Origin of the sequence: Streptomyces sp. x-19 (genome assembly GCF_046549115.1) — a bacterium.
Lineage (GTDB): Bacteria > Actinomycetota > Actinomycetes > Streptomycetales > Streptomycetaceae > Streptomyces > Streptomyces albulus_C.
Window position 1 is genome coordinate 1 of the sequence record NZ_JAJPWK010000035.1, and the last position, 55,015, is coordinate 55,015.

Genomic DNA, 55,015 nt, shown 5'->3' on the forward strand with positions numbered 1-55,015 from the left:
TCATAGTGTTTCGGTGGTTATAGCGTTAGGGAAACGCCCGGTTACATTTCGAACCCGGAAGCTAAGCCTTTCAGCGCCGATGGTACTGCAGGGGGGACCCTGTGGGAGAGTAGGACGCCGCCGAACTTTCATTGTGGGAAAGCCCCGCACCTTATGGTGCGGGGCTTTTCTGCGTTCTGGCTCGTTCGCGCGTCGTGAGGTACTCATCTGCAACGGCGTGAACCAATTGGTTCGGTTCGTTGACGCTGTCAGGGGGCATGGCCCCCACCAGGTGTCCGAGGCGCTCGCAGATCGGTTGGCCCGACTGGCGCTGGCCGGTCGGCTCCGGCTGACCGGCGAACCGGTCCGAGCCGCCGAGCAGTTCGTCGCCCTTCGATGCCGAGCGGGGTCAACAGCATTCCGGTCGTGTGGCGAAAGGTGGAAAGTGAACTGAGGGGTTCAGTCGTGGTGTTGTCGTCTGCGCATGATTGACGGGCCGTCGGTGACGGCCCGTCGGGTGGCTGTTTGGGGTTCGGGGTCAGGTCAGGTCGTCGACGTCCACGTTCCCAGCGACATCTCCGCGGTGATGCCGGGACCGAAGCCGGCCATCAGGCCGCGTTGTCCTTCCTGTGCCGACGCCTCGTCGAACAGGCGGGCCAGGGCGTCGAGCACCACCGCGCTGGCGATGTTGCCGTACTCGGTCAGTGTCGCCCGGCTGAACCGGAACGCTTCGTCGGGTACTCCGAGGAAGCGGCTCAGGTCGTCGAGGATGCGCGGACCTCCCGCGTGGACGATGTAGAAGTCCAAGTTCCCCGCGTCCCAGTGGTTTTCCTCCGCGAGGCTGCGGAGTGCTGGTGCGAGCGGTTCCATCGTGCCCGGAACCCGCTTGTCCAACTGGAAGTGGAACCCGGTGGATCGCACCGCGTACGAGATCCAGTCCTCGGTGTGGGGGATCAAGTACGAGGCGTTCCGCTCCAGATGGACGCCGGTACCGCCCGAGCCGCGCATCACGGCCGCCGCGACCGCGTCCCCGAACAGGCCGTTGGACAGCAGCGATCCGACTCCGATGTCCTCGGGCTGGTAGCACAGCGAGCAGAACTCGCAGGCGACGAGCAGGACGTTGGCTTCCGGGTACGCCCGGCAGAAGTCGTGCGCGCGGTTGATCGCGGCACCTCCCGCGGCGCAGCCGAGTTGGGCGATGGGGACCTGCCGGGTGTCCGACCGGAATCCCATGTGGTTGATGAGCCACGCGGTCAGTGCCGGCATCATGAACCCGGTGCACGACACGTAGACGATCAGGTCGATCTCGCGTGGTTCCACCTCTGCCTGGACGAGCGCCCTGCGCACCACGTCAGGGACGCGCGCCTTGGACTCCTCTTCGTAGATGGCACTTCGGGCTTCGAACCCCGGGTGCTCCAGCACCTTGTCGATCGGCTGGATCAGATGCCGTCGCACGACGCCCGTGTGCTCGATCAGCCTCAGCACGAGATTCAGCTGTGCGTGGTCGGCGTGCAGCTCTCGTGCCAGTTCGAGGGTGTCGTCCCTGGTGATGATGTATTCAGGGACCGCGATTGCCGGTTTGCACAAAACGGCCATCGATGCACTCCTTGCAGACTGTGGTCCGCCCAGAGCTGTTCTCGCTTTGCACTTCGCGTTGTTGTCACTTCCGTTGTCGGCCGGCGGAATCCTCAGCGATTACGCCGGCCTGATGACACAGACCCCTGGAAGGACGCGAGCGGGCCATCCGTCGAAGAATGAACTGTCCCCGTACAGCTGGGTCATTCCTAGACCGTACGCCAGCGGAGTGAGTTCCGCATGCCGCCGCCGGGGCCGCGGATTCACCGCGGCCCCGGCCCCTCACCACACCACTGGCAAGGCCAGCGGGTAGCGCCAGATCGCCGTCGTGTTCCAGCGGAGTTCCTCGGCCGGCTTGGCGAGCTTCAGGTCCGGGAACCGCTGCAACAGGGTGCTGAGCGCGACCTGGAGCTCCGTGAGGGCCAGCGGGGCGCCCAGGCAGTGGTGGGCACCCCAGCCGAAGGTCATGTGGCCGGTGGCCTCGCGGGACAGGTCCAGTTCGTCGGGGCGCTCGAACTTCTCGCTGTCCCGGTTTGCCGTCAGGTACGACACGTGCACGATGTCCCCGGCCCGGATCGTCACGCCGCTGAGCTCCACGTCCTCCAGCGCGACCCGCGGGATGCCGACCCCCTTGCGGAAGGGGATGAAGCGCAGCATCTCCTCCATCGCCTGCGGCAGGGCCTCGGGCCGTTCCCGCAGCATCGCCAGGTCCTTGGGCCGGGTCAGCAGCGTGTACGAGAGGTTGCCGATCTGGTAGGTCGTGGTGTCCTGGCCGGTGATGAGGAGCACCATGGCCATGACCGTGAGTTCCTTCGCGTCGAGGACCTCGTCCCCGACGCGGGCCGTGGCCAGCGCGCTGATCAGGTCGTCCCCGGGGTCCCGCCGGCGCCGCGCGGTGAGCTCCGTGAAGTACTCGCGCATGTCGGCCTTGGCGCGGATGGCGTTGTCCTTGTTGGCGAGACTGGTGTTCATCATCGTCCGGGCGTAGCCGCGCAACTGCGCGCGTTCGCCCTCGGGGATGTCCAGCACCTCGCAGATCGTCGTCAGCGGGAGCGGCGACGCGAGGTTCTCCATCAGGTCCCCCGGCGGCCCGTTCTCGACCATCCGGTCCAGCAACTCGTCCACGACGTGCTGCGTGCGGGAGCGCATGCGCTCCACCTGCTTGGGGGCGAACGCCTTGGCGACCAGGCTCCGCAGCCGGCTGCTCGCGGGCGGGTCCATGACGTTGATCGCCTCGTCCTGCACGATCGGCTCCGGCGTCATCCGCGGAAAGTCCCGTCCGACGATGGCGTGCCGGCTGAATCGCCGGTCCGTCGTCACGGTCCGCACGTCGTCGTACTTGGTGACCAGCCACGCCTCGCCCTCGCCGTAGGGCAGTCGAATGCGTGCGACCGGCTCTTCGGTCATGATCCGCCTGAGCGTCGGATCAAACTCCAACGCCTCGGCGTAATCGAAGGGACAGTTCCAGACGGTGGGGTCAGCTTCCTTTGCCATTCCGAACTCCCGGGGTGAGAAGGACGGGCGATTTCGTGCGAGGGGGAATTGCCGAGAACGATGAGCGCATTACCGCCCGCGTGCCGGGGCGGTGGGGGGAGGCACGCCTTTCTTCGCTTGCCTTCACTCATCGGTCACAAAGGTGCCATTTCATCCCGGATATCGTACGTAGCCGATTCGGGCGCCGCCTCGGCTGTGCGTCGGGGCTGCGCGCCTGTGCGCCGGCGTCGGCCCGGCTTTCGGACGCGGCCCCTTTCGGCGTTACCTGCCGTCACCCGTCGTTACCTGCTATTACTCAGTGCTTGCGCGGGGTGGCGGGGGGATATCGGACCGGGTTGGCGGTCGGGGAGGGTGTTGGGCCGAATGGGTGGGGAGGGGGAAGAGCACCAGATGGGTGGTGGGGTGTCTGCGGGTGCGGGTGCGGGTGCGGGTGCGGGTGCGGGTGCGGGTGCGGGTGCGGGTGCCGGGTTTCGGGGTTCGGGCCTCGGGCGTGGGGCGGCGCATTGTGGGGCTGGTTGCGGGCCGGCTATGAGGTCCCCGCGCCGGGGTGGGAGGGACCGGGTGCGGGATCCGGTGGGTGCCTGAGGTGTGGTCCGTGGGCTGTGCTCAGTCCGTCTGGTGTGCCGTTCGGGCCGCCTGCACGAAGGTCTCCAGCGCCTTCCAGAAGGGGCTGTACGCGGCGTCGAACTCCTCGCGGCAGTCCGTGCCCTCGGTCATACCGGTCCGTAGCGCTTCGTAGAAGGGGCCGGTGGCCTTCTGGAGGGCGAGCGCCGCAGCCGCGGCCGAGGGCGGGCCCTCCAGTTCCACGACCCGCGCGCAGCGACGGATCTTCGCGTACTCCGCGATCTCGCGGTCGTGCAGTGTGTCGAGCCTGGTGGTGCGGGTGCCCGAGGCCGGCCCTCGTAGCTCTGCGGAGATCTCCCAGTACAGTTCGCCGATCTGGTGGGCCTGCTCGATCAGGTCCAGGTAGGCGGTGCGCCGGCTCTCCCGCAGCTTCTCCGCGCGCTGCGACCGTGCGGCGGTCTCCGCCTGGATCTTGGCTGCCTGCGTACTGCCGCGACTGGTCACCCAGCTGGCCAGCACCGCCGTACCGCCCGTCAACGCCGCGATTGCCAGAGTCCACACCGTGCTGTCGCCCACGCGGCGCCACAATACCCATGGCGCGCGGTGCGGTTGGCCGGTTCCGCGGGTGCGGTGGCAACCCGTGCGTGGGCGGCTGCCGCATCGGGGCCTTTCCTCATTCCCCGTCGACTCGCGGTGCGTTTTCTTGACCGGCGGAGCATCGGCTGACGTGCCTCTCACTGAGAGCTAAAGTCGACATATGGCCACAGGGGACCTCCCCGATGAGCTGGCCGACGTACTGGCCGGAATCCAACGGCTGATCCGTCGGCGGCTCCGCCACGGCCTGCCCGCCCCGCGACTGCGGGGCGCCCAGGTCGAACTCCTGCGGCTGGTCGCCTCCCGGCCCGGCATCCGGGTCTCCGCCGCCGCGCAGGAGCTCTACCTCGCGGGCAACTCAGTCTCCACCCTCGTCAACCAGCTCAGCCGGGCCGGCTACCTGTGCCGGCAGACGGACCCTCTGGACCGGCGCTCGGCCCAGCTCTTCCCGACCCTGGCGGCCCGGTCACGGCTGCACGACTGGGAGGTCCGCCGCAGCGCCCTCGTCCGCGAGCAGGTCACGCGCCTCACCGAGGCCGACCGGACCGCACTGGAGGCCGCCCTTCCGGCGTTGCGCCGGCTCGCCCACAACCTGCACCAGCAGACGGAGGGACCATGACCAGCGAAGACCCAGGCCGGTCGGCTCCACGGACCGCCCCCGGAGCGGCCGCGGACACCGAGCAGCCTCCCGCGCCGGACCGGGACCCGGGCGCCGACGCCCTCACCTGCCACGCCCTCCGCTACGCCTTCGGCGAGACCCATGCCGTCGCCGGGGTGGACCTGGCCGTCCGCCCCGGCGAAGTCTTCGGTCTGCTCGGTCCCAACGGCGCGGGCAAGACCACCGCCATCCGCTGCATCACCACCCTCCTGCCCGTTCCCGTGGGCATGGTCCGGGTCTTCGGACACGATGCGGCGCGGGAGCGGATGGCCGTGCGCCGCCTCCTCGGCTACGTGCCGCAGCAACTGTCCGCCGACTCCGGACTGACCGGTCGGGAGAACGTCGCGCTGTTCGCCCGGGTCTTCGACGTGCCGCGCCGCGAGCGCGCGGCCCGCGTCACCCAGGCGCTGGCCGCCGTGAACCTCACCGACGCCGCCGACCGGCTCGCCAAGACCTACTCCGGCGGCATGATCCGACGCCTGGAACTCGCCCAGGCACTGGTCAGCGCACCCCGCCTGCTGATGCTCGACGAACCGACGATCGGCCTCGACCCGATCGCCCGCACCAGTGTCTGGGAGCGCATCAACGAGGTCCGCGCCGCCACCGGCATGACCGTGCTGGTCACCACCCACTACATGGACGAGGCCGAGCAGTACTGCGACCGCGTCGCCCTGATGCACCAAGGCCGGATCCGTGCCCTGGGAACGCCCGCCGAACTCCGTGCGGACCTGCGTGCCCGGCGTGCCCGCGCGGGGGGCAGGCCGGTCGCACCGGCCGCTCCGTTCACGTCTCTTTCCCCCACCCCCGCCCCCACCCCCGCCCCCGCCCCCTCTCCTTTCCCTTCTCGCTCGTTCTCGTCCTCGTCCGCCGCGGAGCCGACGCTGGAGGACGTCTTCCGGGACGTCGCCGGCACCGGCCTCGACGAGCAGTCAGGAGGCTTCCGCGATGTCCGGAGCACCCGTCGCACCGCAGCACGAGTCGGTTGAGACCGGCGCCGCCGCCCGCCACTTGGATCTCCTGCTGGTCCCGCCGCGCGCCCGCGCCGGATGGCGGGTGCTGCCCGCCAGGGTTGCCGCGATGTGCGTGGTGGAGTTGCAGAAGCTCCGCCACGACCGCACCGAGCTTTACACCCGCGCCGTCCAACCCGCCCTCTGGCTCGTGGTCTTCGGCGAGACCTTCACCCGTATCAAGGCCATCCCCACCGGTGGCACCCCCTACATCGACTATCTGGCGCCCGGCATCATCGCCCAGTCCGCCATGTTCATCGCGATCTTCTACGGCATCATGATCATCTGGGAACGGGATGCCGGGATCCTCACCAAACTGCTGGTCACCCCCACACCACGGTCCGCCCTGATCGCGGGCAAGGCGTTCGCCGCCGGAGTCAAGGCACTGCTCCAGGCCGTCGTGGTGATCGTGATCGCAGCGCTTCTCGGCGTGGCCATGACCTGGAACCCGCTGCGTCTGCTGGGTGTGGCCGTCGCGGTGGTGCTCGGCTCCGCCTTCTTCTCCTGTCTGTCGATTTCGATCGCCGGCATCGTGCTGACCCGCGATCGCCTCATGGGCATCGGCCAGGCCATCACCATGCCGCTCTTCTTCGCCTCCAACGCCCTCTACCCCGTGGCCGTCATGCCCGGTTGGCTCCAGGCCGTCAGCAGGATCAACCCCCTCAGCTATCAGGTCGACGCCCTCCGTGGACTGCTGCTGGGCACCACTTCCCATCTGGCTCTCGACTTCGCCGTCCTTGCCGGCGCGGCGGTCGCCGGTATCGCCGTGGCCTCTTCGCTGCTCGGGCGGTTGGCTCGCTGACCCTGCGGTGGCCACATCCCATGGGGCGACCTGCACGCCTCCCGCTCGACAGGGGTGGCCGCGCCGGGCCCCACTCTCGACTGCAACGTTTCGTGTTCATGGAGCTACCGTACGAGGCTTCGCCGGTGCTGCGTTCGGCCTGTGGAAAACCCTGCTCGGGTCGACGAGGGCGATGTCGTTCGGGCGCCTGGTGTCGGGTGGGGGTGCTCGGTGCGCCGGCGTATGAGGGGGAGGGGGACGAAGTGGCGCTGTCTGGGGGCGGGTCGGTGGGTGGCACTCGCATGCGTGTCCCTCGCGCCGTCATCGCCCCTGCCTCTGCCTCTCCTCCTCTCCGCCGCCGCTGCCGCCGTCAGTGGTGTGTGGTCGCAACGCACTTGGGTCCCGGGCCGGGGTGCCGGCGGCTCGCCGTTCGTACGCCGGGCGGGATTGCGTCGCTTGGGGCGGCATTTCCTGCGCGGCGTCGTTCCCGTGACGAACCCCACGTCCGGGGTTGCGGTGGGGTGGGCGCGCGGGTGGCCTTCGCCAGTGGCTCTCGGGTCGTCAGCACTGACTGCCGTGCCCAAAGGTGAGTGCACGTCAGGCACTTGTGGACCGTCCGGTGGGAGAGGTGCCCGGCTGTCGTCACAAGAGAGGATGAGCAGGCATACAGAAACTCGACCCGGCAGATCTGTTCAGGTGTCAGCACTGGTCAGGGCTATGAGGCAGGATGGGACGGGCTGCGCCGCCGCGTGTGTCGCGGTCGGCGACCTTTGTAGGTTTATCTCTAGAATCGTGCGATGCACATACCGCAGAAAGTCAGCGCTCCTCTGGGTGAGGTGATTCGGTGAACGGCCCCGATGCCACCGACGAGCAGTGGGAAGGGCTCGCCGAAGTCGTACCGCTACGCGGCGGCAACGAATGGCCCTCCTGGCCCGACCACCGGGCCCTCCCGGACGACGAACCGACGGAGGAGACACGGCGGTTCATCGTCATCCGCGTCCAGACCTTCGCGGACGCGAGGGAAGTGGCCGAGTACCTCATGGCGCAGTTGCCGGTCCTTTTGGACCTCAGTAGCGCGGACACCGACGTCGCCAAGCGCATCCTGGACTTCGCCAGCGGAGTCGTCTTCGGGCTGGGAAGCGGCATGCACCGGGTGGACACCAACGTGTTCCTCCTGGCGCCGGTCGGTACCGAGGTCGCCGAGCCGGCGGCGGGCGGCGTCCCCCATTCGTAGGAAGAGCAGTTGGGCGTAACGGTTCTCCGGGCGGTCGACTGCATAGCGTCCCCGCATGGATACCGACAGTGCGCGTCCGGCGGTCATCGAATTACGACTGTCCGCCTTCAAGACGCATCGTGGCGTCACCCTGCCGCTCGGCCCGTTGACGTTGCTCAGCGGCGACAGCGGCAGCGGCAAGTCCAGTGTGCTGCAGGCCTACGAGATCCTCGCCCGGCTCGGCAGCGGCGACCCGTTGGAACGTGCCGTGGGGGTGGTGGCGGGCGGGGCCTCCGCCTGTGTGCCGGCCGATGCCCGCCCCGATGACCAGGGGCGGCGCGGCTTCCGCATCGGCTGCACGGTAGACGGCTCGGTGGGCCCGGTCCACCTCGACCTCGCCGTTCAGGCCGAACCCGAACTCCGCATCGTGGGGGAGCGGTTGACCGGCTGCGGCACGACGCTGCTGACCACCGCCCTCACCGATCCGACCCGCTCCGCCGTCCAGGCGGCCTGGCACACGGCCGGCGCGACGCCGGTGACCCGTGCCCCGCTCCCCGACGACCGGCTGGCCACCTCTCTCCTCCCGCTGCGGGTCGCGGGCAAGACGGAGGGCCAGCGCCTCGTCCTGGCCGCCGCGGAACAGGTCGTGGTGGCGCTGCGTTCGGCTTTCGTGTGCGATCCGCGGCCGGAGGCGATGCGGGGGCAGACGGCTGGGGACGCCGTGCAAGGCGGTCCTGCCGTGGCGGGCGCGTCCGGCGGGGGAGGCGCGGGCCGCGGTACGGGGGCGCGAGGCGGGGGCCGGGGCGGCCGCCCCGGCCGGGCCGGGAAAGGTGGTGGCACCGGAGGTCCCGGCGGGTCGGCGGCGCTGCCGCGCGGCCGCAAGGGCGTCCGCAGCGGCAGTGAGGCCAGCGGTTGGGGCCACGACGAAGAGCGGGACGAGGGGCGGCTGCGATCGTCCTGCGACAACCTCGCGGCCGTGTTGGAGCGCACCAGCCGCGAATGCTCCCGACGGCACGCCATTCTCGTCGCAGCCGTACGGGACGCCTGCGCCGGGCCCGTCGACGGGCTGCGGGCGGTGTCTCGGCAGCCGGCTGCCGAGACGGCCCCGGACGCCACGGCCTCCCGCGGAGGCAACGACGCTGCGGTGACGGGTGGACAGGCGCTGCCGGACCTACGGGGCGTCCGGACGGTCCTCGACCGCGGTGACCTGGGAGAGATGCCCGTCGAGCAGCTCGGCGACGGAGAGCTGCGGTTCCTCGGGTTGGCGCTGGTGCTCCTCACCGGTCCTGGGGTGTTGGCGATGGATCCGGCCGGGGAGATTCCGTCGGCGCTGCAGCAGATGACGGTGATGGCGGACGGCATGGACCGCTGCATGGACCGGCGTCAGGCCCGGGAGCTGGTGTCGCTGGCCGTGCGGATGGCCGAGCGCGGACACGTCCGGCTGCTGGGCACGGTGCGGGACCCGGCGGTCGCCGAGGGGCTGCCCGGCGTGCAGGTGCTACACCTAGGGGCATGAGTGAGGACCTTCATGCCCTGCAGCGACGCCTGGCCGACTTCGCGGCCGCCCGGGATTGGCAGCAGTACCACACCCCCAAGAACCTGGCCGCGGCGCTCAGCGTGGAGGCCGCGGAACTGGTCGAGATCTTCCAGTGGTTGACGCCGGAGGAGTCGGCCAAGATCATGGCCGCCCCGAAGGCGGCCGGCCGGGTGGAGGACGAGGTCGCGGACGTCCTGGCGTACCTGCTCCAGTTCTGCCAGGCGCTGGGCATCGACCCGCTGACCGCGCTTGCAGCGAAGATCGAACGGAACGAGTCGCGCTTCCCGGCGGTTCGGCAGGCGCCGCCGGACCGGCCGCGGGGCGGCGAGTGACCGTCGGGCGGACGGACCGCGGGCTTCGCGGGACGGCCTGAGGCCGGAGGGGTAGTGGCGGGGCCGCTACCCCTCCGGCTTTTCCACGCCGGTTGCGGGCCGGCTCGCGCCGTGGACGATGCTCCGGCCCGTACGCCGGTGCCGTGGCGCCGTCCGGGCAGCCGTTCCCGCCGCCGGACGATGATGCGCGCCGCGAGGGACGTGTCTCGCACGAAACCTTGGGGCGGTGGGGGCAGGTGTGCTGAAAGAGCGTTGAGCGGTGCGTGTGGTCCCCGTCATGCTGGGGGGTTGGAGGCATCAGAGTGGCGTGCGGGGGAGTCTCGACGGTCGGAAGCGCCGCTGAGACCGCCTCAAATCCGCCTCTCGTCACTCTATGGAGTCACGGATCTTTCCACAGCGCCTTGGTTGTCCACAGATTTGCGAATTCCTCTGGCCTTTTTGGCTGTTGGGCCTCACTCTGGGTAGTGGAAGGAGGGCGGGGCGATGCGCATGACGAAGGAAGGAGGGACACGGATGGACGCGGTGCGGATCATCGCGGCCAGTCGGCGCGGGCTGGCTCAGGCGAACACGGTGCATGACGTGGTCGTCGAGGCGTGGCAGGCGCAAGCCTTGGCGGAGGCGATAGGCAGCCATCTCGCGATATTCGGTCCGTACGAAGTGCGGTCCAGAGCCCGAGGGTTGGGCGACGCGGGCGGGCGGTTCAGCGGGGGACTGCTGTGCTCGGCAACGACCAACGGCGGACTGCGGGCGACCCAGTTGACCGAGATACGCGACGTCAAGGCGGCTTTAATCGGCCTGTGCCAACTGCTGCGAGAGGTGTGCGAGGCGCTGGTCGGGGTGGTGATCTCGGCGGAGGAGGAGGGGATGTACTGGACCTGCGTCGAAGCCATGGACACCGCCGACGAATCGAGGGACCACGTCGCCGGAATACTGGAGAAGCTGGAGGTACGCGACCGGCACCTTGCCTGACAGCGGGCGGGCCGTCCCTCGACCTGCCCTCTGCCGCCACGGTCGGCCAGGCTGGCAACCCAGCCGACTGAGCACCTCTACCGGCACGCCTGGGGCAAGGCACGTCTTCCACGCCCTGGCTGCCCACGGCGCCGGCCTTTCGCACTCACGCCGGCCTTTCGCGCTCGCGGGCTGTGGCGTCTGCGAGCGAGACCCGTTTCCTTCGCTTCCGGTTCCTGCCGGCGTTTCGCCCCTTCCTCTTCCGTGGTCTCCTTCCGGCCTCCGGCCTCTGTTCCGGCCTCCGGCCTCCTGTCGCGCTCTCGCCTTCCCTTCCCTCCTCCCTCTCTCCCTTCCCCTGCCCTGCTTTCCTCCTCCGTTTTCCCGTCCTGCCTGTTTCCGTCTGGGGGTGGTCTTCCTCTCGTCGTTCTGGCTTCCGGCTTCTGCTGCCTGAGCTCTTGGCCTCTTTGGGGCTGCAGGGGCTTCAGGGGGGCTCGGTGGTCGTCCGGCTCGCGTGGCTGGTGCGGTGACCACGTGCGTTCGTCGGGTTCAGGGGCAAGGGCTGCTGCGTGGCAAACACGACATGCGTGGCGCTGGTCCCTCCCGATCTGACGTATCGCAAGGTGTGGCACGCAAGGTGACGCGCGCAAGGTGATGCATCGTCAGCTATTGCATGCCGATCCGGTGGAGACCGAGGCGATGTCCGGGGAGGAGTGAGCGACGTGTTTCGCAGGCCCTGAGTGCTCCACCGGGAAGGGGAAAGGAGCTTGCCCGGCCGGATGGCTTTCTCAAGCACCATGCACACCCCTCGTCACACGCACCCCTCGTCACACGCACCCCTCGTCACACGCACCCCTCGTTACACACGCCCCTCGCGACGCATGCCGCTCGTCCACGTAAACCGCCCCGGCCCGTCGTCCGCCCACTCGCCCGCCGCGCAGCAGGATGGACTTGCTTGGCATGGTGAGGGGCTCGGGTGATTGTCCGGTGGGCGCCGTGCAGGATGGAGGTATGGACCTACGCATCTTCACCGAGCCCCAGCAGGGGGCTTCCTACGACACTCTTCTGACGGTCGCCAAGGCCACCGAGGACCTCGGGTTCGACGCCTTCTTCCGTTCCGACCACTACCTCCGGATGGGGAACTCCGACGGGCTGCCCGGGCCGACGGACGCGTGGATCACGCTGGCCGGCCTGGCCCGCGAGACCAAGCGGATCCGGCTCGGCACGTTGATGACGGCCGGCACCTTCCGGCTGCCGGGCGTGCTGGCCATCCAGGTCGCGCAGGTCGACCAGATGTCCGGTGGGCGGGTCGAACTCGGTCTGGGCGCCGGGTGGTTCGAAGAGGAGCACAAGGCGTACGGCATCCCGTTCCCGAAGGAGAAGTTCGCGCGGCTGGAGGAGCAGCTCGCGATCGTCACCGGTCTGTGGGGCACGGAAGCGGGTGCGGAGTTCTCCTACGAAGGGCGCCATTACCAGCTGGAGAAGTCGCCCGCGCTGCCCAAGCCCGCGCAGGCCAAGGTGCCGGTGCTGATCGGGGGCCACGGTGCGACCCGCACGCCGCGGCTGGCGGCGCAGTACGCGGACGAGTTCAACATGCCCTTCGCCTCGCTGGAGGACAGCGAGCGACAGTTCGGGCGGGTGCGGGCGGCCGCCGAGGCCGCCGGGCGCAGGGGCGACGACCTGGTGTACTCCAACGCCCTGGTCGTCTGCGTCGGCAAGGACGACGCAGAGGTGGCGCGGCGGGCCGCGGCCATCGGGCGCGAGGTGCACGAACTCAAGGCCAACGGACTGGCCGGCTCGCCCGCGGAGGTCGTGGACAAGCTCGGCCGGTACGCCGCCATCGGCTCGTCCCGGGCCTACCTGCAGATCCTGGACCTGGCGGACCTGGACCACCTGGAACTGATCTCCGCGCAGGTCCAGTCGCAGCTGGGCTGAGACCGGGGGCGGCGTGCGCGGGGGCGGGGCGGGCGGCCAACGGTCGCGTCCTCGGGCACGCGCCCGGTCCGTCCCCGCCCGGGGCGAGCACGTCACGGGCGGGGACGTCGCGGGTGGGACGGCGCGGGTGGGACGGCGCGATCCGGGGTGCGGCGGGTCGCGGAGGCCCGGAGCGTGAGACTGCCCGCTGCCCGCTGCCCGCTGCCCGCTCCCGCCGCCTGCTGCCCGCTGCCTGGCCGCGGCGCGCGGAAAATGGGTGGGGGTGAGGCACCGTCCACACCGATACTCATCGTGTGTTTCTGACCATCACCACCACGGGTACCACCGACCGTCCCGCGACCGACCTCGGGTTCTTGTTGCACAAGCATCCCGACAAGGCGCAACAGTTCTCGACCTCGTACGGCACCGCGCACGTCCTCTACCCGGAGGCGCACGCGGAACGGTGCACGGCCGCACTGCTGTTGGAGGTCGATCCCGTGGCCCTGGTCCGCCGGGGGAGCGGGAAGGGCCGTGGCGGGGCCCCGGACGCGGCGCTGGCGCGGTACGTGAACGACCGGCCCTACGCGGCGTCGTCGCTGTTGGCGGTCGCGTTGCGGAGCGTCTTCGCCAGCGCGATGAAGGGACAGTGCGCGGCCCGCCCGGAGCTGGTCGGGCGACCGCTGCCGTTGCGCATCGAGGTGCCGGTGCTGCCCGCCCGCGGCGGTGGCGCGCTGGTGGAGAAGCTGTTCCGGCCGTTGGGCTGGTCGGTGCGGGCCGAGCCGCTGCCGTTGGACGACACCTTCCCCGAGTGGGGCGACTCGCGCTATGTGCGGCTGGTCCTGGAGGGCGCGTGCGACCTGGCCGCCGCGCTGCGGCACCTGTATGTGCTGCTGCCGGTCCTGGACGACGCCAAGCACTACTGGGTGGCACCCGACGAGGTCGACAAGTTGCTGCGGGCCGGCGAGGGATGGCTGGAGGGCCATCCGGAGCAGCGGCTGATCGTCGGCCGGTATCTGGCCCGCCGCGGGGCGTTGGCCCGTGAGGCGATGGCGCGGCTGGAGCTGGAGCGGCTGGCCCAGACCGACGACACGGCGGTCGAGGAGATCGACAACGCGGTGGACGAGGCGGCCGACACCGAGGAGCGGCCCGTGCCGCTCGCCGTGCGGCGGCGGGACGCGATCCTCGGCGTGCTGCGCTCGACCGGCGCGGCCCGGGTCCTCGATCTGGGGTGTGGACAGGGGCAGTTGACCGGTGCGCTCCTCAAGGAGGCGCAGTTCACCGAGGTCGTCGGGATGGACGTCTCGATGCGGGCGCTCCAGGAGGCCCGGCGCCGGCTCCACCTGGAGCGGATGCCCGAGCGGCAGGCGCAGCGCGTGCGGCTGCTCCAGGGCTCGCTGGCGTATGTCGACCGGCGGCTCAAGGGCTTCGACGCGGCGGTGCTCAGCGAGGTCGTGGAGCACGTGGACCCGGAGCGGTTGTCGGCGCTGGAGTACGCGGTGTTCGGCGCCGCCCGGCCCCGGACGGTTGTCGTGACCACGCCCAACGTCGAGTACAACGTGCGCTGGGAGTCATTGCCCGCAGGGCGGGTGCGGCACCCGGACCACCGGTTCGAGTGGACGCGGGAGGAGTTCCGGCGCTGGGCGGAGGACGTCGGCGCGCGGCACGGCTACGCGGTGACGTTCGGCCCGGTGGGGCCGGAGGACCCGGAGGTCGGGGCACCCACCCAACTGGCGTGCTTCAGCCGCGAGGACGGATCCGCCCGTGGGGGCGGCAAGCACGGAACGAAGGACGCAAGAGGTAGCAGGGGAATGAGCGGGGCAGAGCGCGTCGAGGGCGCGGCGGAGGCGAGCCGCGCCGGTGGCGGGCCGGTCGGTGGGAAGGAGGCGGCGGCATGACGGACGGGAACCGCACGTCAGGGCCGCAGCCGGGCGCCGAGATGCCGGCCGCGGGGGCGGAGTCCGGTGCGCCGGGCCCGGTGCCGGGCCCGGTGCTGGGGCCGGCACCGCGGGCGCTCGGCGTGCCCGACATGTCGCTGGTGGTGCTGATCGGCGCGACCGGCTCCGGCAAGTCGACCTTCGCCGCCCGGCACTTCAAGCCCACCGAGGTGATCTCGTCGGACTTCTGCCGGGGGCTGGTCAGCGACGACGACAACGATCAGTCCGCCAGCGGTGACGCGTTCGAGGTGCTGCACTTCATCGTCGGCAAGCGGCTCGCGGCCGGCCGGTTGACGGTGGTGGACGCCACCAACGTGCAGGCCGAGTCGCGCGCCCAGTTGGTGCGGCTGGCCCGCGAGCACGACGTGCTGCCGGTCGCGATCGTGTTGGACGTGCCCGAACACGTCTGCGCGGAGCGGAACGCGGCGCGCGCCGACCGGGCCGGGCTGCCGCGCCGCGTCATCCAGCGCCACCAGCGCGAACTGCGCCGTTCGGTGGGCAAGTTGGAGCGCGAGGGGTTCCGGACGGTGCACGTCCTGCGCGGCGCGCGGGAGGTCGAGGACGTCGAGGTCGTCCGGGAGCGGCGGTTCAACGACCTGCGACACCTGACGGGGCCGTTCGACGTCGTCGGTGACGTCCACGGGTGCCGCGCGGAGCTGGAGACCCTGCTCGACCGGCTCGGCTACGCGCTCGCCAGGGACGCCGAGGGGCGGGCCGTGGACGCGGTGCACCCCGAGGGCCGCACGGCGGTCTTCGTCGGCGACCTCGTCGACCGGGGGCCGGACAGCCCGGGCGTGCTGCGCCTGGTGATGGGCATGGTGGCGTCCGGCCACGCCCTGTGCGTGTCCGGGAACCACGAGAACAAGCTCGGCCGGCACCTCGACGGCCGCACGGTGCAGCACACCCACGGCCTGGCCGAAACCGTCGAGCAGTTGGCGAAGGAGGACGAGGCGTTCCGCGCCGGGGTCGCGACGTTCATCAAGGGGCTGGTCAGTCACTACGTCCTCGACGGCGGCGCACTGGTGGTGTGCCACGCCGGACTGCCGGAGAAGTACCACGGCCGCACGTCGGGCCGGGTGCGTTCCTTCGCGCTGTACGGCGACACCACGGGCGAGACCGACGAGTTCGGGCTGCCCGTGCGCTACCCGTGGGCGGAGGAGTACCGCGGTCGCGCCGCCGTCGTCTACGGGCACACGCCCACCCCGCGCGCCGGCTGGCTCAACAACACCCTCTGCCTGGACACCGGCTGCACCTTCGGCGGGAAACTGACCGCGTTGCGCTGGCCGGAGCGCGAACTGGTCGACGTGCCGGCCGAGCGGGTCTGGTACGAGCCCACCAAGCCGCTGGCGGCCGAGGCGCCGGGCGGGGCGGACGGCCGCCCGCTGGACCTCGGGGACGTCGCCGGTCGGCGGACGGTCGAGACCCGCCACATGGGCCGTCTCGCCGTCAGGGAGGAGAACGCCGCGGCGGCACTGGAGGTGATGAGCCGCTTCGCGCTGGATCCGCGGCTGCTGCCGTACCTCCCGCCGACCATGGCGCCCTGCGCGACCGCCCAGCCGTCCGACGAGGCGGACGCCCGGGGCGAGGGCTTCTTGGAGCACCCGCGGGAGGCGTTCGCCGAGTACCGCGCGGCGGGCGTGCGCGAGGTGGTGTGCGAGGAGAAGCACATGGGGTCGCGGGCGGTGGTGCTGGTCTGCCGCTCCGCGGCGGTGGCCCGCGAGCGGTTCGGTGTGTCGGGCGCCTCGGAAGGGGTGTCGGGCGCCGTCTACACCCGCACCGGCCGACCGTTCTTCGACGACCGCGCGCGGACGGAGCGGCTGCTCGGCCGGGTCCGGGACTGCGTGGAACGGGCCGGACTGTGGGCGGAGCTGGACACTTCGTGGCTGCTCCTGGACGCCGAGTTGATGCCCTGGTCCCTCAAGGCGACGGGGCTGCTGCGGACGCAGTACGCGGCGGTCGGCGCGGCCGCCGGGGCGGTGTTCCCGGAGGCGCTCGGCGCGTTGGAGGCGGCGGCCGCCCGCGGGGTCGACGTGGCGTCGCTGCTCGACCGCCAGCGCGGGCGGGCCGCCGACGCCGCGGCGTTCACCGACGCCTACCGGCGGTACTGCTGGCGGGTCGGGGAGGCGGCGCCGGGCGCGGGCGCTGCCGGGTCCGGCGGGCTGGCCGGCATCCGGCTCGCCCCGTTCCACCTGCTCGCCGTGGAGGGCCGCAGCCTGGCGGCCGTACCGCACACCGAGCAACTGGCCCTGATCGACCGGCTGTTGGCGGCCGAACGGGCCCTGTTGGACGAGGCCGGCGACGCCGCACCGGAGGCCGGGGGGCCCGCCGCCGACCGCACGGGACTGCTCGCGCCGACCCGGCGGTTGGTCGTCGACACGGAGGACGAGGAGTCGGTCGCGGCCGGCGTCGCGTGGTGGCTGGACCTGACCGCCGGCGGCGGTGAGGGCATGGTGGTCAAGCCGGTCGGCGCGCTGGTCCGGCAGCCGGACGGGCGGCTCGTGCAGCCGGGCGTCAAGTGCCGCGGGCGGGAGTACCTGCGGATCGTCTACGGCCCGGAGTACACCCGCCCGGAGAACCTGCGGCGCCTGCGCGCCCGGCACTTGGGGCACAAGCGCTCGCTGGCCCTGCGCGAGTACGCACTGGGCCTGGAGGCGCTCGACCGGCTGGCGGACGGGGAACCGCTCTGGCGGGTCCACGAAGCGGTCTTCGCGGTGCTCGCGCTGGAGTCGGAGCCGGTCGACCCGCGGCTGTGACAGGCCACGCCCCGGGCGGCGCTCGGGTGGTTCGGACCACCCGAGCGCCGCCCGCCGCGTCCGCCGGCAGTCGACCGCGGGCCCGCCCGTCGCCCGGGTGAAGTGGCGGCGGAGGCCGGTGGCCGTCCGGCCGGGACGCGGGCCCGCCCCGGCCGTCCCCCCGCCGCCGTCACCCGACGCCCCCCGACATGGCGCGACTCCCGACGTCGTGCGCCCGGAGCGGACAAGATGGGGAGATGGGATTCCATGTCGACTCAGAGGCCGGCCGGCTGCGCCGGGTGATCCTGCACCGCCCCGATCTGGAACTGAAGCGGCTCACCCCGTCCAACAAGGACACCCTGCTCTTCGACGACGTGCTGTGGGTGCGCCGGGCCCGGGCCGAGCACGACGGGTTCGCCGACGTGCTCCGCGACCGGGGCGTCGAGGTCCACCTCTTCGGGGACCTGCTGGCCGAGAGCCTGCAGATCCCCGAAGCGCGGACGCTGGTCCTGGACCGGGTCTTCGACGAGAAGGAGTACGGGCCGCTGGCGACCGACCACCTGCGGGCGGCGTTCGAACAACTGCCGGTGCCCGAACTCGTCGAGGCGCTGGTCGGCGGGATGACCAAGCGCGAGTTCCTGGAACGCCACCCCGAACCCACCTCGGTCCGCTTTCACGTGATGGACCTCGACGACTTCCTGTTGGGGCCGCTGCCCAACCACCTCTTCACCCGCGACACCTCCGCCTGGATCTACGACGGGGTGTCGATCAACTCGATGCGCTGGCCCGCCCGGCAGCGCGAGACCGTGCACTACGAGGCCATCTACCACCACCACCCGCTCTTCCGCGACGCGCCGTTCCACGTCTGGTCCGAGGGCCAGGCGGACTACCCCTCGACGATCGAGGGCGGCGACGTCCTGGTGTTGGGCAACGGCGCGGTGCTGATCGGCATGAGCGAGCGGACCACTCCGCAGGCGGTGGAACTCCTGGCGCGCGGGCTGTTCGCCGCGGGTTCCGCCCAGACGATCGTGGCGCTGGACATGCCCAAGCGGCGGGCGTTCATGCACCTGGACACGGTCATGACGATGGTCGACGGGGACACCTTCACCCAGTACGCCGGGTTGGGCATGCTCCGCTCGTACACCATCGAACCGGGGGCGGGCGCCCAGGACCTCAAGGTCACCGACCATCCGCCGGAGCACATGCACCGCGCCATAGCGGCCTCCCTGGGGCTGGCCGACATCCGGGTGCTCACCGCGACCCAGGACGTCCACGCGGCCGAGCGCGAGCAGTGGGACGACGGCTGCAACGTCCTGGCGGTGGAGCCGGGCGTGGTGGTCGCCTACGAGCGCAACGTCACCACCAACACCTTCCTGCGCAAGCGCGGCATCGAGGTGATCACGATCCCCGGCAGCGAACTGGGCCGGGGCCGCGGCGGCCCGCGCTGCATGAGCTGTCCGGTGACGCGGGACCCCGTGCCGGGCCTGGGCTGACCGGGACGCAGGACTCAGGACCCAGGACGCGGGACGCGGGACGCGGGTGTGGGGGGCGCGGGTGTGGGGGCGCGGGGTGTGCGGGCCGGTCGGCCCGCATCGGCGGGGGATGACGCGGGCCCCGTGCCACGGTGGGGGCGGGCCCCGGTGCGCCTCCCGTGCGCCGGGGCGTACGGGATTGGCGCGCGCTCCCGGGGGCAGCATCGTATAGAGATACGGATGCTCGTATAGACTTCCAGGGTCCGCACGGGAACGAGCCCGCCGCGGGGCCGATCCGCCCACCGGGCCCGCACCCGGTTGCGGTCCGGAACCGGTCCGACCCTCCCACCCCGACCGCCGCGAACCAGGAGCCCCCCATGGCGATAGACCTCACGGGCCGCCACTTCCTCAAGGAGCTGGACTACAGCGCCGAGGAATTCCACCGACTGATCGACCTGGCCGCCGAGCTGAAGGCGGCCAAGCGCGCCGGTGCCGAGGTCCGCCGCCTGAACGGCCGCAACATCGCCCTGATCTTCGAGAAGACCTCCACCCGGACCCGCTGCTCCTTCGAGGTCGCCGCCGCCGACCAGGGCGCGACCACCACCTACCTCGACCCGTCCGGCTCGCAGATGGGGCACAAGGAGTCGGTCAAGGACACCGCCCGGGTCCTCGGCCGGATGTTCGACGCCATCGAGTTCCGCGGCAGCCGCCACGCCGACGTCGAGGAGCTCGCCGCGCACGCCGGGGTGCCCGTCTACAACGGGCTCACCGACGACTGGCACCCGACCCAGATGCTCGCCGACGTCCTGACCATGATCGAGCACGGCGGCGGCCGGCCCCTGACGGAGACCGCCTTCGCCTACCTCGGCGACGCCCGCAACAACATGGGCAACTCCTACCTCGTCACCGGCGCCCTCCTCGGCATGGACGTGCGGATCGTGGCCCCCCGGAAGCTGTGGCCCGAGGAGACCGTCATCGCCCGGGCGCGCGCGCTCGCGGAGACCAGCGGGGCCCGGATCACCCTCACCGAAGAGGTCGCCGAGGGCGTGCGGGGCGCCGATTTCGTCGCCACCGACGTCTGGGTCTCCATGGGCGAGCCCAAGGAGGTCTGGGACGAGCGGATCGCCCTGCTCACCCCGTACGCGGTCACGATGGACGTGCTGCGCGCCACCGGCAAGCCCGGCGTGAAGTTCCTGCACTGCCTGCCCGCCTACCACGACCTCGGCACCGAGATCGGCCGGGAGATCCACGCCCGCCACGGCCTGGACTCGCTGGAGGTCACCGACGAGGTCTTCGAGTCCGCGCACTCGGTGGTCTTCGACGAGGCGGAGAACCGCATGCACACCATCAAGGCCGTGCTGGTGGCGACGCTGGCCCTCTGAGGCCGGCGGCGACCGCCGCCGGCGGTGCACCGGGCGGCGCAGCGCCGTGCGCCCACCTGCACGATCTTGCGGCGGAGATGGGTACCATCGAGCCGCTCACGGGGTCCGGACCCACCGGTCCGGGCCCCGCTGCGTGCCCGGCCCACCCGCGCCGCGCGCCTCGCACCACCAGAGGGAGAACCACCCCATGCCCCGCCCAGGCGCGTCGGGACTGCGCATCAAGTCCCCCGACCTGCTCATCGCCGAATCCGGCGCGGACCTCGACGGCCACGGGCTGCGGCGCAGCATGGGCCTGTTCCAGCTCGTCTGCTTCGGCATCGGCGCCGTCGTCGGCACGGGCATCTTCGTCGGGCTCTCCGACACCGTCGCCCAGGCCGGCCCCGCGGTCGTCGTCTCCTTCGTCCTGGCGGCCGTCACCTGCGTCTTCACCGCCTTCTCCTTCGCCGAACTGGGCGGCGCGATCCCGGTCTCCGGCAGCTCCTACTCCTACGCCTACGCCACCCTCGGCGAGCGCACCGCCTTCCTCGTCGGCTGGTGCCTGCTGCTCGAATACGGCATCTCGGTCTCGGCGGTCGCCGTCGGCTGGGGCCAGTACCTCAACCAACTGCTGGGGAGCCTCACCGGCTGGCAGCTGCCCGCCGCGCTCGCCAACCCGCCCGGCGACGGCGGCGTCGTCAACCTCCCCGCCGTGGTCGTGGTGCTGCTGGCCGCGCTGCTGCTGGTCCGCGGGGTCCGGGAGAGCGCCCGCGCCACCGCCGCGATGGCGGTCCTCAAGCTGGCGGTCCTGGTGCTGTTCTGCGTGATCGGCTTCGGCGCGTTCCGCAGCGGCAACCTCTCCCCGTTCGCCCCGGAGGGCCTCGCCGGGATCACCTCCGGTGCCTCCGTCGCGTTCTTCTCGTACATCGGCTTCGACTCGATCACCACCGCCGGCGAGGAGGTGCGCAACCCGCGCCGCAACGTCCCCCTCGCGATCATGATCTGCATCGGGGTGGTCACCGTGCTGTACTGCCTGGTTGCCCTGGCCGCCATCGGGGCGCTCTCCTCCGGGGAGGTCGCCGGCCGGCCCGCGGCGCTGTCGCTGATCGTCGACCGGGTCACGCACTCCGACATCGGCGGCGCGGTGATCGCCTTCGGCGCGGTCGTCGCCATCGCCTCCGTGGTCCTCGCCGTGATGTACGGCCAGACCCGCATCCTGATGTCGATGGCCCGCGACGGCCTGGTCCCGCGGGTCTTCGCCCGGGTCTCGCCGCGCACCGCCACGCCCGTCGCCAACACCTGGATCGTCGCCCTGGTCTTCGCGGTCCCGGCCGCCGTCGTCCCGTTGGACATGGTGATGAACCTGAGCAGCGTCGGCACGCTGGCCGTGATGGCGGTGGTCAACGTCAGCGTCCTGGTCCTGCGCCGCACCCGGCCCGACCTGCCGCGCCGCTTCCGGGTCCCGCTCTCGCCGCTCAGCCCCCTGCTCGGCGTCGCCTTCTGCGGCTACCTCGTCTACGGCACCGGCCCGGCCACCTGGCTCCAGTTCGCCGGGTTCCTCGCCGTCGGCGCGGTGCTCTACTCGCTCTACGGGCGGCGCCGTTCCCGCCTCGCGGCCGGCGTCGACGGCGCGGCAGGCGGCCCGGCCTCGCGTCCCGACGCCGATCCGGACGAGGCCGCGCACGACGGGGCCGTCCCTGCCGCCACGACGGCCGCGGCCCCCGCGACGCAGGAAGCCTGAACCACACCGCACCGCACCGCACCGCGCTACACCGCACTGCACTGCACCGCCGCGTGGCGCAGTGCCGCCGGCCCTGTCGCCCCCTTCAGGCCGTGCCGGACGCGCCCCCGCCGCCCCGTTCCGGGTATCGCGCCCTCCTGACGACGGTCACGAACCAGTGATAGCTTCGAGGGGCATTTCGCGCGTCCCGCACCGCCACCGCATCCGCGGCCACCGCACGCACCAGCCATCCGGCTGAAGGGGGCAGGCAGACCGATGAGCCCGTTCGCAGGATCCGCCCGCAGCACCGGCGCATGGCGCCACATCAGGGTCACCACCCAGGACGGCGTCGCCACCGTCACCCTCGCCCGTCCCGAGAAGCTCAACGCCCTCACCTTCGCGGCCTACGCCGACCTCCGCGACCTGCTCGCCGAACTCTCCCGGGAGCGCTCGGTGCGCGCGCTGGTGCTGGCCGGCGAGGGCCGCGGCTTCTGCTCCGGCGGCGACGTCGAGGAGATCATCGGCGTCACCCTCGGCATGGACACCGCCCAACTCCTGGACTTCAACCGGATGACCGGGCAGGTCGTCCGCGCCATCCGGGAATGCCCCTTCCCGGTCATCGCGGCGGTGCACGGCGTGGCCGCCGGCGCAGGCGCGGTGCTCGCCCTGGCCGCCGACTTCCGCGTCGCCGACCCCTCCGCCCGCTTCGCGTTCCTCTTCACCCGCGTCGGCCTCTCCGGCGGCGACATGGGCGCCGCCTACCTGCTGCCGCGGGTCATCGGCCTCGGCCACGCCACCCGGGTCCTGATGCTCGGCGACCCGGTCCGCGCCCCCGAGGCCGAACGCCTCGGCCTGATCAGCGAACTCGCCGAGGAGGGCCGCGCCGACGAACGGGCCGCCGCCCTGGCCCGCCGGCTCGCCGAGGGCCCCGCGCTGGCCCACGCCCAGACCAAGGCCCTGCTCACCGCCGAACTCGACATGCCGCTGGCCGCCGCCGTCGAACTGGACGCCGCCACCCAGGCCCTGCTGATGAACAGCGCCGACTACGCCGAGTTCCACGCCGCGTTCACCGAGAAGCGGCCGCCCAAGTGGCAGGGGAAGTGACCGCCCCCGCGGGCCCGGACCACCGCCCGCTGAAGGTCGCCGTCCTCGGCGGCGGCCCCGGCGGGCTCTACGCCGCTGCCCTGCTCAAACGCCTCGACCCGGGCCGGGAGGTCACCGTCTGGGAGCGCAACGCCCCCGACGACACCTTTGGCTTCGGCGTCGTCCTCTCCGACGAGACCCTCGGCGGCATCGAGCACGCCGACCCGGACGTCTACCGCGCGCTCCAAGCGGAGTTCGTGCGCTGGGACGACATCGACATCGTGCACCGCGGCCGCACCCTCACCTCCGGCGGGCACGGCTTCGCCGCCCTCGGCCGCCGCCGACTGCTGGCCGTCCTGCACGACCGCTGCCGAGCCCTGGGCGTACGGCTGGTCTTCCGCACCGAGGCCCCGCCGGCCGCCCGCCTCGCCCGCGACCACGACCTGGTGATCGCCGCCGACGGCGTGCAGAGCGCCACCCGCACCGCACACGCCGACGTCTTCCGACCCCAGCTGACCACCCACCGCTGCCGCTACATCTGGCTCTCCGCCGACTTCGCCCTGGACGCCTTCCGCTTCGAGATCGCCGACACCGGCCGGGGCGTCGCCCAGCTCCATGCCTACCCGTACGCCCGCCCGTCGCCGACGCCTCCCCGGGCTTCGTCCGGGGCCCCGCGGCCCCCTCACCCGACCGCCGACCGCGCCGGTGTACCGGACGGCGGCGCCAGCACGGTCATCGTCGAGATGCGCGAAGAGGTCTGGCGCGCCAACGGCCTCGACGCCCAGGACGAGTCCGCGGCGGCCGCCTGGTGCGCCGCGCTCTTCGCCGACACCCTCGGCGGCCGTCCGCTGCGCACCAACAACTCCCACTGGATCGCGTTCCGCACGGTCGTCAACGAACGCTGGTCGCACGGCCGCATCGTGCTGCTCGGCGACGCCGCGCACACCGCCCACTTCTCCATCGGCTCCGGTACCAAGCTCGCCGTCGAGGACGCCCTCGCCCTCGCCGCCTGCCTACGGGAACAGCCCGCCCTGCCGGACGCCCTCGCCGCCTACGAGGCCGAACGCCGCCCGGTCGTCGCCTCCACCCAACGCGCCGCCCGCGCCAGCCTCGCCTGGTTCGAGGACCTCGCCACCTACACCGACCAGCCGCCGCACCAGTTCGCCTTCAACCTGCTCACCCGCAGCCGCCGGGTCACCCACGACAACCTGCGGCTGCGCGACGCGGGGTTCACCGACGCGGTGGCCGCGGCGGCGGGCGTCCCCACCGGGACCCCACCGATGTTCACCCCCTTCCGGCTGCGCGGCCTGACCCTGCGCAACCGGGTCGTGGTCTCCCCGATGGACATGTACACGGCCGACGGCGACGGCACCCCCGGCGACTTCCACCTCGTCCACCTCGGCGCCCGCGCACTGGGCGGCGCCGGCCTGGTGATGACGGAGATGGTGTGCGTCAGCCCCGAAGGCCGCATCACCCCGGCCTGCACCGGCCTGTACGCGCCGCAGCACGAGCGGGCCTGGCGGCGCGTCACCGACTTCGTCCACGCCCAGGCCCCCGGCACCGCCGTCGGCGTGCAGCTCGGCCACTCCGGCCGCAAGGGATCGACCCGCCGGATGTGGGAGGGCATCGACCAACCGCTCCCGGACGGCAACTGGCCGCTCGTGGCCCCCTCCGCACTGCCCTACCGGCCCGGCGTCAACCAGATCCCACACGCCCTGACCACCACCGAACTCGGCGTCGTGCGGCAGCAGTTCGCCCGCTCCGCCGCAGCCGCCGCCCGCGCCGGCTTCGACCTCCTCGAACTCCACTGCGCGCACGGCTACCTCCTGTCCGGCTTCCTCTCGCCCCTGACCAACCGGCGCACCGACGCCTACGGCGGCTCCCTCGCCGGCCGTCTCCGCTTCCCCCTCGAAGTCTTCGACGCGGTACGGGAAGAATGGCCGGCGGACCGCCCCATGACCGTCCGGATCTCCGCCACCGACTGGGCGGACGGCGGCACCACCCCCGACGACGCGGTGGCCATCGCGGCCGCCTTCGCCGAGCACGGCGCCGACGCCCTCGACGTCTCCACCGGCCAGGTCGTGCCCGACGAGCGTCCCGACTTCGGCCGCTCCTACCAGACCCCGTACGCCGACCGCATCCGCAACACCCTCGGCGTGCCCGTGATCGCGGTCGGCGCCATCTCCTCCTGGGACGACGTCAACTCCCTGATCCTGGCCGGCCGCACCGACCTGTGCGCCCTGGCCCGCCCCCACCTCTACGACCCGCACTGGACCCTGCACGCCGCCGCCGAACAGGGCTACAGCGGTCCGGGTGCCCCCTGGCCGCTGCCCTACCAGGCCGGGAGCCGCACCCCGCCCACCGGCCGCACCGACGCGCCGAAGCCCCGCCTCACGCTGCACTGACGGGGAGGCCGGTCGCAGCGCGGGGCGGGGCCGATCCGGGGCGCGGACCGGGCGCGCCGTCAACAGGGGTCGGGCAACGCCTGCGCCAGCGGCAGGCCGGTGACCCGGGCGTCGACCACCGGCTGGCCGTGCTGCTCGACCCGCACCGCCACCTCCCGGCGGCCGTCGGCGCCCGCCCCGGCGGCCCGGGCCCCCACCCAACACGGCGCGTCCAACTCGGCGTACCGCGCGAAGGAGCAGTCCAGCGCGACCGGCAGCGACCAGTGGGGCGCCACGGCGCGGGCGGCCTGCCGCGCCGCCTCGACCATCAGCATGCCCGGGACGTGGTCCACGGGATGGTCGAACAGCACCGGGTGCGCGGTGTCCACCCGCAACTGCCAGCGTTCGGCGGGCTCGGCGGACTCGGCCCGGGCGCCGGGGCCGGTGCGGCCGGCGGGGGAGAGCACCACGTCGGCGGCCCGGTCCCGGCCCACCACCGGCGGCGCGACCGGTTCCGACGGCGGCAGCCGGCGGGCGTTGGCGAGCAGCAGGTCGCCGTACTCGCCGCGCAGCCGGCGGTAGACGGCCGGGCTGTGGCAGGTGTAGGTCAGGGACGCCCGGGCCAGCTCGGCGCCGTCGCGCACGATGTGGAACTCCTGGCGGACGCCGGCCAACTGCTTGCGGCGGCGGACCACGTCGTGGTCGGTGACGTGCAGCGCGACGTCGGCCGGCGTGTGGGTGGCGCGCAGCGCCTGCGGGCGCAGGACGTAGCTGACCTTCTGCCAGATGATCGGGTGGTCCAGCGGCACGCCGTGCGCGACGTGGCTCAGTAATATCCCCGCCTGTCGCACCGTCTCGATCAGCAGCAGCGGATCGTGCAGCCCGCCCGCCGACCCGTAGAAGCTGTGCGCGCGGGGCCACTGGGCCGTCACCAGCCAGCCGCCGGGCCCGTCCTGCCGCCAGTTGGTCAGGAACACCTCGGAGACCGCAGCCCGGTGCACGTACTCCCGCGGTACCGTCGTGGTCAGCGTCCGCGGTCGGTTTCCGTCCGCCCACCACCCCGGGACGTCGTCGGATCGCTCACGCGCGGACGGGCTGAGGATGGCGCTGGCCATGAAGGTCCTTTCAGAGGGGACGGCTCTCGGCGCCCTGGCGAACGGCATCCGATCTCCCCGGACAAGATACGAACCATGCGGTTTGTTTTCCAGTGCTGAGCGGGCCGTTCCCCCGACAGGGCGACACTCCTGGTGAACGGTCAGACGGCGATCCGCGCGGACCGGCCCTGCGGGTCCAGATGGCTCAGCGCACCCGGCGACGCCAGGCCCGGCAGGGTGTGCCGCCACAGGGCCGTGACCCGCTCGGGCAGGTCGGCGCGGTTGGTCGCCGCCCGCGAGAACAACTGCACGCCCATGTAGGCGGCGACGAAGAACTCCGCGGCCCGTTCCGGCACGACGGCGGGCAGCAGTTCGCCCTTGTCGCGGGCGTCGCCGAACATCGCGGTGATGATGTCGGTCCACGCCTGGTAGGGGACCAGCGGCTCCTCGCTGAACGTCGTCTCGACCGCGATCCGGGTGCCGGCCTGCAGCAACGGATCGCTGCGCAGCGCCAGTGCGACCTGGTGGGTGAAGTCGATGGCGTCCTGGAGGCGGGAGTCGCTGACCGGCGGCACGAACGGCTCGGTCTGCTCCCGGATGACCGCGCGCGCCAGGGCGTCCTTGGAACGGAAGTGGAAGTAGACGGCTCCCTTGGTGACGCCGGCCCGCTGGATGATCTCCGCCATCGTCGCGGCCTGGTAGCCGCGGGTTCCGATGACGTGAGCCGCGGCCTCGAGGACGGCGCGCCGGGTGCGCACTGCGCGTTCCTGCTTGACCACCGATCATCCTCCGTATGCTCTCTTGGAGTTGTTGTGCCCGGGCGCGCACCGCTGCCGTGGCCGCGCAGTCTATTTCCGCATCATAAAGAAGCCAACCGTGCGGTATTGATGGCGGACGGCGCGTCCCTGGCCGGAATGCGTGGTCCGGCGAAGCGGTGCCGCGCGGTGCCGTCGAACGTCCGAGGAGCAGATCGATGACCGTCCCAGCCGTACCCGGCCTCCCCGCAGTCCACCGGGAAGTGCGGCTCGTTCGCCAGGCCGGGGGTGGGCAAGTGACGGAGCGTCACTTCGAGCTGGCCGAGGTGCCGCTGCCGTCCCTCCGGTCCGGTCAGGTGCTGGTGCGCACCCGCTTCATGGCGGTCACCGCGGCGATGCGCACGCGGATGACCACCGCCCGGCTGCCGATGCCGTCCTACGAGCCCGGCCGGCCGCTGTGGGGCGCCGCGGTCGGCGAGGTCGTGGCCGCCGAGGGCACCGCCCTCGCCCCCGGCGACCTCGTCCACCACCCCTACGGTTGGCGGGAGTTCGCCGCCGTCGACGAGGCGCGCGCCCGGCGGCTGGATCCCGACGCCCTGCCCTTCCCGGCCGCCCACCTCTCCCAGGGGGCCACCGCCTGGGGGGCGCTGCGCCGCGCGGCCGGGGTCCGTCCCGGCGACACCGTCTTCGTCAGCGGCGCGGCCGGCGGCGTGGGCAGCATGGCCGGGCAGCTCGCCCGCCGCCTGGGCGCCGCCCGGGTGATCGGCAGCACCGGTTCGGAGGCCAAGGCGTCCCGACTGCGCGCGGAGTTGGGGTATGACGCCACGGTGGTGCGGGATGCCGGGCCGATCGAGGAGCAGTTGCGCCGGGCGGCGCCGGACGGCATCGACGTGCTGCTGGACCTCGTCGGCGGCGAGCAGCTGCGGGCGGCGCTCGCGCTGGCGCGCCCGGAGGCCAGGTTCGCGCTGGTCGGCGCGCTCGCCAGCCAGATGGGTGAGGGGGGTGGGGTGGTCAGTCCGGTCGAGCTCGACGCGGGGCTGATCATCACGCGCCGGGTGGCGCTGCGCGGTTTCGGGGTGTACGCGCATCCCGACCTTCCGACGGAGTGGACGGCGGAGTTCGGTCGGGGGTTGCGGGACGGCTCCCTCGCCTTCCCGCACGTCCTGCTGCAAGGGATCGAGCAGGCGCCGCGGGCGCTCTGCGAGCTGGCCCAGGGGCGCCATGTCGGGTCGGTGCTCGTGGAGTTGTGAACCCGGCACGGGGCCGGTGCGCGGCGGGGGCGGGCGCCGCGGGGCGGTCGGTCAGCCGGCCGGGACCTGTGCCGGCGCCGGGATTCCGGCCGGGACCCGGCCCGCCGCGGCGGGCAGCAGCCCCCACAGTCCGGTGACCGCCTCCGCGTCCCACCACGTCCGGTCGCCGCCGCCCAGGTGCAACAGGCCCACCACGATCGACGTCAGCAGCTGGGCGGTGCGGCGGGGTTCGGCGTCCGAGGGGTGCGGGCCGGTGAGCCCGTCCCCGATGCCGACCGGCGTGCCGGTGGGGCAGGTGACCGCCTTGTCGAGGAAGAGCGCGTACCAGCGCTGCTCCAAGGCGTGGATGTCCAGACCCGGTGCGGTCTCCGGGCGCAGTCGCAGGCCGGCGCGCAGCACCGCGTCCGTCTGCACCCGGCCGAACAGTTCCACGGCGAAGTTCCGGACCGCGACGGTCAGCGGCTCGGGGGAGCGCGCGAAGCCCTCCTCGATCTCGTTGAGGGTGGCCAGGGCGGCGTCCCGCACCGCGAGGGTGAGGTCGTCCTTGGACGTGAAGTGGAAGTACAGGGCGCCCTTGCTCAGTCGGGCCCGCCGGCTGATCTCGACCATGCCTGCGGCGGGCACCCCCTTCTCCAGGAAGGTCTCGGCGGCCGAGCGGATGAGCGCCTGACGGCTTTGGATGGCGCGATGCTGCGTGGGCACGGTGTCCGTCCCGTCTCTCGTACGACTGCAACGTGTTTGCAGTCTACAGAGAAAACCAACCATGCGGTTCGCTATGGCTGAGCGAAATGGCCGGAACCCCGCTGACCTGTCGGGAAGTGATCGCTCGGGCCGGTGGGACGGGGTCGTGCGCCGCCCGGCGCCTGGGGGCTATGTCCAGTGTGGTGGGCCTGGGGAGGCTTGTCGACCGTCAGGGAGGGGCTAAGGCACATTGACAAACAGCGCAGGCGGTTTTTAAATCTCCGAAGGCGGTAAACGGGACGATCCGTTCCGATGCCGCCGCCTCGACGGTCGCGTGCCGCCCTTGGACAGCGGTGCGCCTCGGCGAGACCGCCTCTGCCGCCACAGTCGTCGACCGCAGGCCCGCCCGACCAGCTGAGCCCGCACAGTCACCCGAGCCCCCGCACCCACGGAACCCGGAAAGGTCCCCCTCCATGCGCGTATCAATGGAAGTCGGCGAACGTCCTGTGAGAGGCGCGCGGAGCGCCGGCGGTGAGACCCTCAAGGCCGCCGTCTTCGATCTGGACGGCACCCTCGCCAACACCCTGCCCGCGATCAGCAAGCTGCTGGTCAAGGTGGCCGCGGAGCAGGGCTGTTCGGTGACGGCACGGCAGGCGGCCACGGCCATCGGCAAGCCCCCGGCCGCCGCGTTCGGGCGGCTGCTGGGCCGACCCGAGGACGACGGCCGGGTCCAGGCCGCCATCTCCCGCTACCGGGAACTGTTCGCCTACGAGGTCCTGTGCCAGGGGCCGCAGCTGCTGTACCCCGGAGTGACGGCCGGGCTGTCCGCGCTGCGCGCCCACGGCGTCGAACTCGCCGTGGCCACCTCCAAGACCACCCGCAGCGCCGAGGCCCTGCTCGACGTGATGGGCATCCGTGACCTGGTCGGTCCGGTTGTGGGCCAGGACATGGTGCGCCGCGGCAAGCCGCACCCGGAGATGGTGCTGCGCGCGGCCGGCCGGCTGGGGGTCCCGGCCTGGCAGAGCGCGTATGTGGGGGACACCGTGGGGGACATGCGGATGGCGGTCACCGCGCGCATGGAACCGGTCGCGGTCACCTACGGCAGCGGAACGTTCGGTGAACTCGCCGCGGTCGCCGGCACGCGGATGTGCAGCTCCTTCAAGGACGTGGTGTCGGTGATCGCCGCCGCCCGCCCGCGTCCGGCGGCGGCCGCCGCGGGGCCGGTCGTCCGGCCGCGCCGGGCCGCCGTCCCGGTGGGGGCGCAGCAGCGGCGACGCTGACGACGGGGGCACGGGGTGTGCCCGCGGCCCAGGGGGAACACCGGGGCCGCGGGCAGGAGGCGATGGCGCGGGACGTGCGAGGACGCGGGGCAACCTCCCGCCCGACCGGGGGGCGGGCGGGTCGGGTCAGCCGGCGTCCTGGGTGCGGGACGTCCCCGCCGTCGCCTCGTGCGCGTAACGGGCGCCCGCCGCGCGCAGTGTGTCGTGCAGTCGGCGGAACACCTCCGCCGCGCGGCCGCCCGGCCAGTCCTGGGGCAGGAGGGCGGGCGGAAGTCCGGGATCCGCGTAGGGCAGGCGGCGCCAGGCGTCCAGGGCGAGCAGATAGTCGCGGTAGGCGGCCTCGGGGGGAACGGCGCGGCGCCGGGTCCAGTGCTCCAGCACCGGTTCGTGCGCCGCCAGGAACGCGCGGTGCCGCGCGGCGAGGGCGTCCAGGTCCCACCAGCGGGCCACGGCCCGTGCGGTGGGCGTGAAACCGGCGTGGGCACCGGTGAACAGGTCGACGTAGGGGTCCAGTTGGAGCCGCTCCAGGGTGTGCCGGGTCTCCTCGTAGAGGTGTGCGGGGGCGATCCACACGCCGGGGGCGGCGGTGCCGAAGCCCAGGCCGGCCAGCCGGGAGCGCAGCAGGTGGCGCTTGTGGCGCTCCTCCTCGGGGACGGAGAAGACGGCCAGGACCCAGCCCGGCGGCGGCCCGGTCGGCCGCCCGAATATCCGGCGGTCGCCGTCCGCGAGCAGCTGGCGGCCCGCCTCCGACAGGCCGTACGCGGCGGCGCCCGCGGCGGTGCGCTCCGGGACCAGCAGCCCGCGGCGCTTGAGCCGGGAGACCGCGGACCGCACCGACGGCGGGTCCACGCCGAGCACGCCGAGCAGCCGGATCAGCGCGGCCACCGGCACCGGACCGGGCGCATCCGGGTGGTGGTGCGTGCCGCCGCGTCCGTAGGCCCCGTAGAAGGTGACGATCAGGGACCGCGGGGTGTGCTGGGCTTGCTCGTCGCTCACCGGGTCACTCTAGTTCGCGCGAGCGCAGCCGGAACCGCTGGAGTTTGCCGGTCGGGGTGCGCGGCAGCGCGGGGTGGAAGACCACCTCGCGCGGGCACTTGTAGGGCGCGATCTGCGTTTTGACGAAGGCCCGGAGCGCGGTGACCGTCTCCGGCCCGGGCGGTACGCCGTCCCGCAGCACCACGTGGGCGACGACCAGCTGACCGCGGTCCTCGTCGGGCCGGCCGACCACCGCCGCTTCGGTGACGTCCGGGTGCCGCAGCAGGGCGTCCTCCACCTCGGGGCCGGCGACGTTGTACCCGGCCGAGATGATCATGTCGTCCGCGCGGGCCACGTAGTGGAAGTAGCCGTCCCGGTCCCGTAGGTAGGTGTCGCCGGTGACGTTCCAGCCGTCGCGGACGTAGCCGGTCTGGCGGGGGTCGGCCAGGTAGCGGCAGCCGGTCGGGCCGCGGACCGCGAGCAGCCCCGGTTCGCCGTCCGGCACCGGGCGGCCGTCCGCGCCCACCACGCGCGCCTCGAAGCCGGGCACCGGCAGTCCCGTCGTCCCCGGCCGAATCGCGTCGTCGGCGGCGGACAGGAAGATGTGCAACAGCTCGGTGGCGCCGATCCCGTTGATGATCCGCAGGCCGGTCGCCTCGTGCCAGGCCCGCCACGTCGCGGCCGGCAGGTTCTCGCCGGCCGACACGCAGCGGCGCAGCGAGCCCAGGTCGTGCCCGGCGAGCTTGGGCAGCATCGCCCGGTAGGCGGTCGGCGCGGTGAACAGCACCGAGATCCGGTGCGCCGCGACGTCGGCGAGCATCCGCTCCGGCCCGTTCCAGTCGGCCAGGTACGTCGAGGCGCCGACCCGCAGCGGGAAGACCACCAGCCCGCCGAGCCCGAAGGTGAAGCCGAGCGGCGGACTGCCGGCGAACACGTCGTCCGGCCGCGGCCGCACCACCTGCGCGGAGAAGGTGTCCGCGATGGCCAGCACGTCGCGGTGGAAGTGCAGGCACCCTTTGGGGCGGCCGGTGGTGCCCGAGGTGAAGGCGATCAGCGCGACGTCGTCGGAGGCGGTCGGCACCGCTGCGTACGGCGCGCCGCCGGGCCGGGCGCACCGCGTCAGGTCGTCCGGGCCGTCCCCGCCGAACGGCGTGATGCGCAGCCCCGGGACGCCCGCCCGGACCAGGTCGCCGACCGCGCCCGCGTCGCACAGTGCGTGCCGGACCCGGGCGAGCCCGCAGATCGTGGCGAGTTCCTCCGGCCGGTGCGCCGCCAGGACGGTCACCGCCACCGCGCCGGCCTTCATGACCGCGAGCCAGCAGGCGGCCAGCCAGGGCGTGGTGGGGCCGCGCAGCAGCACCCGGTTGCCGGGCACGACGCCCAACGGGCCGGTGAGAGCGTGCGCGATCGCGTCGACGCGTTCTTGCAACTCCCCGTAGGACCACGCCCGGCCGTGCGCGTCGCGGACCGCGGGGCGGTCCGGGCCCAGCCGGGCGATGGTGCCGTCGAGGAGTTCCGCCCCGCAGTTCAACCGGTCCGGATAGCCCAGGTCGGTGAGGTGCGGCCACTGCTCGGGCGGGGGCAGCCGGTCGCGCGCGAAGGTGTCGGTGTGGGCCGAGGACCGTAGCTCCATGCGGGGTGCGCCCCCTTGGGCCGGGTGGCCGCCGCGCGGCCGGGGAGGGGTGGTGGTCGGGTGCGGGGACCGGGGAGGACTGCCGTACGGATCCTCGTCAGCGTAACGTCATCGTGACGGCAGTCAACAGACCGCGATATCCGGCCGCCGGGCCGTCGCCGTGCCCGGTCCGCTACCAGGGAGCCGCCTCGTGACCGCATTCGCACTGGGACCGGAGGAACAGCAATGGTGCGCCGAGCTGCGCGCCCGGACCGCCGAACGGCTGCGCCCCCTCGCGGAGCAGGGGCGAGGGGGCCGGATCAACCGGCCCCTGGTCGCCGCCCTCGGCGAACTGGGCCTGCTCGCCCGGCTCTTCCCCGACGGCGGCAGCCCCAGGGCGCTGGACCTGTGCCTGCTGCGCGAATCGCTGGCGCAGGAGTGCACGGAGGCGGAGACCGCGCTGGCGCTCCAAGGACTGGGCACCTGCCCGATCCTCCAGTCCGGGACGGACGCCCAACGGGCCCGCTGGCTACCGGAGGTGACGGCCGGCCGGGCCGTCGCGGCCTTCGCGCTGAGCGAGCCGGGCGCGGGCTCGGACGCCGCGGCGCTCGCCCTGACGGCCGCGCCCGACGGGCCCGGCCGTTGGCGGCTCACCGGTGAGAAGTGCTGGATCTCCAACGCCCCCGAGGCCGACTTCGCCACCGTCTTCGCCCGCACCGGCGGTGCCGACGGCGCCCGCGGCATCACCGCCTTCCTCGTCCCGGCCGACCGCCCGGGGCTGGGCGGCGAACCGTTGGACATGCTCAGCCCGCACCCCATCGGCACCCTGGTCTTCGACGGCACACCGGTGACCGACGCGGACGTGCTCGGTGACGTGGGCGGCGGGTTCGGGGTGGCGATGCGCACCCTGAACCTCTTCCGGCCGAGCGTGGGCGCCTTCGCGGTCGGCATGGCGCAGGCCGCGTTGGACGCCGCGCTGGCGCACGCCGGGACGCGCACCGCGTTCGGCGGGCCGCTCAGGGAACTCCAGTCCGTCGGCCACCGACTGGCCGAGATGGCCACCCGCGTGGAGGCCGCCCGCCTCCTGGTCTACGCCGCCGCGGCCGCCTACGACCGCGGCGCCCCGGACGTCGCCCGCCGCTCGGCCATGGCCAAGCTCCTGGCCACCGAGACCGCACAGGAGGTCGTCGACGCCGCCGTCCAGATCCACGGCGCCCGCGCGCTGCGCCGCGGCCACCTGTTGGAACACCTCTACCGCGAGGTCCGCGCACCCCGCATCTACGAGGGCGCCACGGAGGTCCAACGCTCGCTGATCGCCAAGGAGCTGTACCGCGAAGCCGGTCGCCAGCCGGTCTGAGAGACCGCTGCGCCCGAGGCCGCGCCGACCCCGACCGCCCCGCCGTCGCAGGCGCTCGCGCGGGGGCGGGGCGGTCGCGGCGGCTTTGCGGGTGTTGTTTCCCGGTGCGTCCGGTGTCGCCGCCGGCCGCCGAGGGTGGACTTACTAGGACGTCCAACTATATCGTCGTGACCAAGGCCCGCGGTGCAGGGAAGCCGGTGCGATTCCGGCGCGGTCCCGCCACTGTGACCGGGGAATGCGCTCCCCGAACGAGACCGGCCACTGACGGAGCAGTCCGTCGGGAAGGCCGGGGAGCGCGTGCTGATCCGGGAGTCAGGATACCGGCCGCGGGATGTTCCGTGTTGTCCACGAGGATGGAGCAGACACGCATGGCACCGGCACGCACCCGCGCCCCCGACCGGCGCATCCGACGGGTGCCGCGCACCGACCTCTGACGGTCACCCGGCCCTGCGCATCCCGCGCCGCCCGCACGCGCCGCCTTGCGACGACCGTGCCGGATCGGCGCGCCATCCCCGGATCTCACCTGACGGAGAGCAGGCATCCATGGTCCGTGAACTGGCACATCTCATCGGCGGCAAGCACACCCCGGGCACCTCGGGGACCTACGGCGACGTGCACGACCCCAACACCGGCGCCGTCCAGGCCCGCGTGCCGCTCGCCGGCCGCGCCGAGACCGAGGCGGCGATCACCGACGCCGCCGAGGCCCAGCGCGCGTGGGGCGAGTGGAACCCGCAGCGCCGCGCCCGGGTGCTGCTGAAGTTCCTCCAACTCGTCGAGGGGGAGCGGGAGTCGCTGGCCCGGCTGCTGTCGTCCGAGCACGGCAAGACCGTCGCCGACGCCCACGGCGACCTCCAGCGCGGCCTGGACGTGGTGGAGTTCGCCGCCGGCATCCCCCATCTGCTCAAGGGCGAGTTCACCGACAACGCCGGCACCGGCATCGACGTGCACTCCCTGCGCAGCCCCATCGGCGTCACCGCCGGCATCACCCCGTTCAACTTCCCCGCGATGATCCCGCTGTGGCAGGCCGCCCCCGCCCTGGCCTGCGGCAACTCCTTCATCCTCAAGCCCTCCGAACGCGCTCCCTCGGTGCCGCTGCGGCTCGCCGAACTGTTCCTGGAGGCGGGGCTGCCACCGGGCGTCCTCAACGTCGTCAACGGCGGCAAGGAAGCGGTCGACACCCTGCTCACCGACCCCAGGGTCGGGGCGCTGGGCTTCGTCGGCTCGACCCCGATCGCGGCGCACCTCTACGCCACCGCCGCCGCGCACGGCAAGCGGGCCCAGTGCTTCGGCGGCGCCAAGAACCACCTGGTCGTGATGCCGGACGCCGACCTCGACCAGGCCGTCGACGCCCTGATCGGCGCGGGCTACGGCTCGGCGGGGGAGCGCTGCATGGCGATCTCCGTGGCCGTCCCCGTCGGCGAGGCCACCGCCGACGCCCTGGTGGAGCGGCTCAAGGAACGCGTCGGGCGGCTGCGCATCGGCCGCAGCGACGACCCCGAGGCCGACTTCGGCCCGCTCGTCAGCCGCGAGGCCCTGGACCGGGTGCGCCGCTACGTCGACATCGGCGTCAACGAGGGCGCCGAACTGGTCGTGGACGGGCGCGGGTTCACCCTCCCCGGCCACGAGGACGGGTTCTTCGCGGGCGCCTCGCTCTTCGACCGCGTCGCCCCGCAGATGCGCGTCTACCGGGAGGAGATCTTCGGGCCCGTCCTGTGCGTCGTGCGGGCCGCGGACTACGAGGAGGCGCTACGGCTGCCCAGCGAGCACCCGTACGGCAACGGCGTGGCCATCTTCACGCGGGACGGGGACACCGCCCGCGACTTCACCCGCCGGGTGAACACCGGCATGATCGGCGTCAACGTCCCCATTCCGGTACCGGTGGCCTACCACACCTTCGGCGGCTGGAAGCGTTCGGGCTACGGCGACCTGGGCCAGCACGGGCCGGACGCGATCCGCTTCCACACCCGCACCAAGACCGTCACCTCGCGCTGGCCCTCCGGGACCAAGGAGGGCGCGAGCTTCACCCTCCCGACGATGGGATGAGCACCGTGCCCACCACCCTGCTCACCGAGGACCAACTCGCCCTCGTCGAAGCCACGTTGGACTTCACCCAGGACCACCTCGCCCCGCACGCCGTCGCCTGGGACCAGGCCAAGCACTTCCCCCTCGACGTGCTGCGCAAGGCCGCGGGCCTGGGCCTGGGCGGCATCTACGTGCGCGAGGAACACGGCGGCAGCGGCCTCGGCCGCACCGACGGGGTGCTGATCGTCGAGACCCTGGCGTCCGGCTGCCCGTCCATCGCCGGCTTCGTCTCGATCCACAACATGGTCGCCTGGCTGATCGACCACCACGGCGACGCCGCCCAACGCGAACGCTGGCTGCCGCGCCTGTGCGCCATGGAGGACCTGGGCAGCTACTGCCTGACCGAACCGGGCGCCGGCTCGGACGCCGCCGCCCTGCGCACCCGTGCGGTGCGCGACGGCGACCACTACGTCCTCACCGGCGTCAAGCAGTTCATCTCGGGCGCCGGCGCCTCCCAGACGTACCTCGTCATGGCGCGCACCGGCGACGACGGCGCGCGCGGCGTCTCCGCCTTCCTCGTCGACAAGGACGATGCCGGCCTGTCGTTCGGCCCCAACGAGAAGAAGATGGGCTGGAACGCCCAGCCGACCCGCCAGGTCATCCTCGACCGGGTGCGGCTGCCCGCCGACCGGCTGCTCGGCCACGAGGGCGAGGGCTTCCGCATCGCCATGAGCGGCTTGAACGGCGGCCGGCTCGGCATCGCCGCCTGCTCCCTCGGCGGCGCCCGCGCCGCACTGGACCGCAGCCTGGTCCACCTCGCCGACCGCGAGGCGTTCGGCGGGCGCCTGCTGGACGCGCAGGCACTGCAGTTCCGGCTCGCCGACATGGCGACCGAACTCACCGCCGCCCGCGCCCTGGTCCACCAGGCCGCCCAGGCCCTGGACCGCGGCGACCCACAGGCACCGCAACTCTGCGCGATGGCCAAGCGGTTCGCCACCGACACCGGCTACGCGGTCGCCGACCGGGCCCTGCAACTGCACGGCGGCTACGGCTACCTCAGCGACTACGGCATCGAAAAGATCGTCCGGGACCTGCGGGTCCACCAGATCCTGGAAGGAACCAACGAGATCATGCGCGTCATCGTCGCCCGCGGCCTGACGGAGGCACTGCGGTGACCGACTCCGACGACCCCGTCCTCCTGACCCGGGAGGGCCGCACCGCCCGCGTCACCCTCAACCGGCCCCGCGCCCTCAACGCCCTGACCCACCCCATGGTCGACCGCATCGACGCCGCCCTGACCGCCTGCGAGGCGGACCCCGCGGTGGCGGCCGTGGTCCTCACGGGCGCCGGGGAGCGCGGCCTGTGCGCCGGCGGTGACATCCGCGCCATCTACGAGGACGCCCGCGCGCGGGGCACCGCCTCGGCGGCCTTCTGGCGCGCCGAGTACCGGCTGAACGCCCGCATCGCGCGCTACCCGAAGCCCTACGTCGCCGTCATGGACGGGATCGTGATGGGCGGCGGGGTCGGCCTCTCCGCCCACGGCAACGTCCGCCTCGTCACCGAGCGCTCCCGGATCGCCATGCCCGAGACCGGCATCGGCTTCGTCCCGGACGTCGGCGGCACCTACCTGCTGGGACTGGCCCCCGGCGAACTCGGCACCCACCTCGCGCTCACCGGCACCACGATCGGCGCCGCCGACGCCCTGCTGTGCGGCCTCGCCGACCACTTCGTCCCGTCGGACCGGCTCGCCGACCTGCTCGCCGACCTCACCACCACCGACGTCTGGGACGCGCTGGAACGCCACGTGCGCCAGCCGCCGCCGGGCGAACTCGCCCGGGAGCGCGCCTGGATCGACTCCTGCTACCGCGCGGACACGGTGGAGGAGATCGTCGACCGGCTGCGCGCCCACCCCGCACCGGCGGCCGCGCGGGCCGCCGAGACCCTGTCCCGGAAGTCACCCACCGCCCTCAAGGTCACCCTCGCCGCCGTGCGCCGCGCCCGGCACCTCGGCCCCCTGGAACGCGTGCTGGAGCAGGAGTACCGGATCTCCTGCGCCGCCCTGTCCTCGCCCGACCTCATCGAGGGCATCCGGGCCCAGGTCATCGACAAGGACCGGACCCCGAAGTGGTCACCGGGCACGCTGGCCGAGGTCGGCGCGGCGGACGTGGAACGGTTCTTCGCCTCCCCCGAACCGCCCGGCCCCGACGCGCCCTTCGTCTCCGCCCCCCGCGCGACGGCACAGGAGGTGCCCTGGTGAACGACCCGACCCGCACCGTCGGCTTCATCGGCCTCGGCCACATGGGCGGACCCATGGCCGCCAACCTCGTCAAGGCCGGCCACCGCGTCATCGGATTCGACCTGGTGCCCGAACTCCTCGCCACCGCCACGGCGGCAGGGGTCGAGGCGGCCGGATCGGCCGCGGCGGCCGTGACCGCGGCGGACGTGGTGATCACCATGCTGCCCGCCGGCCGGCACGTCCTGGGCCTGTACCGGGACGACGGGCTGCTGGCCGCCGCCCGCCCCGGCACGCTGTTCGTCGACTGCTCCACCATCGACGTCGCCGACGCCCGCACCGCCCACGACGCCGCGGTCGCCGCCGGCATGCGCGCCCTGGACGCCCCCGTCTCCGGCGGCGTGCCCGGCGCCGAGGCCGCCACCCTCACGTTCATGGCGGGCGGCGCGCACACCGAGTTCGCCGAGGCGGAGCCGCTGCTCGCCGCGATGGGCCGGAAGGCGGTGCACTGCGGCGGGGCCGGCGCGGGCCAGGCCGCCAAGATCTGCAACAACATGATCCTGGGTGTCTCGATGATCGCCGTCAGCGAGGCGTTCGTGCTCGGCGAGCGCCTGGGCCTGTCGCACCAGGCGCTCTTCGACGTGGCGTCCACCGCGTCCGGCCAGTGCTGGGCGTTGACCGTCAACTGCCCGGTCCCGGGACCCGTCCCCACCAGCCCCGCCAACCGCGACTACGCCCCGGGCTTCGCCGCCCCCCTGATGGCCAAGGACCTCGGCCTGGCCGCCAACGCGGCCCGCACCGCCCACGTCCCCGCCCACCTCGGCCTCGCCGCGGCCCGGTTGTACGCCGACTACGCCGCGGGAGCCGGCGCCGAGCAGGACTTCTCCGGCATCGTGCGGACCCTGCGGGACGGCACCGCCACCGCGCCCGGATGCGCACCCGCCAGCGACACGAAGGACGGCACCGCCACATGACCCCCGCCCACGACCCGACCTACGAAACCGTCCTCGTCGAACGCACGGGCCGCACGGCGCTGGTGACCCTCAACCGGCCCCGGGCGCTCAACGCCCTCAACCTCCAGGTCATGAACGAGGTCGTCGCGGCGACGGAGTCCCTCGACCGCGATCCGGACGTCGGCTGCATCGTCCTGACCGGTTCGGCGAAGGCGTTCGCGGCCGGAGCCGACATCAAGGAGATGGCGCCGCGGGGCCCCGTCGACATGTACCTCACCGACTGGTTCGCCGCCTGGGACCGGCTGGGGCAACTGCGCACCCCGACCGTCGCGGCCGTCGCCGGCTTCGCCCTCGGCGGCGGCTGCGAACTCGCCATGCTCTGCGACGTCCTGCTCGCGGCCGACACCGCCGTGTTCGGACAGCCGGAGATCAAGCTGGGCGTCATCCCCGGCATCGGCGGCTCCCAACGCCTGACCCGCGCCGTCGGCAAGGCCAAGGCGATGGAACTGTGCCTGACCGGCCGCACCATGGACGCCACGGAGGCGGAGCGCGCCGGCCTGGTCTCCCGGATCGTCCCCGCGGCCGACCTGTTGGATGAGGCCCGCGCCGTCGCCGCGACCATCGCGGGCATGTCGCTGCCCGTCGCGATGATGGCGAAGGAGGCGGTCTCCCGCGCCTTCGAGACGACCCTCGCCGAGGGCGTCCGCTTCGAACGCCGCCTGTTCCACGCGGTGTTCGCCACCACCGACCAGAAGGAGGGCATGGCCGCCTTCATCGACAAGCGCCCACCGGAGTTCCACCACCACTGACCGGCCCGTCCCGCAGCGCCCCGGGGCGGGCCCCACGAGGGGGCCCGCCCCGGGGCATCTCAGGTGTCCCCGGGAGAGACCAGGAACCCTGTGGGACCTGCCCGAGAGGGCCGTGCGTGGGTCAGGAAGCCGGGTCCGTGCCCAGCTTCACCACATGGTTGCGCTCGTCGACGAAGACGACCTTCGGCTCCAGCGTGCGGGCCTCCGCGTCGTCGACCGTGGCGTAGCCGATGACGATGACGATGTCGCCGGGGGCCACCAGCCGGGCGGCGGCGCCGTTGAGGCAGATGACGCCCGACCCGGGCGCGCCCTCGATGACGTACGTCTCCAGGCGGGCTCCGTTGTTCACGTTCACGATGTGCACCTGCTCGCCCACCAGCAGGTCCGCCGCGTCCATGAGGTCGCGGTCGACCGTCACGGAACCCACGTAGTGCAGATTGGCCTCGGTGACGGTGGCCCGGTGGATCTTCGACTTGAGCATGGTCCGTTGCATGGCGGATCAGCTCGCGGAGACCGCGTCGGCGAGACTGGCCGGACGCATGTCCGTCCAGTTCTTCTCGATGTAGTCGAGGCAGCTCTGCCGGTCGGTTTCCGTCACGACCACCTCCCAGCCCGCCGGTACGACGGCGAACGCGGGCCACAGACTGTGCTGGCGCTCGTCGTTGACCAGCACCAGGAACGTGCCGTCCGCGTTGTCGAAGGGGTTGGTCATGGTGTCAGTCCTCCAGGTCTCGGTGATCTCGGGTGTGCGGAAGGTGGGGAGGTCCAGGGCCAAGGGCCAAGGCGGTTCAGGTGAGGGCCTTGGCCAGGGCGCGCGCGGTCCGGCAGCGGAAGAGGGTCTCGACGTCGACGGGGCGGCCCAGCACTGCCTCAAGCCGGCCTGCCAGGCGCAGCGCCGACAGCGAGTCGCAGCCCAGGGCGAACAGGTCGTCGTCCGCGCCGACGAAGTCCCGGCCGAGCACCTCGGCGATCAGGTCGCACAGTGCCGACCGCCCCGGGCCACGGGCGGACGCCGGTTCGGCTGCCATGAAGCGTTCCGTCGGTGCGTCCATGGCCTGGGGCAACTCGGTGAGCAGCGCGCGCAGCCGGTCCGCCGTCTGCTGGGCGAACTCCCGGTCGATCAGGTCGGGGCGGTGGCTGATCTCCAGTCGGAGCCGGGTGCCGGGGGCGACCATCAGCTTCAACGGGTAGTGGTAGCCGTCGTAACCGGTGACCTGCACCAGCCCCAGACCGTCGTCCGGTCCGCTCGGCAGCTCCTCGGCCGTCGGGAAGTTCTCGAAGACGACGCAGCTGTCGAAGAGCGTGCCCAGCCCCGCGGTCCGCTGGATGTCCGGCAGGGGCAGATGGTGGTAGGGCAGGAGTTCCGCGTGCTCCGCCTGCAGCCGGGCGAGCAGATCCGCCACCGGCTCGGCGGGATCCAGCCGTACCCGCACCGGAACGGTGTTGATGAACACCCCCACCATGTCCTCGACACCCGGCAGTTCCGCCGGGCGGCCCGAGACGGTGGCGCCGAACACGATGTCACGCTGGAGCGTCCGCCCGTGCAGGCACAGCGACCATGCGGCACGTACCAGCGTGTTGGGCGTGATGCCCTGGTGACGCGACACCTCGTGCAGTGCGTGGGTCTCGGCCTCGGACAACTCGACGACCAGGCTCTTCGGCAGTGCCCGCACCCGAGCGGTGTCGTCGTCCGCGGTGAGCAGTGTGGGTTCCTTCAGCCCTGCCAGCGCCTCGTGCCAGGCGGACCGGGCCCGGCCCTGGTCCTGGGCGGCCAGCCACGACAGGTAGGCACGGTAGTCGGGAGGCTCCGGCAGGGCCTCGTTGCTGCCGTTGCTGCCGTTGCTGCCGGCGCTGCCGTCGCCGTACAACCAGAGCAGGTCGCGCAGCAGAAGCGAAGTGGTCCAGCCGTCCACCAGCAGGTGGTGCATGCTCAGGACCACCTGCCAGCGGTCCGGGGCGAGGCCGATGCAGGTGCAGCGCATCAGTGGCGGCGTGGCCGGGTCCATGCGCCGGTGCCGGTCGGCCTTGAGGAGGTCCGTGAGCCGCTCGGCCCGATCCCGCGGTTCCAGGTCCGTGAGGTCGTGCGTGTACCAGGGCATGCGGACGTCGTCCGGTACCACCTGCACCGGCTCGCCCGATCGCAGCTGCAGGAAGCCTGCCCGCAGCATGGGATGGCGCCGCAACAGTGCGTCACAGGCGGCCCGCAGGCGTCGTACGTCGAGCGCCCCCGCCACTTCCAGCGCGATCTGCACGTTGTACACGTCCAGGCTGCGGCTGTCGTACCGGGCGTGGAAGAGCAGTCCTTCCTGCAACGGTGTCATCGGCAGCACGTGGGAGACGGGCAGGCCCGTCCGCGCGCCGAGCCGGGTCAGTTCCGCGGCGTCGGCCTGGGCGGCCGACGCGGCGGACACCGCCCGGGTCGCCGCGTGCGCGACGAGCGCGCCCAGCGCGGTGAACCACAGCCGGGCCAGTTCCGAGGCTTCGGCCTCCGTCAGATGCAGCCGGGCCCACAGCCAGTGGGCGACCAGGCGCGGCCCCGCCGGGCCGCCGTCGACCACCGCGTTGACCTCGACGATGTGCCGCATCGGCATCCGCGGATCCGCGCCGACCGGCAGCGCGTCCGACTCGGGCGCCACGTCCCAGTCGCCGTCTCCCGAACCACGCCCTCTGCCCAGGTAGTTGAACCCGACCTGAGGGCTGGGAAAGTCCTTGAGGTCGGCGGCCGTGTCCCGGTTCAGATGGCGTAGCAGGCCGAAGCCGATGCCGTTGCGGGGCACCTCGGCGAGTTGGTCGGCGACCCGGCGCACCGCCGCACCGAGCCGCGGGTCGGCGGGGTCGCCGTCGGCGCTCCAGCCGTCGATCCCCGCGTCGATGCGAACCGGGTACAGGGAGGTGAGCCAGCCGACGGTGGCGGACGGGTCCACGTCCTCGTCGAGCTGCTCGCGGCCGTGGCCCTCGACGTCGACGAGAACGGCCGTGCCGTCCGGCAGGCGCGGCCGCCAGGCGGCGAGTGCGAGTGCCAGACCGGCGAGCAGCACCTCGTTGGTGCGGGCGCCGAACGCGGCGGGCACGGTCGTGAGCAGCGGGGCGGTCAGTTCCGTCGGGAGGGTGAGGACGCGCTCCCCGGCCGTGGCGTAGATGTCGTGGGCGGCGGACAGCGGGACGTCGCTGATCTGGACGCTGCGCCCACCCAACGTCCGCTTCCAGTACGGCATTTCCCGCACCACTTCGGAGCTGTGCGCGGCCGCACGCAACCTGTCGCTCCAGTCCCGCAGGGTGAGTGGCACCGGCTCCTGGCGCGGGACGGTTCCGGTCGTGGCGCCGTGCCACGCGGTGTACAGGTCGGTGAGCAGGACCCGCCAGGAGACCGCGTCCACCGCCAGGTGATGGACGGTGACGAGCAGTCTGCCCTGGCCGTCCGGGCCCGCATCGAACCATGTGACCCGCATCATCGCGCCTTCGTACGGCGCGAGTGCGGCAGCGTCCTGCCGGGCGCAGCGGGTGATGCGATCCCGCAGGGCGTCCTCGGCCAGTCCTGACACCTCGACCCGGCGCACGGCGTCCACCAGCGCGTCCCGGTCGACGGGTGCCAGTACCAGACCGCCACTTCCGTCGAGACGTCCGCGCAGTGACTGGTGGCGTTCCGCCACGGCCTGCGCGGCGGTGATCAGGTGGTTCAGGCCGAGTCCCGGCGGGACGCGCAGGAGAGTCGACTGGTGGAAGGCGTCGATGGTGCCGCGGTGTTCGTGCAGCCAGTGCATGATCGGGGTGGCGAGGGCCGTCGCGGAGCCGTGGTGGTCCGCCCTCGTCTCCGCCGTCGTCTCCGCCCTCGTCGCGCCGGAGCCCCGCTGGGGGGTCTCGGCGTGGGCGGGCTGGCGGTCCCGTTCCGGGGTGCCCTGGGTGCTGGTTCGGGTGGTGCCGGCGTTCTGCTGGAGGAAGCGGGCGAGGGCGGCGGCCGTGCGGTGGGTGAAGAGGTGCTTCGGGGTGAGGTGCAGACCTGCTTTGCGGGCGCGGGCGACGAGTTGGATGGCGGTGATGGAGTCTCCGCCGAGGGTGAAGAAGTCGTCCCCGGCCCCGGGGCTGTCCAGGTGCAACACCTGCGCGAACAACTGGGTCAGGGTGTCTGCCACGTTCCCTTCGGACGCCTCGGGTCCGTCGGCAGCTCCGGTCGCCCCGGCATTTTCGGCTTCCCGGGCCTTTGCCGGCGCCTCGGCTTTCCGGCGCGCGGCGGTTCCCGGAGCCGGCTCCGGCGACGGCCGGTGGTCCTCGGCGGGGATCGGCTCGTGCGCGGGGAGCGCCGCCCGGTCCACCTTGCCGTTGGGGGTCACGGGCAGCGTGGGGAGCGTGACGAACGCCGACGGGACCATGTACGCGGGCAGCCGCGCCGCGATCCGTTCGGCGAGTCCTGCCGTCCCGCTCTCCGGGACGTCGGATGCCACCACGTAGGCCACCAGCCGGGGTGCCCCGCGTCGGTCCTCCCGTACGGCCACCGCGGCCTGGGCGACAGCGGGGTCGGCCACGAGCGCGCTCTCGACCTCGCCCAGCTCGATGCGGTATCCGCGGACCTTGACCTGGTCGTCCAGCCGGCCGCCGTACATCAGCATCCCGTCGTGCCGCCACCAGGCCGCGTCGCCGGTGCGGTACATCCGGCCGCCGGGGGTGCGGAACGGGTCGGCCACGAAGCGTGCCGCGGACAGCCCCGGGCGGTTGACGTATCCGCGGGCCAGCACGTCACCGCCGATGTACAGCTCGCCGGGTACGCCCACCGGTACGGGGCGCAGGAAGCCGTCGAGGACGTAGAGCCGGGCGCCGGGCACGGGCACGCCGATCGGCACCGCGCCCTGCGGCAGCGGGGCGCCGGGCTCCAGCCGGTACTCCGTGCAGCCCACGGTCGCCTCGGTGGGGCCGTACTCGTTCACGACCGTCGTCCCCGGGTGGCGTGCGCGCCATTCCGCCAGCGCCTCCCCGGTCAACTGCTCGCCACCGAGCACCAGTTCACCGGAGGGCGAGTACCAGTCGTCCGACGCCACCAGGATCGGCAGGTGGCTGGGGGTGGCCTTCACGAACGAGGGGGGTCGCCGGTCGCCGACCGGGGCGTCGAAGTCCTCCAGGTCGACGACGCGTACCAGCCCGCCCGTGACGAGCGGGCCGAAGAGGCCGGTGACGGTCAGGTCGAAGGAGGGCGGCGAGTGCACCAGCGCCTGTTCGGCGAGGCCGGGGTACGCCGTGCTCGCGAAGGCGAGGTAGCCGTCGACCGTGCGGTGCTCCACCGCAACGCCCTTGGGGCGGCCGGTGGACCCGGAGGTGTAGATGATGTACGCGAGATCCTCCGGCCGCAGGGGCCGGCCGCGCTCGGTGTCGTCCACCGGGTGCGCGGACAGCAGTGCCAGCTCGGCCTGGACGACGGGGTCGCCGAGGGGGAGCAGTGACGGGTGTCCGGCGAGCCCCGGATGGCCCTGGTCGGCGCAGACGACGAGTTCGGGAGCCGCGTCGGCGAGCATGAACGCGACACGTTCCGCCGGGTAGCCCGGATCGACCGGTACGTAACAGGCGCCCGCCTTCAGCGTGGCGAGCAGCGCGACGACCAGGTCCGTGCCGCGCGGCAGTGCCACGGCGACCGCGTTCCCGGGCCGCACTCCGCGGCGCAGCATCAGCCGGGCGAGACGGTTCGCCGCCTCGTCGAGTTCCCGGTAGTCGAGAGCGCGCTGTCCGTCGGTCACGGCCGGAGCGTCGGGCGCTCGCCGCACCTGCGCCGCGAACCGCTCGACGAGTGTGGCGGCCCGGCGGCCGGCCGCCCGCTCGGCGCCGGGGCGACGGCTCCAGGCGCCGAGCACCAGCTGCCGCTCCTCCCCGGTCAGGAGCGGGACGGCTGCCACGGGAGTCTCGGCCGCGTGGGTGAAGGTGTCGAGCAGGAGGCGCAGCCGGGAGGAGAGCAGCTCCATGCGTTGCTCGTCGAACAGGTCGGTGCGGTAGTTGAGTTCGAGCCGCAGACGTGGTCCGGGCACGGCGACGACGCTCAGCGGGTAGTGGGTGGAGCCGCTGATCTGCTGCTCGGCCGCGTCGGCTTCCTCCGGCAGCGGCCCCAGGCGCAGACCGGGCGCGATCTCCTGGACGGATGCCCAGTCGAAGGGCGCGTTGCCGAAGCCTGTCGAGGTGTCGTAGAGCGTGCCGAGCCCGGCGAGGCGCTGCACCTCGTCCAGACCGATGTGCTGGTGGGGCCCCAGCGCGAGTTGTTCGTCCTGCACGCGGGTGAACAGTCGGGCCAGCGACTCCTCGGGGGCCAGGCGGATGCGGACCGGAACCGCGTTCATCAGCAGGCCCACCATGGAGTCGACGCCCCTGAGGTCCACGGGACGCCCGTGTACGGTCTGCCCGAACACCACGTCGTCGCGCCCGGTCAGCAGCGACAGCAGCAACGCCCACACGCCCTGCACCACCGCATTGAGCGTGAGGTGGTGCGTCCGGGCGGTGGCGGTGAGCGCCGCGGTCGCCTCTTCCGACAGGATCAGCGGGAGCATCGCGGGCATCGCGCCGGCGCCCGCCGGGGCCGCACCGGGGGCCACGAGAGTGGGTTCCTCCAGCCCGTGCAGTGCCTGCTGCCACGCCTGATGCGCCGCGGCACGATCCTGCCGGCCGAGCCAGCGCAGGAAGTCGCCGAACGGGGCCACCGGTCCGAGACCGGCGGATGGGGCTGCGGTGTCCTCCGGCTCGTCGAGGCCGGGACGTCCGTACAGCGTGCACAGGTCTTTCAGCACCAGGGGCAACGACCAGCCGTCCAGCAGGATGTGATGGTACGTCAGAACGAGTACGTGCCGCTCCTCGGTCAGCCGGATCAGGGCGAACCGCATCAGTGGGGGCGCGGCCATGTCGAAGCGCCGCAGCCGGTCCTCCTCCATGAAGGCCAGGAGCCGCGTGCGCCGGCCCTCCTCCGGCTCCCCCGTCAGATCGTGCTCCGTCCAGGGCGTCGTCACGGTGCGCCGGACGAGCTGCACCGGCTGCCCGTTCGCGCGTACGCGAAAGCCCGTCCGCAGTACCGGGTGGCGGGCGAGCGTCGCGGCGCAGGCGGCGCGCAGTCGTGCGGGGCGGACGTCGCCGTGCAGCTCGAAGGCGGCCTGGATGGTGTAGACGTCCACCGCGTCACTGTCGTACAGCGCGTGGAAGAGCATGCCCTGCTGCATCGGCGTGAGAGGCAGTGCGGACTCGATCGGCGACTCTGTCACTTCGTTCACAGATAGCTCCCCAGGGGGCGGACAAGGGTGGCTGCGCGAGAGCGCGGAGGGAGGGGGACGCGGGTCGGCCCGGTGGGGGGAGGGGAAGACGGCGCGGACGACGCCGCGACGCCGTCGTACGGCCGGCGGCGGCAGGGAGGGTGCGGGACCGTCCGGTTCAGCCCCGGGTGATGAGGTCCGTCATCGAGACCAGGACACGGCGTGCGCCGGTGAACGCCTCTCGGCCGTGCGACCAGCGCATGTTGTCGATCACCATGAGGTCGTGGAGCTCCCAGTCGAAGCGCTGCTGGCGACGCTCGAACGCCGACCGCACGGCGGCCACCGTCTCGTCGGGGATCGGCTCCCCGTCGCCGAACAAGACGTCGTTGGGCAGCCCGTCTCCTCCCAGCACGGCCACCAGGGCCGCACGCACTTCCGGGGCGAGCGAGGACTGGTGGAACAGCACGAGGTGGTTGAACCACAGGCGTCGCCCGGTGCGTGGGTGCGTCGCGAGGGCCGGCGCTCGGCGCAGGGTGCGCAGACAGTCGTCCGCCAGCCACTCCCACTCCAGACCACCCTCGGCGCAGAAGCGGTCCACCTCCGCCCGGTCGTCGGTCTGGAAGGCTTCGCGCCAGTCCATGCCGACACCGCTGCCGTAGTTGCGCACATAGCGCAGACCGCGCCGTTCCACGGTCTCGACCACCTCCGCCGGGATGTCGTCGAGCACGCGCGTGACGTCCGTGAGGGGGGTCGCGCCGCCGGTCAGGGCCGGAGTGGCGGAGAAGAACGCAAGCCGTGCGGGCCAGGCGCCGGCGTACGAGGACTCGCAGTGCTGCGGGATCACCTCGCGCGCCGGGTACTCGGTCGAGGTGAACACCCCGTCGCCCACCTGGCTCCGGGGCGTGGACCGCTCCGTGTACGCCAGCGGCTCGAAGCCGAGCCATTTCAGGGCCCGCTCGAAGTCCTCGGTGCCCTCGGCCCGGGCGCCCCGGACCAGCGCCGCACCGTTCTCGGCGACGGCCTCGTCGATCATCCGGGCGTGCCCGTGCGTGAAGGACGCCAGCCCTTCGCCGTGTGCCTCGAACACGCTGATACCGGTCAGATCGTTCAACTCTCACAACTCCCTGGAAACTGGGTGGCGAACCGGTACCGCCCGACGAAGCCCGTACGGCCGGGACCGGTCAGCGAAGCGTCGCGGCCGGCCGGTCGAGCACCGCGGACGCCTCGGCCGACCGGCAGTCGCGCCCACCGGGCCGGAGCTGCCGGGTGCACGCGCCACCGTCGCAGCCACGCCGCACGTCAGCTGCTGTCCGCCCACCGGCGGATCCTCGGTACCGGGCCGGGACCCGGTTCGCGCTGCGGGGCGCGCGCCGAAGCGGGCCCGGCCGCGGTAGGCGTACGCATCTGGCTTCCCGCCCCTCCTCGTGTGCCGCGGCCGGCGCGGGACCGGGGTCCTGCGTGGCCAGCTGTCCCGCCCATCGTGGCGGGACCGCGGGAGCGGGACCAGGCATATGGACCGGCAACCGGTCTGCCGCCCAATTGCCCTGCCGATTCCTGGAGGCGGGACAGGCCCGGCGCGCACACTCGGTGCGACGACCACTGTTTTCGAAGAGGTGTCCGACATCATCCTGGCCGCGACCGTGCGGCGGTCACCAGGCAAGCGGGCGGTAACTCCACCGGCGTCGGGCGGCAGCTTCGCCGGGCCTCGCGATTGCCGGTCGGTTGCCTGGTGAGCGGTTGTGCGGGAAGTGCAGCATCGTCTCGAATTGCCGGCTCCCGGCTCACCCCAGAGAGCGGTTCACGAGAGAGCGGTTGACACGCCGAATGACTTCACGCGACGCAGTGACCTCACACCATCCCGCGGGCAGCGGCCTCCTCCCGCTCACGGTCGCCCAGCGGGGAGTCTTCTACGCCCAGCAGCTCGACCCCGGCAATCCCGCCTACAACACCGTCGTCGTCATGGAGATCCACGGGCCGGTGGACGGCCGCCTGTTGGCGCGTGCGGTCCGCCGGGCCGAGGCCGAGAGCGGAACCTTCGACGTGGAATTCGTCGAGCTGCCCGACGGCCCCCACCAGCGCCCCGTCGCCCCGGGCTGCTCGACCTGGCGGGAACTGGACCTCAGCGGTGAGACCGATCCCTTCGGCGCGGCGCACGAGCTGATGGAGCGCGACAGCCGGACCGCGAACGACCTGTTCACCGACGTGCTGTCGGTGCATGTGCTGATGCGCGTCGGCGACGACCACTACCTCTGGTACCAGCGCAGCCACCACATCCTGTCCGACGGCTACGGCTCGGTGCGCCACTCCCGGCGCATCGCCGAGGTGTACGAGCAACTGGCCGCCGGCGAGGAGGTCTCCGGTCGGCCGCTCGGCCGGCTCACCGACCTGCTCGCGGACGAGGCCGAGTACCGGGCGTCCGCGGACTACACGGCGGACAAGGAGTACTGGACCGGCGCATTCGCCGACCGGCCCGAGACGGTCAGCCTGGCCCCCGGCGTACCGACCGGCGCCTCGGCCCGCGCCCTGGCCGCGACCAGTGAACTGCCCCACGCCGAACTGCGGGCGCTGCGCACCGCCGGGCGGGAAGCCCGTACCTCGTGGAGCGTGGTGATGCTGGCGGCGGTCGCCGCCTATCTGCACGGCATGACCGGAGCCACCGACCTCGCCATCGGAGTGCCCGTCGCCGCACGGGTCGGAGCACGCTCCGAGAACGTGCCGGGCATGGTCTCCAACACGCTCCCGCTGCGGCTTTGCGTCGATCCCGGGGCGAGCCGCAGCGAGCTGGTGCGGCACGTGGGACAGCGGCTCGGGCAACTCCTCGCGCACCAGCGCCACCCCTACGACGACCTGCGGCGCGACCTGCGGATGCTCGGTGCGAACGAGCAGCTGTTCGGCGTGCTGGTCAACATCATGCCGGCCGGCTCCGAGAGCAACTTCGCCGGCCGTGCGGCCACGTTGACCGCACTGTCGGGCGGACCCGTCCACGACCTCAACCTCACCTGCCACCCGGGGCCGGACGGTCAGGGCATGCGGATCGAGTTCGAGGCCAACCCCGATCGCCACACCGCCGACGAACTCGCCGCGCACCAGCGCCGTTTCATCGACTTCCTGACCCGTTTCCTCGGCGAGCCCGCCGGCCGGGTGCTGGCCCGGACCGATGTCCTGACAGCGGCCGAGCGCGCTCGGGTGCTGGCCGCCGGACAGCTCCCGGGCCCTTCCGCTCCGGTGCCCGCGCGCACGTTCCCGGACCTGTTCGAGGAGCAGGTCCGCACCGCTCCGCACCGTCCTGCGGTGATCTCCGCCGCCGGAACCCTCGATTACGCCGAGCTCAACGCCCGCGCCAACCGGCTGGCCCGGGCGCTGGTGGAGCGCGGGGCCGGGCCCGAGAGCGTGGTGGCCGTCGCCCTGCCGCGCGGCATCGCCGCCCTGACGGCTGCCGTCGGCGTACTGAAGTCCGGCGCGGCCTACCTGCCCATCGACCTCGCCCACCAGCGGGCGCGGGTCGCCACCATGCTCGACGACACGGCGCCGGTGCTCCTGCTGACCACGCGCGCAGCCGATGACCCCGCCCTCGCCCCCGATGTGGTGCGGCTCCATCTGGACGCCGAGGCCGACGCCGACGCCGACGGCCCCGCCGGTCAGCCCGTGCCGGGACTGCCGGATACCGATCTCACCGACGCCGACCGCCGTTCGCCGCTGCGGCCCGCCCACCCGGCGTACGTCATCTACACCTCCGGTTCGACCGGCAACCCCAAGGGTGTCGTCGTCCCGCACACCGGCCTGGCCGGCCTCCTCGCCCACCAGAAGACGCTCCTGGACATCACCCCGGGCACCCGGGTGCTGCAGCTGGCATCACGGGGCTTCGACGCCTCGATATGGGAGCTGTGCACCGCGCTGTTGACCGGAGCGGCCGCCGTCGTCGCCCCGGCGGAGCGGCTCGCCCCCGGGCCGCAGTTGGCCGGCCTGGTGCGCGAACTGGGCGTCAACTGCCTGCTGATGGCCCCGTCCGCCCTGGCCGCCATGGCGCCGGACGGTTTGCCCGAGGGCGTCACGCTGGTCGTCGGCGCCGAGGCGTGCGCACCGGAGCTGGTCGCCCGGTGGTCCCCGGGCCGGCGCATGGTCAACGCCTACGGGCCCACCGAGTCCACGGTCATCGCCACCCAGACCCCGCCGCTGTCCGGCCGGACCGTCCCACCCATGGGCCGTACCGTCCCCGGCACCCGGGTCCGGGTCCTCGACACCGCCCTGCGGCCGGTTCCGCCCGACGTCGAGGGCGAGGTGTACCTGAGCGGCGACGGGCTCGCCCGCGGCTACCTGAACAACCCCGGACTGACCGCCGAACGGTTCGTCGCCGACCCGTACGGGCCGCCCGGCACCCGCATGTACCGCACGGGCGACCTGGCCCGCTGGACCGCCGACGGTGAACTGACCTACCTCGGTCGTAGCGACAGGCAGGTCAAGGTCCGCGGATTCCGCATCGAGCCCGGTGAGATCGAGAGCGTCCTCGCCCAGGCACCCGGCGTCGGTCGGGTGAGCGTCGTCGCCCGTGAGGACCGGCCGGGCGTGCGCCAGTTGGTGGCGTACGTCGTGCCGGTGGCAGGCGCCGAGCCGCTCGACGCGACCGCGCTGCGCGGCGCCGTCGGTCGTGCGCTGCCCCCGTACATGGTCCCGGCCGCCGTGGTGTTCCTGCCCGATCTGCCGCTGACCACGAGCGGCAAGCTGGACCAGCGGGCGCTGCCCAGGCCCGAGTACACGGGCTCCGTCACCGGGCGCGCTCCGCGCGACGCACGCGAGGCCACGCTCTGCGAGCTGTTCGGTGACGTGCTCGGCGCGAGCCGCGTGAGCATCGACGACAGCTTCTTCGAGCTGGGCGGGGACTCCATCGTCGCGGTCCGGCTCGCTTCGCGGGCCACCCGTGCCGGCATCCCGCTCACCCCGCAGGCGGTGTTCGCGCACCGGACGGTGGCGGAGCTGGCCGCCCATGCCACCGAACCTGTCGAGGAGTCGACCCAACTGCCTGTGACACAAGACCAGTTGGTCTCGTTGGAAGTCGGCGAGCGAGCCCGTCTGGAGCAGGCGTGGCGGCACCTGGACACGACGGGTGAGGGCCCCGTGGCGGATGTGCTGCCGCTCGGCCCCCTCCAGCAGGGGATGCTCTTCCACGCCGGGTTCGCCGAGGGAGCCGACGCCTACACCGTGCAGAAGGTCTTCGGGCTGTCCGGTCCGCTGACCTCGGGCGCCTTCCGACGCGCCTGCCAGGCCGTGGTGGAGCGGCACACCGCCCTGCGGGCCGGATTCACGCAGTCGGCGGCGGGTGAGCCGCTGCAACTCGTCGCCAGGCATGTCGAGGTGCCCGTGCACGAGCACGATCTGCGCGGACTGCCGCCCGAGGAGCGGGACCGGCGCCTGGCCGACCTGCTCGCCCGGGACAAGCGGACCCGGTTCGACATGTCCGCGCCGCCGCTGCTGCGCTTCGGCCTGATCCGGCTGGCGGACGAACGGCACCTGGTCGCCCTGTCGAGTCACCACATCCTCTTCGACGGCTGGTCGGTGCCCCTGATCCTGCGCGACGTGCTCGCGTTCCTGCACGGTGAGGAAGCGGAGCTGCCCGCACCGGTACCGTTGCGTGCCTTTCTCGCCTGGGCCGCGAGCCAGGACCGGACCGCTGCCGAGCAGGCATGGCGGGGGGCGCTCGCCGACCTCGACGGGCCCACGCTGGTGGCCCCCGCCCGCCCGGCTCCCGCCGACTCCCTCCCGGGCCTCCTGGTCACCGAGCTGCCCGCGAGCCTCACCGCAGCCGTGGAAAGCACCGCCCGCACACGTGGCCTGACCCTCAACACCGTGATCCAGGGGGCGTGGGCGCTGCTCCTGAACACCCTCACCGGCCGTGACGACGTCGTCTTCGGCGGTACCGTCTCCGGTCGTCCGCCGCACCTCGCGGGGGTGGACGAGATCGTCGGCCTGCTGATGAACACCCTCCCGGTCCGGGTCCGCCTCAAGCCCGGTGAGCCACTGGCCGCACTGCTCGCCCGGGTCCAGGACGAACAGAGCGCGCTCGTCGGACACCACCACCTCGGCCTGCCGGATCTGCACCGGCTCACGGGACACGGCGAGCTGTTCGACACCTCGGTCGTCTTCGGGAACGCGCCGATCGACCGCGAGGAGATCCTCAAGCAGGCCAGGGGGCTGCGCGTCACCGTCGAGGAGTCCGACCCCACCGGTGGTACGCACTATCCGCTCAGCCTCTCCGTGGTGCCGGGCGAGCGGTTGCGACTGGAACTCACCTACCGGGGCGACCTGTTCGAGGCGGCTGACGCCGAGACCTGCGTCGGTCGGCTGCGCCTGGCCCTGGAAGCCTTCGCCACCACTCCCGACCGGCTGGTCGGCCGGCTGACACTGCTCACCGACGCCGAACGGCCCACCCCGGCACACGGCACCGACGACACCGCGGGCGAAGCCCCGACCACCACACTTCCGGCCCTCTTCGCCGCGCAGGCACGACGCACCCCGGACGCCGTCGCGGTCGTCTGCGACGGCGAGCGGATCACCTACGCGGAGCTGGCCGCCCGCGCCGGCCGGCTCGCCGGCGCCTTGGCCGCCCAGGGCGCGGGCCCGGGGCGGATCGTCGCGGTCCGACTGCGCCGGTCCATCGAGCTGATCGTCGTCCTGCACGCGATTCACCTGGCAGGCGCCGCGTACCTGCCGCTCGACCCGGACTACCCCGACCAACGCATCCAGCACATGCTGGCGGAGACCCGGCCCGTCCTCGTCGTCGACGACGCCTTCCTGGCCGGCCTCGGACCGGAAGCCGCCGTCCCCGCGCCGGCCCCGGACCTGCGGCCCGAACACCCGGCGTACGTGGTGTTCACCTCAGGATCAACGGGCCGTCCCAAGGGGATCGTGGTCACCCACGCGGGCATCACCAACTACCTGGCCGGCATGCAGGAACGCCACCCGCTCAGCACGGCCGACCGAGTGCTGCAGCGCACCTCGCTCAGCTTCGACCCGTCGGTGTGGGAGATCTTCTGGCCGTTGCAGCAGGGAGCCGCCGTGGTCGTGGCCCGGCCCGACGGCGAGGTCGCCCCCGGCTACCTGCCCGAGCTGATCCGTGAGGAACGGGTCACCGTCGCCCAGTTCGTGCCGTCCACCCTGGAGGTCTTCCTGCGCGAACCGGGCAGTGACCGCTGCGACAGCCTCACCCGGGTGTTCGTGGGCGGCGAGCAGCTGACGGGAGCGTTGGCCGACCATTTCCATGCCGTGGTCGGAGCCGAACTGCACAACCAGTACGGCCCCACCGAGGTCTCGGTCTACACCACCACCGGTCGCGCCGCGGCAGGCGAGAACCCGGCCGCCGTACCGGTCGGCACCCCCCTCACCCACCTGCGTGTGTATGTGTTGGACGGGTTTTTGCGGCCGGTTCCGGTGGGTGTGGTGGGGGAGATTTATATCGCTGGTGTGGGGGTGGCTCGGGGGTATGTGGGTCGTCCTGGGTTGACGGGTGAGCGGTTTG

Annotated in this window: 36 protein-coding genes, 1 rRNA gene and 1 riboswitch; of the genes, 25 read left to right on the forward strand and 12 right to left on the reverse strand. The window is 72.7% G+C overall.

Annotated features, from left to right (window positions below; translation table 11 throughout):
* Positions 1 to 9: 9 nt before the first annotated feature.
* Positions 10 to 126 (forward strand): 5S ribosomal RNA (rrf, locus tag ACLJT4_RS38735).
* 396 nt (positions 127 to 522) lie between these two features.
* On the opposite strand, the gene ACLJT4_RS38740 is transcribed toward rrf, so the two are convergent.
* From ACLJT4_RS38740 to ACLJT4_RS38750, 3 genes are all read right to left on the reverse strand, one after another.
* A complete protein-coding gene (locus ACLJT4_RS38740) occupies positions 523 to 1,575 on the reverse strand; it encodes a type III polyketide synthase (protein ID WP_411129754.1) in 1,053 nt (350 codons plus the stop codon).
* 261 nt (positions 1,576 to 1,836) lie between these two features.
* Positions 1,837 to 3,048, reverse strand: coding sequence for a cytochrome P450 (locus tag ACLJT4_RS38745; protein ID WP_411129755.1), 1,212 nt, complete (start codon positions 3,046 to 3,048; stop codon positions 1,837 to 1,839).
* Positions 3,049 to 3,654: 606 nt separating this feature from the next.
* Positions 3,655 to 4,188: a hypothetical protein gene (locus ACLJT4_RS38750; RefSeq protein WP_275462567.1), complete on the reverse strand. Its 534-nt coding sequence runs from the start codon at positions 4,186 to 4,188 to the stop codon at positions 3,655 to 3,657.
* Positions 4,189 to 4,369: 181 nt separating this feature from the next.
* Here ACLJT4_RS38750 and ACLJT4_RS38755 point away from each other — a divergent pair, with 181 nt between their 5' ends.
* The 15 genes from ACLJT4_RS38755 (at position 4,370) to ACLJT4_RS38825 (ending at position 25,297) form a co-directional block, all read left to right on the forward strand.
* On the forward strand, positions 4,370 to 4,825 hold the full coding sequence (locus tag ACLJT4_RS38755) for a MarR family winged helix-turn-helix transcriptional regulator (protein ID WP_016571895.1): 456 nt from the start codon (positions 4,370 to 4,372) through the stop codon (positions 4,823 to 4,825).
* Complete coding sequence (locus ACLJT4_RS38760; protein ID WP_411129756.1) at positions 4,822 to 5,850, forward strand: ABC transporter ATP-binding protein; 1,029 nt, start codon at positions 4,822 to 4,824, stop codon at positions 5,848 to 5,850. The genes ACLJT4_RS38755 and ACLJT4_RS38760 overlap by 4 nt, the downstream gene beginning before the upstream one ends.
* Positions 5,810 to 6,673 (forward strand): ABC transporter permease, encoded by an 864-nt coding sequence (locus ACLJT4_RS38765; RefSeq protein WP_275462564.1) that lies wholly within the window; start codon positions 5,810 to 5,812, stop codon positions 6,671 to 6,673. The genes ACLJT4_RS38760 and ACLJT4_RS38765 overlap by 41 nt, the downstream gene beginning before the upstream one ends.
* Positions 6,674 to 7,496: 823 nt before the next feature.
* A complete protein-coding gene (locus tag ACLJT4_RS38770) occupies positions 7,497 to 7,886 on the forward strand; it encodes a cell division protein SepF (RefSeq protein ID WP_351478861.1) in 390 nt (129 codons plus the stop codon).
* Between the two features lie 55 nt (positions 7,887 to 7,941).
* Complete coding sequence (locus tag ACLJT4_RS38775) at positions 7,942 to 9,381, forward strand: biotin transporter BioY (RefSeq protein WP_411129757.1); 1,440 nt, start codon at positions 7,942 to 7,944, stop codon at positions 9,379 to 9,381.
* Positions 9,378 to 9,734: a nucleotide pyrophosphohydrolase gene (locus ACLJT4_RS38780; protein ID WP_411129758.1), complete on the forward strand. Its 357-nt coding sequence runs from the start codon at positions 9,378 to 9,380 to the stop codon at positions 9,732 to 9,734. The genes ACLJT4_RS38775 and ACLJT4_RS38780 overlap by 4 nt, the downstream gene beginning before the upstream one ends.
* Before the next feature lie 513 nt (positions 9,735 to 10,247).
* Entirely contained in the window at positions 10,248 to 10,703 is a 456-nt protein-coding gene (locus ACLJT4_RS38785) for a DUF6099 family protein (protein WP_016577478.1), read from the forward strand.
* Positions 10,704 to 11,690: 987 nt separating this feature from the next.
* The gene (locus tag ACLJT4_RS38790; protein ID WP_044379793.1) at positions 11,691 to 12,614 is read left to right on the forward strand and encodes an LLM class F420-dependent oxidoreductase; all 924 of its coding nucleotides are present in this window, start codon (positions 11,691 to 11,693) and stop codon (positions 12,612 to 12,614) included.
* Positions 12,615 to 12,907: 293 nt separating this feature from the next.
* Positions 12,908 to 14,488, forward strand: a complete 1,581-nt coding sequence (locus tag ACLJT4_RS38795) for a 3' terminal RNA ribose 2'-O-methyltransferase Hen1 (RefSeq protein WP_411129759.1) — start codon at positions 12,908 to 12,910, stop codon at positions 14,486 to 14,488.
* Between the two features lie 131 nt (positions 14,489 to 14,619).
* Entirely contained in the window at positions 14,620 to 17,280 is a 2,661-nt protein-coding gene (locus ACLJT4_RS38800) for a polynucleotide kinase-phosphatase (protein WP_411129780.1), read from the forward strand.
* A 236-nt stretch (positions 17,281 to 17,516) separates the two neighbouring features.
* Positions 17,517 to 18,752 carry an arginine deiminase gene (locus tag ACLJT4_RS38805; protein WP_016574774.1) on the forward strand — a complete coding sequence of 412 codons (1,236 nt, stop codon included), beginning with the start codon at positions 17,517 to 17,519 and terminating at the stop codon, positions 18,750 to 18,752.
* A gap of 356 nt (positions 18,753 to 19,108) precedes the next feature.
* Positions 19,109 to 20,113 (forward strand): ornithine carbamoyltransferase, encoded by a 1,005-nt coding sequence (argF, locus tag ACLJT4_RS38810; protein ID WP_411129760.1) that lies wholly within the window; start codon positions 19,109 to 19,111, stop codon positions 20,111 to 20,113.
* A gap of 187 nt (positions 20,114 to 20,300) precedes the next feature.
* The gene (locus tag ACLJT4_RS38815; protein WP_411129761.1) at positions 20,301 to 21,830 is read left to right on the forward strand and encodes an amino acid permease; all 1,530 of its coding nucleotides are present in this window, start codon (positions 20,301 to 20,303) and stop codon (positions 21,828 to 21,830) included.
* Between the two features lie 255 nt (positions 21,831 to 22,085).
* The gene (locus ACLJT4_RS38820; protein WP_411129762.1) at positions 22,086 to 22,913 is read left to right on the forward strand and encodes an enoyl-CoA hydratase family protein; all 828 of its coding nucleotides are present in this window, start codon (positions 22,086 to 22,088) and stop codon (positions 22,911 to 22,913) included.
* Positions 22,898 to 25,297: an FAD-dependent monooxygenase gene (locus ACLJT4_RS38825; RefSeq protein ID WP_411129763.1), complete on the forward strand. Its 2,400-nt coding sequence runs from the start codon at positions 22,898 to 22,900 to the stop codon at positions 25,295 to 25,297. Before ACLJT4_RS38820 ends, ACLJT4_RS38825 begins: the two co-directional genes overlap by 16 nt.
* A gap of 59 nt (positions 25,298 to 25,356) precedes the next feature.
* On the opposite strand, the gene ACLJT4_RS38830 is transcribed toward ACLJT4_RS38825, so the two are convergent.
* Both ACLJT4_RS38830 and ACLJT4_RS38835 read right to left on the reverse strand, forming a co-directional pair.
* The gene (locus ACLJT4_RS38830) at positions 25,357 to 26,391 is read right to left on the reverse strand and encodes a ScbA/BarX family gamma-butyrolactone biosynthesis protein (RefSeq protein ID WP_411129764.1); all 1,035 of its coding nucleotides are present in this window, start codon (positions 26,389 to 26,391) and stop codon (positions 25,357 to 25,359) included.
* 140 nt (positions 26,392 to 26,531) lie between these two features.
* The gene (locus ACLJT4_RS38835; RefSeq protein WP_016574421.1) at positions 26,532 to 27,149 is read right to left on the reverse strand and encodes a ScbR family autoregulator-binding transcription factor; all 618 of its coding nucleotides are present in this window, start codon (positions 27,147 to 27,149) and stop codon (positions 26,532 to 26,534) included.
* A 194-nt stretch (positions 27,150 to 27,343) separates the two neighbouring features.
* Here ACLJT4_RS38835 and ACLJT4_RS38840 point away from each other — a divergent pair, with 194 nt between their 5' ends.
* A complete protein-coding gene (locus tag ACLJT4_RS38840) occupies positions 27,344 to 28,375 on the forward strand; it encodes an MDR family NADP-dependent oxidoreductase (RefSeq protein WP_411129765.1) in 1,032 nt (343 codons plus the stop codon).
* Between the two features lie 51 nt (positions 28,376 to 28,426).
* Here ACLJT4_RS38840 and ACLJT4_RS38845 read toward each other — a convergent pair whose 3' ends face one another.
* Positions 28,427 to 29,077: a TetR family transcriptional regulator gene (locus tag ACLJT4_RS38845; protein ID WP_411129766.1), complete on the reverse strand. Its 651-nt coding sequence runs from the start codon at positions 29,075 to 29,077 to the stop codon at positions 28,427 to 28,429.
* A gap of 452 nt (positions 29,078 to 29,529) precedes the next feature.
* On the opposite strand from ACLJT4_RS38845, the gene ACLJT4_RS38850 reads away from it, so the two are divergent.
* A complete protein-coding gene (locus ACLJT4_RS38850; RefSeq protein ID WP_344582155.1) occupies positions 29,530 to 30,336 on the forward strand; it encodes an HAD family hydrolase in 807 nt (268 codons plus the stop codon).
* 126 nt (positions 30,337 to 30,462) lie between these two features.
* Here the strand turns inward: ACLJT4_RS38850 and ACLJT4_RS38855 are convergent, their stop codons facing one another.
* Complete coding sequence (locus ACLJT4_RS38855; protein WP_411129767.1) at positions 30,463 to 31,332, reverse strand: PaaX family transcriptional regulator C-terminal domain-containing protein; 870 nt, start codon at positions 31,330 to 31,332, stop codon at positions 30,463 to 30,465.
* A 4-nt stretch (positions 31,333 to 31,336) separates the two neighbouring features.
* Positions 31,337 to 32,944, reverse strand: coding sequence for an AMP-binding protein (locus ACLJT4_RS38860; RefSeq protein ID WP_411129768.1), 1,608 nt, complete (start codon positions 32,942 to 32,944; stop codon positions 31,337 to 31,339).
* A 190-nt stretch (positions 32,945 to 33,134) separates the two neighbouring features.
* On the opposite strand from ACLJT4_RS38860, the gene ACLJT4_RS38865 reads away from it, so the two are divergent.
* The 6 genes from ACLJT4_RS38865 (at position 33,135) to ACLJT4_RS38890 (ending at position 40,297) form a co-directional block, all read left to right on the forward strand.
* Positions 33,135 to 34,280: an acyl-CoA dehydrogenase family protein gene (locus ACLJT4_RS38865; RefSeq protein WP_411129769.1), complete on the forward strand. Its 1,146-nt coding sequence runs from the start codon at positions 33,135 to 33,137 to the stop codon at positions 34,278 to 34,280.
* Between the two features lie 157 nt (positions 34,281 to 34,437).
* Positions 34,438 to 34,624: riboswitch (cobalamin riboswitch) on the forward strand.
* A gap of 199 nt (positions 34,625 to 34,823) precedes the next feature.
* Positions 34,824 to 36,323: a CoA-acylating methylmalonate-semialdehyde dehydrogenase gene (locus tag ACLJT4_RS38870; protein ID WP_411129770.1), complete on the forward strand. Its 1,500-nt coding sequence runs from the start codon at positions 34,824 to 34,826 to the stop codon at positions 36,321 to 36,323.
* Positions 36,320 to 37,477, forward strand: a complete 1,158-nt coding sequence (locus ACLJT4_RS38875; protein WP_411129771.1) for an acyl-CoA dehydrogenase family protein — start codon at positions 36,320 to 36,322, stop codon at positions 37,475 to 37,477. Before ACLJT4_RS38870 ends, ACLJT4_RS38875 begins: the two co-directional genes overlap by 4 nt.
* On the forward strand, positions 37,474 to 38,559 hold the full coding sequence (locus ACLJT4_RS38880; RefSeq protein ID WP_411129772.1) for an enoyl-CoA hydratase/isomerase family protein: 1,086 nt from the start codon (positions 37,474 to 37,476) through the stop codon (positions 38,557 to 38,559). The genes ACLJT4_RS38875 and ACLJT4_RS38880 overlap by 4 nt, the downstream gene beginning before the upstream one ends.
* Positions 38,556 to 39,509 (forward strand): 3-hydroxyisobutyrate dehydrogenase, encoded by a 954-nt coding sequence (gene mmsB, locus ACLJT4_RS38885; RefSeq protein ID WP_411129773.1) that lies wholly within the window; start codon positions 38,556 to 38,558, stop codon positions 39,507 to 39,509. Before ACLJT4_RS38880 ends, mmsB begins: the two co-directional genes overlap by 4 nt.
* Positions 39,506 to 40,297, forward strand: coding sequence for an enoyl-CoA hydratase (locus tag ACLJT4_RS38890; protein WP_411129774.1), 792 nt, complete (start codon positions 39,506 to 39,508; stop codon positions 40,295 to 40,297). Before mmsB ends, ACLJT4_RS38890 begins: the two co-directional genes overlap by 4 nt.
* 121 nt (positions 40,298 to 40,418) lie before the next feature.
* Here ACLJT4_RS38890 and panD read toward each other — a convergent pair whose 3' ends face one another.
* The 4 genes from panD to ACLJT4_RS38910 form a co-directional block, all read right to left on the reverse strand.
* Positions 40,419 to 40,790: an aspartate 1-decarboxylase gene (panD, locus tag ACLJT4_RS38895; protein WP_411129775.1), complete on the reverse strand. Its 372-nt coding sequence runs from the start codon at positions 40,788 to 40,790 to the stop codon at positions 40,419 to 40,421.
* 6 nt (positions 40,791 to 40,796) lie between these two features.
* The gene (locus ACLJT4_RS38900) at positions 40,797 to 41,009 is read right to left on the reverse strand and encodes an MbtH family protein (RefSeq protein ID WP_411129776.1); all 213 of its coding nucleotides are present in this window, start codon (positions 41,007 to 41,009) and stop codon (positions 40,797 to 40,799) included.
* Between the two features lie 76 nt (positions 41,010 to 41,085).
* Positions 41,086 to 47,526, reverse strand: coding sequence for an amino acid adenylation domain-containing protein (locus ACLJT4_RS38905; RefSeq protein WP_411129777.1), 6,441 nt, complete (start codon positions 47,524 to 47,526; stop codon positions 41,086 to 41,088).
* A 157-nt stretch (positions 47,527 to 47,683) separates the two neighbouring features.
* Entirely contained in the window at positions 47,684 to 48,616 is a 933-nt protein-coding gene (locus ACLJT4_RS38910) for a TauD/TfdA family dioxygenase (RefSeq protein ID WP_411129778.1), read from the reverse strand.
* 731 nt (positions 48,617 to 49,347) lie between these two features.
* Here ACLJT4_RS38910 and ACLJT4_RS38915 point away from each other — a divergent pair.
* The coding region (locus tag ACLJT4_RS38915) for an amino acid adenylation domain-containing protein (protein WP_411129779.1) at positions 49,348 to 55,015 on the forward strand (5,668 nt) is incomplete at its 3' end.

What these genes read in the sequence shown, in the direction of transcription:
- ACLJT4_RS38740 (WP_411129754.1), bottom strand. Translation starts at nt 1,575, where the DNA reads ATGGCCGTTTTGTGCAAACCGGCAATCGCGGTCCCTGAATACATCATC.
- ACLJT4_RS38745 (WP_411129755.1), bottom strand. Translation starts at nt 3,048, where the DNA reads ATGGCAAAGGAAGCTGACCCCACCGTCTGGAACTGTCCCTTCGATTAC.
- ACLJT4_RS38755 (WP_016571895.1), top strand. Translation starts at nt 4,370, where the DNA reads ATGGCCACAGGGGACCTCCCCGATGAGCTGGCCGACGTACTGGCCGGA.
- ACLJT4_RS38760 (WP_411129756.1), top strand. Translation starts at nt 4,822, where the DNA reads ATGACCAGCGAAGACCCAGGCCGGTCGGCTCCACGGACCGCCCCCGGA.
- ACLJT4_RS38765 (WP_275462564.1), top strand. Translation starts at nt 5,810, where the DNA reads ATGTCCGGAGCACCCGTCGCACCGCAGCACGAGTCGGTTGAGACCGGC.
- ACLJT4_RS38775 (WP_411129757.1), top strand. Translation starts at nt 7,942, where the DNA reads ATGGATACCGACAGTGCGCGTCCGGCGGTCATCGAATTACGACTGTCC.
- ACLJT4_RS38780 (WP_411129758.1), top strand. Translation starts at nt 9,378, where the DNA reads ATGAGTGAGGACCTTCATGCCCTGCAGCGACGCCTGGCCGACTTCGCG.
- ACLJT4_RS38785 (WP_016577478.1), top strand. Translation starts at nt 10,248, where the DNA reads ATGGACGCGGTGCGGATCATCGCGGCCAGTCGGCGCGGGCTGGCTCAG.
- ACLJT4_RS38790 (WP_044379793.1), top strand. Translation starts at nt 11,691, where the DNA reads ATGGACCTACGCATCTTCACCGAGCCCCAGCAGGGGGCTTCCTACGAC.
- ACLJT4_RS38800 (WP_411129780.1), top strand. Translation starts at nt 14,620, where the DNA reads ATGTCGCTGGTGGTGCTGATCGGCGCGACCGGCTCCGGCAAGTCGACC.
- ACLJT4_RS38805 (WP_016574774.1), top strand. Translation starts at nt 17,517, where the DNA reads ATGGGATTCCATGTCGACTCAGAGGCCGGCCGGCTGCGCCGGGTGATC.
- argF (WP_411129760.1), top strand. Translation starts at nt 19,109, where the DNA reads ATGGCGATAGACCTCACGGGCCGCCACTTCCTCAAGGAGCTGGACTAC.
- ACLJT4_RS38815 (WP_411129761.1), top strand. Translation starts at nt 20,301, where the DNA reads ATGCCCCGCCCAGGCGCGTCGGGACTGCGCATCAAGTCCCCCGACCTG.
- ACLJT4_RS38820 (WP_411129762.1), top strand. Translation starts at nt 22,086, where the DNA reads ATGAGCCCGTTCGCAGGATCCGCCCGCAGCACCGGCGCATGGCGCCAC.
- ACLJT4_RS38830 (WP_411129764.1), bottom strand. Translation starts at nt 26,391, where the DNA reads ATGGCCAGCGCCATCCTCAGCCCGTCCGCGCGTGAGCGATCCGACGAC.
- ACLJT4_RS38840 (WP_411129765.1), top strand. Translation starts at nt 27,344, where the DNA reads ATGACCGTCCCAGCCGTACCCGGCCTCCCCGCAGTCCACCGGGAAGTG.
- ACLJT4_RS38850 (WP_344582155.1), top strand. Translation starts at nt 29,530, where the DNA reads ATGCGCGTATCAATGGAAGTCGGCGAACGTCCTGTGAGAGGCGCGCGG.
- ACLJT4_RS38860 (WP_411129768.1), bottom strand. Translation starts at nt 32,944, where the DNA reads ATGGAGCTACGGTCCTCGGCCCACACCGACACCTTCGCGCGCGACCGG.
- ACLJT4_RS38870 (WP_411129770.1), top strand. Translation starts at nt 34,824, where the DNA reads ATGGTCCGTGAACTGGCACATCTCATCGGCGGCAAGCACACCCCGGGC.
- ACLJT4_RS38875 (WP_411129771.1), top strand. Translation starts at nt 36,320, where the DNA reads ATGAGCACCGTGCCCACCACCCTGCTCACCGAGGACCAACTCGCCCTC.
- ACLJT4_RS38890 (WP_411129774.1), top strand. Translation starts at nt 39,506, where the DNA reads ATGACCCCCGCCCACGACCCGACCTACGAAACCGTCCTCGTCGAACGC.
- panD (WP_411129775.1), bottom strand. Translation starts at nt 40,790, where the DNA reads ATGCAACGGACCATGCTCAAGTCGAAGATCCACCGGGCCACCGTCACC.
- ACLJT4_RS38900 (WP_411129776.1), bottom strand. Translation starts at nt 41,009, where the DNA reads ATGACCAACCCCTTCGACAACGCGGACGGCACGTTCCTGGTGCTGGTC.